Raw genomic sequence first — 56,948 nt, forward strand, 5'->3', positions numbered from 1 at the left:
TGATACCGGGATGCCGCTCGCAGAAGGCGGAGAGGAGCGGGGCGATGACCCAGGTGCCGAAGCCTTCGGTCACGCCAAGGCGAATCTGGCCGCTGAGCTGGCGGTTCTTGTCGGCCAGGCCCTCGCCCGCCTCGAAGGCGTGGCGGGCCATCTCCTCGGCGTGGGCGAGCAACTGCTGGCCGGCCTCGGTCAGATGGTAGCCATGGGTGCTACGCTCGAAGAGCTGGGTGTTGAGTTTTTGCTCGAAGCGGCGGGTGCGCCGCGACAGCGTGGAGTGGTCCAGCCCCAGGCGCCGAGCGGCGTCGGTGAGTCGCTGGCTGCGCGCTACTTCGAGAAAGATCTGGATATCCTGCCAGTCGAGCATTGGTCCACTCTGCCAGTGAGGCTGGTTGTGCATTTTTGCACAAATCTTGTGAATAAGTGCCCGTTGTCACGCTGATGAATGACTGTATAGACTCGAATTCACCACATTTCGTGTATTTCTACACACAAAGTCTAAGCTGGCCCAATCTACAACGATGATAAGGGAGGCGCTGGCCAACAGCCGTGCATCCCCAAGGAGAAGCGCCATGTCCGTTCGCGAAATTCCCATGTACATCGACGGCCAGGCCGTCCCCTCTCAGAGCCAGGAGTGGCGCGACGTGATCAACCCTGCCACCCAGGAGGTGGTAGCGCGAGTGCCGTTCTGCACCGCCGAGGAGGTCGACCGCGCCGTGGCCAGCGCCAAGGAGGCGTTCAAGACCTGGCGCAAGACACCTCTGTCCAAGCGCATGCGCATCATGCTCACGCTGCAGGCGTTGATTCGCGAACACACCGAGGAGCTTGCCGCGCTGATCACCGAAGAACATGGCAAGACCCTGCCCGATGCCGCCGGTGAAGTGGGGCGTGGCCTGGAGGTGGTGGAGCACGCCTGCTCGATCACCTCGCTGCAGTTGGGCGAGCTGGCCGAGAACGCCGCCAACGAGGTGGACGTCTATACCCTCAACCAACCGCTGGGCGTAGGCGCCGGCATCACCGCCTTCAACTTCCCGATCATGCTGCCATGCTTCATGTTCCCGCTGGCCATTGCCACCGGTAATACCTTCGTGCTCAAGCCCTCCGAGCAGGATCCCAGCTCCACCATGCGTCTGGTCGAGCTGGCCCATGAGGCGGGCGTACCGGCCGGTGTGCTCAACGTGGTGCACGGCGGCCCCGACGTGGCCAACCAGATCTGCGACCACCCGGACATCAAGGCGCTGTCGTTCATTGGCTCCACCAACGTCGGCACCCACATCTACCGCCGTGCTTCCGAAGCCGGCAAGCGGGTGCAGTCGATGATGGGCGCCAAGAACCACTGTGTCGTCATGCCCGACGCCAATCGCAGCCAGGCCATCAACAACCTGCTGGGCTCCGCCTTCGGCGCTGCAGGCCAGCGCTGCATGGCCAACTCGGTAGTGGTGCTGGTGGGCGAAGCCAATAAGTGGCTCGACGACATCGTCGAGGGTGCACGCAACATGAAGGTGGGCCCGGGCACCCAGCGTGACGCCGACCTCGGCCCGCTGGTTTCACCGGCCGCCAAGGAGCGCGTCGAGCGCCTGATCGATGCCGGCGAGAAAGAGGGCGCCAGGTTGCTGGTCGACGGCCGCGGCTACCAGGTGGAGGGCTACCCGGATGGCAACTTCGTCGGCGCCACCGTGTTTGCCGACGTCAAGCCGGAGATGACCATCTACCGCGAGGAGATCTTTGGCCCGGTGCTGTGCGTGGTCAGTGTCGATACGCTCGATGAAGCCATCGCCTTCATAAACGCCAACCCCAACGGCAACGGCACCTCGATCTTTACCAACTCCGGCTGGGTGGCACGCCGCTTCGAGAGCGATATCGACGTCGGCCAGGTGGGCATCAACGTGCCGATCCCGGTACCGGTGGCCTACTTCAGCTTCACCGGCTCGCGTGGCTCCAAGCTGGGCGACCTGGGCCCCAACGGCAAGCAGGCGATCCAGTTCTGGACCCAGACCAAGACCGTGACCGCCCGCTGGTTCGAGCCTGAGAACGTCTCCAGCGGCATCAACAGCACCATCTCGCTGAGCTGATTCGGTCCTGTACCAACATGGCCCCGCCTCAGCCGAGGTGGGGCCATTCTTTGGAATCGAGTTTGGGTAGCTAGCTCGTAGTGTTTATATCAAATGAGTTATCCATAAAATGATTTCGGGGAAAGCCGTGAATAACCCTACCGCGCCGAGCAGAATCAACCAGTAGGGCAAGGAGGCTTTTGCAGCAGCAGTCAAGTCGACATCGTTGTTCGAGATTGATGACAGCACGAAGAGGTTAAGTCCTACGGGAGGAGTGATCATGCCAATCTCGATCAGCAGTGTGACGATGATACCGAACCAGATGGGGTCGAAGCCCAAGCTGGTGATCATCGGGAAGGTGATGGGTAGGGTCATCAATAATAGTGAAATGCCATCGAAGAAGCATCCCAATACGATATAAACGATAACGATCATCAACAGGATGCCGTAAGGTCCCAGGCCGAACCCTCCGATTGCATCAACGGCCGCACGCGGGATGCCTAGCAAGCTGACGGCCTGCGAGAGAATGACCGTGCCTATCAAAATCATGCCGATGGCGGCAAACATCAGCGAAGCATGCTTGAAAGCTTGCCAAAGGCGTTGCAGGGTCAGGTCTCCCCATGTCATTCCCAAGACGATACTGGCAACTACACCCAAGGCCGCAGATTCAGTAGGGGTGGCAATACCCAGATAGATTGTACCAAGCACAAAGAAGATGAGAATGGGAAGAGGCCATATCTCCAGTACGCCATGACGAACATCTGCCCATATGACTTTGCCTTTTGAGGCAGGTGTGACCGCCTCGCCGATACTGGAGCGAATCATGATCCATACCGAGAAAGCGGCAGCAATCAACAGTCCTGGCAGCATGCCGGCAATGAACAGCTTTCCAATGGAAACGTTCTGGGTGGCGCCATAGATGATCAACGCCAGGCTGGGAGGGATGAGGAGGCCAAGAGTACCTCCAGCAGCCAGTGTTCCTACCACGACACTAGGTTTGTAACCACGTCTCGTGAGCTCGGGATAGCCTACCGAGCCAATCGCCGCAGCGGTAGAAGTACTGGAGCCACTCACGGCACCGAAGAGGGTACATACTGCGATATTCGTATGCAGTAGCTGTCCCGGGATACGTGAAAAAAGAGGTGTCAGACCGTTGTAGACTCGTTTGGAAACACCGCTGGCCAAGAGAATTTCACCGAGAAAGATGAATAGTGGAACAGCGCTCAGAGTGAAGTCGGTGAGCATGTTCCATGTGGCATTGATGGCGAGCGGCGTGGCGCCATTGGCCTGGAAGTAGAGCAGCAACATTCCAGTGAGACCAAGAGCGGCGCCTAGAATCGCACCGCTGGAGAGAAAGACAATCAGGCTTCCACTGAGCAGTAACCAACTCATCAGATTGCATCCTCTGCTGGGGATTTTTCCGCAAGGGGCTGGCGCATTCCGTGCCTTAGCTGCACCAGGATGCACAGCAGCATGGAGAACGGCATAATCGCCATCCATGGCCACAAGAGAATTCCGCTAATATCAGTTCGCGAGTTGATTGAGAACGAGAATTCCATGAAATCCCAAGCTTCATAGATAAAGATCGTGCAGAACAAGATCAGTATCAAGGTGCCGATGAGGTCCATGATTCTGGCCATCGGTTCAGGCATCAGGTTTACGAGTATTTCGATGCGAATATGCCGGCCTTTGTCGAGTACATAAGGGAGGCATAGGAAGGTCAGTGATAGGAAAAGCAAGCCAGCCAGCTCATCGGAAAACCGCAAGGGTCGACCGCCGAGATAGCGCATCAGCGTGCTGACGAAGATGAGTCCCGTCATGATCACGCCGCCGACCACGCCGAGAAGGAAAGATCCGTATGCCGTCCTCTCGATCAGCAGATTTATTTTTTGCATCATTGATTTGCCCACCCCAAAAAAAGAAGGAGCCGGCTATTACTGCCGACTCCTTTTGCATTGCTATTCGGAAAGCGCCTGGGTGACGGTGTTGTAATAGTGGACTCCTTCCTCCCCCGCACTCTCGGCCATGGTTTTCCAAGTGCTCCAGGCCGCTGTGACGAAGGTGTTGACATCCTCCTCGGAGAAGGCGGGGAGAATGGTAATGCCCAGTGATTCACGTTCCGCCCGTGCTAGCGCTTCGCGCTCAGGATCGACGGCGAGCTCGCGTGTCGTTACCCAGATCTCTTGACCAGCCTCTTCTAGAGCTTGGCGTTGAGTGTCATTGAGACGCCCCAGAGTCCTTTCACTGATACCGAAAATCCAAGGCGCGGCGGCCCAAGGATGCAAGTAGGATTCGTACTCCGTGACTTCCTGTAGAGAGACCGTTTTGGCTACTGTGGAAAGATAATAAGCGCAGTCCACGACTCCCGTCTGCAGTGCCATGTACATATCATTTTGGGGTATCACTTGGGCGGATATGCCCAGCGCATCGAATGTATCCACCAAATGCCGTGACCAGACACGTACCTTCTTGCCCTGCAGGTCACTGAGAGAGTGGATTGGGTCCTTGCAATGCAGGCCAACATCGAAGATTGGGGCGACTACACCGCCAACAGTGTGGATGCCCCACTTTTCAAAACCATCGTCATATATTCTTTTATAATTGGAAGTATGTCAAGGTGCTGCTCCGCTTCTGTAATGGCACCTTGGGCATAAACTGATGCGAGCGCGGGCGCATCACGTGTGTAGTACTCGCCATAAAGAAGAGCCATGTCCACCATGCCACGTTGAAGGGTTCGTAATATGTCGGCTTCCTTAAGACCAAGGGCGCCTGCATGATAGACTTCTATTTTAAGTTCTCCCCCTGATTTCTCTTCGACCAGTTCGGCAAATCTCTCTATATGTTCGGCTTCAGGGCGCGATTGCGCGAGTCCGCTATGGAATTTCAGTGAAATAGATGCTGCTTGTGCATTTCCTGCAGCTGCCAGTGACCCAAGCATGATCATGATGAATGATAGTTTTTTTCTATTGTAATTTTTCATCTGATGCCTCGTAGAACAGACGGTGGGATGTTTCATATTGCTTAGAGTTTTGCAGCCAGGAGGGGTGTTTGCGACATTGAAGTGCCTGTTGGCGACATAAGGGCTTCAGTAAAATTAGCATTCGAAGAGTGACGACATGGTGGATTCGGTAATTAATTGGAATATTCGTAACTAACGATGAGTTTGGCGCTTCGTTCGGAGTTTTCATACGTATGTTTAGATTCGGGTTCGGGGAATCCGCTTGCCTGAAATTTGAAACTGCAGCACTATGGAGAATGTGGAGAGTTCGAATTGACATATGGAGGTGATGCTTCAATTGGATTGATGATAGGCCTGGTAAGTCCACTTCGCCTTTGTGCAAGTAAAAGGGGGTAGTAATGGTGGCTCACTTCACAAGTTATCTAAAAAACAAGAATATGGCTTATATAGAGAATGAAGCTCCCTTTCTGCCAGCTTCACAGGTGAAGCGCGTCGCGTTTCTGTTGGTGGAACATTTCTCGATGATGGCTTTTACTGGGGCTGTCGATGCGCTTGTGACTGCTAATCTGATGCGGCCATCCACTGCTTATGAAGTGCTTGTTGTAGGCAATGGGAGCGATACGGTGCTTTCCGATCTTGGTATCGATATTGCTGTCGATTGCCAGTTGTCCCAGCTTGATGAGCATCAGTTGGATATTCTCATCCTGTGCGGCGGTTTGCGCGTGCAACCACGTGCCAGTCTTGCCATGCGCACAAAGCTGCGAGTCGCAAGCAAAGCAGGAGTGGTGCTTGGCAGTTTATGGAATGGTGCCTATTTCCTTGCCGAGGCCGGGTTGCTGGATGGCTACGAGTGCGCTTATCACCCTGATGGTCGGGCGATGATGATGGAAGAATTTCCGAACGTGACGATTTCCAACCGTAGCTATGTGCTCGATCGCGATCGTGTAAGCTGTGCAGGTGCCAGCAGTTCATTGAACATGATGCTCGAAGTTGTCAGGAACGACTGTGGTGAGGAGTTCGCCACTGCCATCGAGGAAGTGCTGAGTTGCGACAAGATGTCGGAAATCATCAATGTCTCCATTGACCGAGATCCCACTTTGCCGGAATCTCTGAAAACCGCACTCCAGTTGATGCGAAACAATATCGAGGAACCATTGTCCGTGGCTGAAATCGCCGAATGCGTGGGAATTTCAAGGCGTCAGCTTGAACGATTATTCTGTCATCACGTAGATGCCAGCCCTTCGCGGTTTTATCTGGAGCTACGCTTGACTCAAGCCCGGCAGCTTCTCCAGCAAACCAACAAGCCCATTGCGGAGATCGCCGTTGCCACAGGCTTTGTCAGCATTTCTCACTTCCGCCGCTGTTTTCATCAGTTGTTCGATATCTCAGCTGGACGGTTTCGCAAGACGTTTCAGGGGGCAGACAGGGCTTCAGTGTGATGCTGTGTTGGCTTACAGGACACCGCTGCACGGCTAACCGTGCAGCGGTGTCAGTTTTTCAGCCGGTAAGTACGGCGGGGAGCCATAAGGCAAGGTTGGGCCATATACTGATAAACGCGGCGGCCAGGCACATCAGCAGGAAGAAGGGGACCGAGGCCCAGGCGACCTTGCCAATGCTTTCACCGGTCATTCCTTGGAGCACGAACAGGTTGAAGCCAACGGGTGGGGTAATTTGCCCCAATTCCACCATGATCACCAGAAAGATACCGAACCACAGTGGGTCGAAGCCCGCCATAATGACAATTGGCAGGGTGATGGGAAGGCTCATCACGGTAATCGAGATTCCATCCAGAAAGAGCCCCAGCACGATGTAGAACACTGCCAATGCCATGAGCAAGGCCATCGGCGAGAATTGCTGTGCGGCAATCCAAGCTGCCAGTTCCCGAGGCAGGTGCAGGTAGCCCATTGCGGTTGAGAGCAGCATTGCAGTGACCAGCAGACTGCATACCATGGTAGCACTGATAAGGGTGCCTTTGAGGGCATCAAGCAGCAGCGGGAGTGTGAGCTGACGCTCCAGGATGAGCAGCCCCATAGTGGCGGCTACACCTACAGCAGCGGCTTCCGATGGAGTGGCGATGCCCGAATAGATCGAACCCATGACGATGGTGATCAAGGCCAGCACCGGGGTCAGCAATGTGATTGCCTGCCAGATTCCGATTTCGCTTTTCACCTGCCGCGGAGCGAGGTGCGGTTGCAGCATGCTGCGCACGATGATGAAGCCGCTATATAGCAGGGCGATCAGCAGGCCTGGTATCACGCCGGCCATGAACAACTTGCTGATCGAGACCTCTGCCTGTACGCCATAGACGATCATCACGATGGAGGGGGGGATCAACAACCCCAAACTGCCCGCGCCAGCCAAAGAACCGATCGACAGATTGCGGTCGTAGCCGCGGTTGGCGAGTTCGTGGGTAGTGATTTTACCGATGGTGGCTGTGGTGGCGGCACTCGAACCGCTCACGGCGGCGAACAGTGCGCAGCCGAATACGTTGGTATGCAGGATGCCGCCAGGGAGGGGGCGAGTGAGTGGTGTCAGACCCTTGAACAGCCGCTCGGAGACGTTGGAGCGAAAGATCAGTTCGCCCATCAGGATGAAGAGTGGAATCGCAGACAGCTCCCAACTGTTGCCGGCGCGGTAGAGGATCCGCGAGAAGATCAGGCCGATCCGCTCGAGGTCGAAATCCCCCAGCCACCACAGTGACCCCATGGCGGTGATCACCAAGGCAGCGAAGACCCAGGTTCCAATCGCCAGCACAATAAGCAGTAGTGCCGCCACGCCAATGGCGATCCATACCATGTCCATTGTCGATGATCCTCAGTCTTGTTGTATCGGATGGGTATGGCGCGAGCGCTCGGTGACGAGTAGCAGACTGCGGACCACCAGCGTGAAGCACAACAGCCATAGGCCGAGCAGTACAGCCCCTTCAGGAATCCATAACGGCGTTTCGGCCAAGGTGTCGCTCGTGATGCCGCGCTGGTAGCTGCGAACTACGTTCTTCCACCAGAACAGGGATAGCCAGCTAAAGGCCCCAAAGCTGATCGTGGCGATCAACAACTCCAATGGCCAGTGCCACTTCTTCGGTAGTTGGTCGAGAACCAGTGCGACTCGGATCAGCCCGTTCTTCTCCAGGACATAGGGCAGGCCGAGAAAGGTCATGGCGGCAACGGCATAGCCGATGTATTCATCGAGGATAAATGTCGAATATCCAAACAGACGAAGCACGATCTCGAGGATGATGTGCACGAACATGTACAGGATCAACAGGATTGCGACCCCTGCCGCGAGGCGGTTCAAGCCTCGCGACAGGGTGGCTAGCCAACGGATCACGGGGTTTCCCCGTTATGGAAGGCGTCGAGGATGGCTTTGCCACGCTCACCCATGGTCTCTTGCCAGCCACTGACGACCGGGCCTGCGGCATCCGCTAGAGCCTGCTGGAAGTCGGCGGAGATTGGGTCGTGGATGGTAACGCCGTGCTCGTCGAGCGTGGCGTAGTTGCTTTGTGTGCGTTCGCGTACTGCTTGCCAGTTGTGTTCGTCCGTACGGCGAGCAGCTTCGAGCAGTGCCTCTTGCTGATCACCCGGGAGCGACTCGAAGGCACTGCGGTTCATGTGCACCATATTCAGTGGAATGGCGTACTGGATACCGCTGAAGTGTTGTTGATGTTCCCAGAAGCTGGCGTTGGCGCCGGCCTCGGCTGAGGTGAGTACAGCGGTGATGCCCCCTGTAGCCAGTTGAGGAACCACATCGGCCCAGGAGAGGCTGACGGGGCTCGCTCCTGCATTTCGCAGGGTTTCGGTGCCGTTGCGGTCGAAGGTGCGAATCTTCAGGTTCCGAAGGCTTTCGCTGGAAGTGATGGCATCACGTGACCAGATGCCGCTGGCTGGCCAGGGAGAGGCATAGAGCAGAATTTGATCGTTTTCCTCGAACACTTCGGCGTAGTGGGGGCGTGCGATCTCGTACAGTCGCCGTGCTTCATCGACTCCCTCTACCAGAAACGGCAATGAGGAGAGCAGGAAGAGGGCGTCGATGCCGCTCATGGTGCCCGAGAGGGTATCGGCGATTTGCACGGCATTGTCGGCAACGGCGTAGAAGTGGTCGCCAGACTGAAAGCCCAATGCACCACCGGTATGCAAGGTTATGTCGATCTCGCCATTGGTGAGCTCTCGAACCTGCTCGATGAAATAAGCATCGCCCTGTGCGTGAATGGAGTTGGCGTTGTATTCGTTGGAAAAATCCATGCGTGTGGCCGCCTGGGCGGAGGCGGTGATGCCCAGGCACAGGGCAAGTCCAAGGCTGGATAATGCAAGCCGGGAATGGGTATGGCGGATTGCTGAGACGAGGGTTGATACGGACATCTGGGAGACTCCGGTTATTGTTAGTTATCTAACATCTCTTATTTTTCTTCTTCTGCGGCGACCCGTTTGCGACTTGTTGGGTGCTGTTTGCGACCGGTGGCTTGACCATCCTTGGTGCAACTGGATACCACCAACCAAGTGCGACCCCGCCGTTGTCGGTGGGGTCGCTTGCGTTTACAGGAGCTGACGGTTAATTACATAAAAGTGCTAAAGTAGCCTTGATATCGGAACCTGACTCCGGAGCCAACGTGACAAGGTATCTTGCTGTATGCCTTCCCTCCCTGTGACGGTGCTCGGGTTTACCCGCTGGTTGCTGGCGTTGTTGTGTATCACCTCGTTAAACGCCCAGGCCGCTGTCGAGGTTGGCACTCGTACAGGGGAGCTGAACCTTGGGCCGCATGTCCAACTGCTGGAAGATGTCGATCGTGAGTTCGATATCGAGCAGCTGCTGAGTGGGGATGACACCCTGGGGTGGCAGGCGTCGCGGCAGGAGACCCTGAATTTCAGCTTCTCCAACTCTGCCTGGTGGCTACGGCTGCGGGTCGAAAACGGCTCCAGTAGTGAGGTGCGCAGGCTGCTGGAGCTGGCCATGCCGCTGCACGACTACCTTGATGCCTATGTGGTTGACGAACAGGGCGAGGTCGTCAACCAATGGCAAACCGGCAATCGCCGGGACTTCGCTTCTCGCCCGATTGCCCACCGTACCTTCGTGCTACCGGTCTATATTCCGCCCGGCGGGTCGCGAGAGATCTTTCTGCGGCTGGACACTCATGACGGGCTGTATGACGCCACGCCTCTCTACCTCATGAGCGATGCCGCTTTCCTGGCCAAGGCCCAGCGCGAGCTGATGGCCTTCAGCATCTATTTCGGAGCATTGCTGGCGCTGCTGATCTACAACCTGCTGCTTTACCTCGCTACCCGCGAGCGCTCCCTGCTGCTCTACGTGTTTTACCTCGGGGCCTTCTTCATCCTGATGTTCACGGCGCGAGGCTTTGCGTTCCAGTACTGGTGGCCGACACTGCCGACATTCAACAATCAGATGGTGCCGATCAACATCGGCTTATTCGGTGTAATGCTCGCTGTTTTCAGCGCCAGCTTCCTGAATCTGCAACAGCACGCTCCGTGGTTCACCCGGGTGCTTCTTGCGGTGGCCGGGCTGTGTCTCCTGAGTTCGCTACCGGCGATACTGGGCCATTACGCCTTGGTGTTCCGCTTGATGATCCCTGCCGCCATCGTGCTCTCTTGCCTGCTGCTCGGCGTGGCGGTCTGGCGCAGCCTGTGGGGCGATACGCTGGCCAGGATCTATCTGGTGGCGTGGGGCGTGCTGCTGGTGGGCGTCGCGCTGTACTTCCTGCGGGTGGCAGGCGTCCTGTCCTACAACGTCGTTACCGAGTACGCCGTACAGGTCGGCTCGGGAATAGAGTTCCTGCTGCTCTCCTTGGGGCTGGCCTGGAAGATCAATCAATTCAAGAACGAGAAGCTCGCCGCCGAGCGTGCCACCCTGGAGCTGCAGCTTTCCCTCAACGAGCGTCTGGAAGAGCAGGTGCAGCAGCGCACTCGCGAGTTGGAAAGGGTCAACCGGCAGCTCACGATCCTGGCACGAACCGACCCGCTCACCGGTCTGTTGAACCGGCGGCAGTTCCAGGAACTGGTGGATCAAGAGCTGCAGCGTCGGCGCCGCAACGGACAGCCCCTGCTGTTCGCCGTGATGGATATCGATGACTTCAAGCTCTACAACGACAGGTATGGCCATCAGGCTGGCGACGATGTGCTGATGCGGGTGGCAACGCTACTTCAGGACCACTTCAGGCGTGCCGGCGACCGGCTGTTCCGTCTGGGCGGCGAGGAGTTCGGCTTGTTGCTGGAGGTCGACTCACTCCAGGCCGGCAAGCAGTTGCTGGAGCGATATCGGGAGGCATTGCAAGGATTGGGAATCCCGCATGAGACTTCCCGGCATGGCGTGATCACGGCTTCCTTCGGTCTGGTGGCCTGCCAGGGATGCGAGGCGGTGCGTGATGTCCAGTCTCTCTACCATCTGGCCGATAAGGCCATGTATGAAGCCAAGGCGACCGACCGTAACCGCGTGGTGACGTGCAGCCTGTTGCCGGAGCGGTGACACAGGTCGCATGGACAGTGGCTTGACGTTGACGTTAACTGTGATGTAACAGGAACGACAACGCTTAAGGAGACCGCCATGCCAGCCCCGCTCAGCCGCTTCCCCGTGCCCGAATCGATCGACGACCTGCCCGAGGATATTCGCGAGGCCATCCTGGCCGTGCAGGAGAAGGCTGGCTTCGTGCCCAACGTCTTTCTGATGCTGGCGCATCGCCCCGAGGAGTTCCGCGCCTTCTTCGCCTACCACGACGCCCTGATGGAGCGGGAGTCCGATACGCTGACAAAGGCGGAGAAGGAGATGATCGTGGTCGCCACCAGCGCCCGCAACCGCTGCCTCTACTGCGTGGTGGCCCACGGCGCGCTGGTACGCATCTACAGCAAGGACCCGCTGCTGGCCGATCAGGTGGCCATCAACCACCGCACCGCGCCGATCAGCGAGCGTCACCGGGTGATGCTCGACTTCGCCCTGCACTGCGGCCTGGACGTAGGCGAACTCACCGACGAGTGGCAAACCCGCCTCACCGAGGTTGGCTTCACCCACGACGACGTCTGGGACATCGGCGCCATCACCGCCTTCTTCGGCCTTTCCAACCGCCTGGTCACCCTTACCGGCACGCCGCCCAATCCGGAGTTCTACCTGATGGGGAGGGTGCCGCGGGAGAAGAAGTGACCGGGCAGGTGGTTTGGATTTCGCTCAGGAGCGGCAGGCTTCCAGCAGCATTCGCACCGGCTCCAACTGGCTGACATGCAGCACCAGCACGCTGTCGCCGGTGGCATCGTTAGTTGGACGGACCACGGCGAACTCGCCTTCCTCAAGGTGGAATTCGTGGATCTCACGACTGCCCTCTGCGGTTTCGCACTGGATCGAGCGGTAGCTTTCGTCCTCGCCGTAGGTAAGGCGGTGATAGACCTTGAAGAAGGTGTAGAGCGTGAGGCCGCGGTCGAAGGCGGGCCAGCGCGCGGGGATGGTGCATGTCTCCTCATCGAGTACCTGTCCCTTGGCCTCGGCGGCGGAGATGGCATCGGCCAGCGGCTGGGCCAGCAACGAAGCATTGTCGCGCGGCAGCGGGGCGGCACTGTCGATGGCTCTCTGATGGTCGGCGCTGACCCGGGCCAGGTCGTCGAGCGATGCGATACGGTAATCGCTATGCACCAGGTCGGCAGGCTCGAATCCGCCATTTTCCCAGCCATGGATGACCCGCAGTGTCAGCCGGCCATTCGCCAACGGCTTGCCAACCAGCGCTTGCAAGGCGACCCGCAGGTGCAACTGGCGCTCGGCTGACAGATTGTCGAAAGCGGAGTAGGGATCGGCAAAGATCTGGTGCAGATGCCCGGGGGCGTGTTCCTTGGCTTCGTTGAATGACATGCTGAGGTCCCTGCGGGGGAAAGAAGTCTTCGAGAACGCCGGCCATCGCGCGTGAGGCTGTGAGCATCCTCGTTCTGGCTTTTTCATTGTTATATCATTCCAGTGGCTCGAGGTCATATCGGCCGGAAGGCGGCCAGCTTGAGGTTGGCCACGACAATTCATTCCCTGTCGCCAGGGGAGTCTCGCTGCGACGAGGCTGAGAGGGCGCAATGACGCTGACCCTGGAACCTGATCCGGTTCATACCGGCGGAGGAAGTGCGACATGCCCTACCTGACGTCAGCCGTACTCGGCGCGGCGCTTTTGTGCTTTGCTTTCCTGGGTTTGCGCGCCCGCTGGGCCGATGGCCCACTCGACGACTATGTAACCGCACGCAACTCGCAATCGGCCTCGACCTTGGGGCTGTCCTTCCTGGCCTCGGGGATGGGTGCGTGGATTCTCTTTGCGCCGCCGGAGATCGGTGCCTTCGTCGGTCCCGTGGCTCTGGCAGGTTACGCCATCGGCTCGGCGCTGCCGTTCATTGTGCTGGGGCTCTACGGCCCGGCGATTCGCCGTCACCTGCCAGAGGGGCGCAGCATCGGTGAATTTGCCGAGACGTGCTACGGGGCCGGCGTGCGCCGCTGGGTATCGCTGGTATCGATCCTCTATATGGCCTGCTTCCTGGCCGCCGAGCTGACCGCCATCGGCGCGATCACCGCGCTGCTCTCCGACGTGCCGCCGGCGCTGGTAGTGATCGGTGTGGCGGTGACTACGCTGCTCTACACTGCCATCGGCGGCCTGCGGGCGAGCCTGGCCACCGACCGCTGGCAGGCGTGGCTGCTGATCGGCTTGCTGCTGGTGGTGGGTGGCGTGGCGCTTGCGCGACTGCCCGAAATGCCCGTCGAGGCGGCGCTGCCTGCGATTCCCGTCGGCAGTGCGCTGGGTGTGGCGCTGACGCTGATCATTGCGGTCACGGCCGCCAACCTTTTCCACCAGGGTTACTGGCAGAGGGTATGGGCGGCGCGAGACGACCGTGCCCTCAATCGAGGTGCCTGGCTGGGCGGAGCGACCACTGTGGCGGTGGTGACGCTGGTGGGTGGACTCGGCATGCTGGCGGCGATGAGCGGCGTGGCCCTTGGCGAGCCGCCGATCCCCTTCTTTGCGCTGCTGGCCGAGGCGCCGGGCTGGCTGGCACTGCCGGCGCTGGTGCTGGCGGTCACTCTGGTCGCTTCCAGTGTCGATACGCTGCAGAACGGCATTGCCTCGCTGGCAGTGGCGGGCTCGGGCAAGCGCGGGCTCTCCATTGGCGCGGCGCGGTTGGTTACCGTAGCACTGATGATACCGGTGGTGGTCGTGGCGCTGCAGGGGCTCTCGGTGCTGCGCCTGTTTCTGATCGCCGACCTGCTGTGTGCCGCCATCGTGGTGCCGGTGCTACTCGGCCTGTGGCGGCGCATGACGCCGCTGGCTGCGGTGGCGGGTGGCGTGGCGGGTCTGCTCGGCGCGATCCTGCCTGGCTGGGTCGCCCAAGGCAGCCTCGCGGCCGGGGTGCTGGCGGCAAGCTTTCCGGGCAGCATACCTACGCTGCCGCCGTTCCTCGGCGCGCTGGCCGCCTCGACGCTGGTGAGCCTGATGATCGCCTGGCTCAGGCCGCGTGCCACGCTGCGCGCGGCCTGAGTATTTGCCAGGAGACTGCGTAACGGCCAACCTCAGGGGGTGCGTAACCCAAACGGAGACCGTCCCTATGAGCGATACCCCGGACCCACGCCGCCGCCACTCCGGCTCGGTGGTAGATGGCGTCGGCAAGTCGGCCAGCCGCGCCATGCTGCGCGCGGTGGGCTTTTCCGATGAAGATTTCCGCAAGCCCCAGGTGGGTATCGCCTCGACCTGGAGCATGGTCACCCCCTGCAACAGCCATATCAATGAGCTTGCCGAGCGCGCCCGCGATGGTGCCGATGGAGCCGGCGGCAAGGGTGTCATCTTCAATACCATCACCATCTCCGACGGCATCGCCAACGGCACCGAGGGCATGAAGTACTCGCTGGTTTCGCGGGAGGTGATCGCCGACTCCATCGAGACCGTGGCCGGCTGCGAGGGCTTCGACGGCCTGGTGGCCATCGGTGGCTGCGACAAGAACATGCCGGGCTGCGTGATGGGCCTGGCGCGGCTGAATCGGCCCAGCGTGTTCGTCTATGGCGGCACCATTCAGCCCGGCGCCAACCATACCGATATCGTCTCGGTGTTCGAGGCTATGGGGGCACACAGCCGCGGCGATATGGATCTGATCGAGCTCAAGCAGATCGAGGAGACGGCGATTCCCGGCCCGGGCTCCTGCGGCGGCATGTATACCGCCAATACCATGGCGTCGGCCATCGAAGCTCTGGGCATGAGCCTGCCAGGCAGTTCGGCCCAGAACGCCATCTCCCAGGCCAAGCGTGAAGACTGCGAGGCAGCCGGGGCCGCGGTGCTCAAGCTGCTCGAGCGCGATATCAAGCCCTCCGACATCATGACCCGCGAGGCCTTCGAGAATGCCATCACCGTGGTGATCGCCTTGGGTGGCTCCACCAATGCGGTGCTACACTTGGTGGCCATGGCCAGCACCGTGGGTGTGCCGCTTTCGCTCGGCGACTTCACCGAGATCGGCCGGCGGGTGCCGGTGCTTGCCGACCTGCGCCCCAGTGGTCGCTACATGATGAGCGAACTGGTCGAGATCGGAGGGATTCAGCCGCTGATGAAGACACTGCTCGATGCCGGCATGCTTCACGGCGACTGCCTGACGGTAACGGGGCAGACCCTGGCCGAGAACCTGGTCGGGGTGGCACCGTACCCTAAGGGGCAGACCATCATTGCGCCGCTGGAGGCTCCGCTGAAGAAGGAGAGCCACCTGCGCATCCTCTACGGCAACCTGGCCCCCGAGGGGGCGGTAGCCAAGATTACCGGCAAGGAGGGCACACGCTTTTCCGGCAGTGCGCGGGTGTTCGGCTCCGAGGAGGAGGCTCAGGCGCGCATCAACGACGGTACGGTGGTCGCCGGTGACGTAGTGGTGATCCGCTATGAAGGCCCCAAAGGCGGCCCCGGCATGCGCGAAATGCTCACCCCTACCTCGGCGATCATGGGGCGCGGGTTAGGCGATTCGGTGGCGCTGATCACCGATGGCCGCTTCTCCGGCGGTAGCCATGGCTTCGTGGTGGGGCATGTCTCGCCGGAGGCCTTCGACGGTGGTCCGCTGGCACTGGTGCAGGATGGCGACCCCATTACCATCGACGCCGAGGCGGATACCATCGAACTGCACGTCGACGATGCACAGCTGGCTCGCCGACGCGATGCGTGGCGACAGCCTGAGCCGCGCTATACCCGCGGTGTACTGGCCAAGTACGCCCGCACGGTGAGCTCGGCTTCCAGCGGGGCGATGACCGATCTGCCGCGGGAATGAGCAACGGTTGCGGTCGGTTGCGTTTGGCTTTCTACGGCAGCGGGCCTGAACCCGATATAAAAAACGCCTCGCACAGTGGCGAGGCGTTTCGGATTTGGCCGTAGCGGCATGTCATCGCCGGCGTCGGCTAGTAGTTGAGCGCGCCATCCGGGTCGACCGTGTGGTAGACGAGCCGTAGTTCATCGAGCGAGAGGTGTTCGAGGCGGCCAGCCAGCAGATCGCTGATCTTCTGCGCCGGTAGCCCGGCTCTGCGTGCTATCTCGCGGCATCCGAGGTCGGATACGGCGATCAGCCTTGTGACGATGCGCATCAGACGTGTGCGCTTTTCCAGGTCCCTGACATCGAGGCCAGGGCAACTTCGCGGGGGGTCGAGGAGTTCCGCGCTGGTGGTGTGTCGTGCCGTACTCATGATACTCCAGTGGGCGATTGCGACATCCACATCATGGGGGCATTTCATCGATTTTGCCAGTACCGTTTGACGACTTTTTCGTGACCCCGTGACAGCCGCTGCCCGACGCTGCGTGCAGCGGCTCAGGGCGGTCAGAGTCGCCCGCGCAAAGTCGCCACCGCGCCGCGCCTGACGCACTGCTCACTGCGTGTCCCGACGGCCTGCCGGGCTGAACCGACCTTGGTGGAATTCCGAAAATTTACAATAACGTAGAAACTGGTGATTAGCCCCTCGATGCCAGGGCATGCTAGCTTCTTTGTGGTGGCCGGGAGCGTCCCGGTACGCTAGACCTACTTCATACAACACGAACAATCCGGTTTCAGGACGGAGGAGACACATGCGCGCTCTCAAATATGTCGCAGCCGCTTCGCTGATGGCCACGGCCCCGTTGGCTGTCGCCCAGCAGCTTTCCATCGCCACTGGTGGTACCGGCGGCGTGTATTACCCGATCGGTGGTGGCCTTGCCGAGATGATCAACAGGCACATCGAGGGAGCCAGCGCGACGGCGGAAGTCACCGGCGCTTCTGTGGAGAACATGGGCCTGATCATGCGCGGCGACGCCGACCTGGCACTGGTACTGGCCGATACCGCCTACCAGGCCTACAACGGCACCGGCGACTTCGAAGGCCGCCAGATCGAGGACACCCGCGCCTTGGCTTCCATTTATCCGAATGCGGTGCAGCTCGTCGTCCTGGCCGACTCGGATATCCAGTCGCTCGAAGACCTGCGTGGCAAGCGCGTTTCCGTCGGCGCCCCGGGCAGCGGCACCGAGCTCAACGCTCGTGCCCTGCTGGAGGCCAACGGCATCACTTATGATGACATTCGTCCTCAGCGCCTGAACTTCAACGAGACCGCCGATGCCATCCGCGATGGTGACATCGATGCCGGCTTCTGGAGCGTGGGCCCGCCCACCAGCTCGATTCTCAACCTGGCGGCCACCCGCGACATTCGCCTGATCGGCCTCAGTGACGAGGAAATCGCCAATGCCCAGGAGGAGGAGCCCGTCTTCGCTTCCTACGAGCTGCGTGCCGGTATGTACGACGGCATGGACGAGGCGGTGCAGACCATCAGTATTCCCAACGTGCTGGTCGTCAATGCCGAAATGGACGAAGAGCTGGCCTACCAATTGACCAAGCTGCTGTTCGAGAATACCGACGAGCTGATCGCAGTACATCCGGCGGCCAACGATACCACCATCGAGTTCAGCATCGATTCCACGCCGGTGCCGTTCCACGAGGGCGCGCTTCGTTACTATGAAGAAGTTGGCACCGAAGTGGCCGACCATCAGCGTCCGTAAGGTCCTCCGTATCAGGCATTCATGATGTTTGCCGTGGACCTGCGCAGAAGTCGCCGTGCCTTTGGGCCGGCGACTTTCTGCGTGCTGGCCCTGTGCTGTGCCAATGTCTGGGCCGATGCGTCGAGCCTGGAAGTTCTCGACGACGAAGGCCAACTGCTGGTCGCGCTGCCCATGCCGGAAGGCGAGCGCTGGTGCCTGGAGTGGAACCACTCCGTGACCGGCATTCGCGTGCAGGATTGCTATCGCCACATCCAAGGGAAGATGGTACTGGAGCGTAGCCACCAGCCCGATTTTGCTGCCGGGCTGGGCCATGTGCCGGGCCGTGGGCGCCAAGTCTCGGACGGGCAGGGCGGCTACTGGATCGAGGACATCGACGAACCGGTGCCCGGCAACCGCTATCGATTGCGGGTCGGCTCCGACAAGGTTGATCATAGACTGCTGCATGAGGGTCGTCGGACCAGCCTGAGTGAAAGGGCGGCCGGCGAGCGGGTGACGATCCACCTGCGCACCCCGGACTCCACCCCCTGAGAGGCGCGCATGAGCGAATCTGTCAATCCTCCTGTCATCGTACCCGGTGGCAATGCCATTCAGCCCCGACCGATCCTGTGGTTGATCACTCTGGTCGCCGTCGGCTTGTCACTGTTCCAGCTCTATTCGGCGGGCATACAGCCGCTGGGCCTGTTCTACCAGCGCAGCATCCACCTGATGCTGATCATGATGCTGGCGTTCCTTATCTTTCCGGTGTTCGGCCCCCACCGTAAGCGCGGTGTGCTGGGCTGGCTTATCGATGCGCTTTTCCTTGCCGGTGCCGTGATCACCGGTGGCTACCTGGTGCTCTATCTCGACGAGATCGTCACCCGCGCCGGTTTCTGGACCCAGACCGACATCTGGGTTGCGATCATTGCCACCGTCACTGTGCTGGAGGCGAGCCGGCGGGCGGTGGGCATAGGCATGACCATCATCGGCGTGCTGGCGATCGTCTACGCCTTCGCCGGGCCGCGTGGCGAGCTGCCCTGGCTGGGCGAATGGCTGCCCGGCATCCTCAATCACCGCGGCTATGGCCTGGACCGGGTGGCCGGCCAGCTCTATCTCGGTCAGGAGGGTATCTTCGGCCTGCCGCTGGGTGTGGCGGCAACCTACATCTTCGTCTTCGTGCTGTTCGGTGCCTTCCTCGAAAGCACCGGTGCCGGCAAGTTCTTCATCGACATGGCCTACGCCGCCACCGGCCGCCAGCGCGGCGGCCCGGCCAAGGCGGCAGTGATCGCTTCCGCTGGAATGGGCTCGATCTCGGGCAGCGCCATCGCCAACGTGGTGACTACCGGTGCCTTCACCATTCCGCTGATGAAGCGTCTGGGCTACAAGCCGCACCAGGCCGGGGGCATCGAGGCCGCCGCCTCCACCGGTGGCCAGATCATGCCGCCGCTGATGGGCGCCGGTGCCTTCCTGATCGCCGAATACACCAACACGCCCTACCTGGACGTGGTCAAGGTCAGCATACTGCCGGCGATCATGTACTTCTCCACCGTCTATCTGTTCGTGCACATCATTGCCCTCAAGCAGGGCATGCAGGGCCTGCCGCGCAGTGAGCTGCCACAGATGCGCGACGTAATGCGCGAGGGCTGGCACTTCCTGCTGCCGTTGGCGGTGCTGGTATGGCTGCTGGCAATGCACATGTCGCCGATGCGTGTGGGTTTCTATGCGGTGGTGACCATGGTGGCCGTGGCTGCGCTGCGCTATGCGATCTGGTTCCTGTTCGTGGCGCCGCGCCAGGGCCAATCGGTTACCCTGGCCAGTACGGGGCGCGTGGTATGGGCAGGCATCGTCAAGCTGATCGAAGGCCTGGAGCTCGGCGCGCGTAACGCGGTGGCAGTCTCCATGGCCTGTGCCGTGGCCGGTATCATCGTCGGCGTGGTCGGCCTGACCGGCCTGGGTCTCAAATTCTCGGCCATGATGATGGCCTTTTCCGGCGGCAACATCGTGTTGGCGCTGGTGATGGTGCTGCTGGCCAGCCTGATCCTGGGCATGGGCTTGCCCGTTACCGCCAGCTACATCGTACTGATCGTGCTGGTGGGCCCGGCCTTGACCGCCGAGTTCGGCATTCCGCTGCTGATCGCTCACCTGGTGGTGTTCTGGTACTCCCAGGATTCCAACGTCACTCCGCCGATAGCGTTAGCCGGTTTTGCCGGGGCGGCGATCGCTGGCTCCAAGCCGATGGCGACCGGGGTGCAGGCTTGGAAGTTCGCCAAAGGGCTCTATCTGATTCCGGTGTTCATGGTCTTCAACCCCGAGATCATCATGGGAGGACCGATACCGGTTCTGGTGTGGACGGGATTCATCGGGCTATTGGCCCTGGGAGCCTTCGCAGCAGCCCTGGAAGGCTACCTCTTCACCAGGATGTCCTGGCCGGTACGGCTGGTGCTGCTACCGGCGATTGCCGCTGCCTTCTATCCCAACCTGATGCTGGAGATAGCCGGCGTGGCTGTGATGATCCTGGCGCTTGGCGGCAACTGGCTGGTCAGCCGTCGCGAGGCCAAGGTTGCCGGTGTCGGATCGGCCTGAATGCAGCGGTCGCTTTGGTGAGGAAGCGACCGCCTGCCCAGCTGGTCAAGATGACGGCGCCTGTGGGCGCCGTTAGAATACCTGCCCTTCGAATTCTCAGCGCCATTTCCGGGAGCCGCACATGCAGTCCAACGAGCAGCCACGCGTAGGCGTGATCATGGGATCGAAGTCCGACTGGCCGGTCATGGAGCACGCCGTGGCGATGCTCGAACGCCTTGGCGTCGCCTACGAGACCCGCGTGGTCTCGGCACACCGCACGCCGGACCTGCTGTTCGACTATGCCAAGTCCGCTGCCGAGCGCGGCCTGCAGGTTATCGTCGCCGGTGCCGGTGGTGCCGCCCACCTGCCGGGCATGGTAGCGTCGCAAACGGCGTTGCCGGTGCTCGGCGTACCAGTGGAATCCAAAGCGCTGAAGGGGCTCGATTCGCTGCTTTCCATCGTGCAGATGCCGGGCGGCATCGCCGTGGGGACGCTGGCCATCGGCAAGGCAGGAGCCACCAATGCCGGCCTGCTGGCGGCGCAGATCGTCGGCCTGCAGGATGCCCAGGTACGGGCCGCTGTCGAGGCCTTCCGCGCCGAGCAGACCCAGACGGTGCTCGACAACCCCGATCCTCGTCCCGAGGCCGAGTGAGCCAGAGCAATGAGCCAGCGAGAGGAGAAATCGACATGAACATCGGCGTACTCGGGGCCGGCCAGCTCGGCCGCATGCTGGCCCTGGCCGGCTACCCGCTGGCCAACCGCTTCACCTTCCTCGACACCACCGGCCACCCCAGCGCCGGGATCGGTGATGTCATGGTCTACACAGATCAACACCATCTGCTCGACGACTTCCTGGCCAAGGTCGACCTGGTGACCTACGAGTTCGAGCACTTGCCCGTAGCGCTGGTGCAGGCCATCGAGGAGGTCAAGCCGGTCTATCCCTCGAGCGAGGCGATTCGCATCTGCCAGAACCGCGCCGAGGAGAAGGCGCTGTTCGATCGTCTGGGCATCCCGACCCCGGCCTACCGTCTGGTGGAGAGCGCCGAGGAACTCGAGGCGGCAGCCCGTGAACTGGGCACACCGGTGGTGGCCAAGTCGGTCACCGAGGGCTACGACGGCAAGGGCCAGGCAGTGCTGCGCAACCCGACCGAGGCCGCCGAGGCCTGGCGCAGCATCAATCACCCCCGGCTGATCGTCGAAGCGTTCGTTGACTTCGTGCGCGAAGTGTCGATCATCGCCGTGCGTGGACGTGAAGGCGAAGTGGCTTTCTACCCCATGGCCGAGAACCTGCACGTCGACGGTATCCTGCGCTACTCGCTGGCGCCGATGCCGGATCTCGCCGATGAGGTGCAGCAGACCGCCGACGACTATATCCGCGCCCTGCTCGACGAGCTCGACTACGTCGGCGTGCTGACCCTGGAGCTGTTCCAGACCCGTGACGGCAAGCTGCTGGCCAACGAGATGGCGCCGCGGGTGCACAACTCGGGGCACTGGACCATGGACGGTGCCGTGACCAGCCAGTTCGAGAACCACCTGCGTGCGATCCAGGGCCTGCCGCTGGGCGATACCTCGGCGCGGCAACCCACCTGCATGGTCAACGTAATCGGCCAGGAGGGCGACCCGGCGGCGATACTCTCCATCGGTGACGCCCACCTGCACCGCTACGACAAGAGCGAGCGGCCCGGTCGCAAGCTCGCCCACGTCAACCTGCTGGCGCCGAGCCATGGCGAGCTGCTGGAGAAGGTGCGCGTCTGCGCCGGGCTGCTGCCCGAGGCGCCGGAAGCGCGCTTCAGCTTCGAGGATCAGCTCCGTCAGGGCAACTGAATCGGTAGGCCGCAGGACAAATCAGCGGGCCCCTCCATTGGCGGGGCCCGCTGCTTTCCAAGTCACGCATCAGGCGCCGATGATGCCGCCGTCTTCTCTCGTGATGACGAGAGTGGCCGAGCGGGGAATGGCGCTGCCGCCTTGCGGCCAGTGGCTGGCCAGCTCGCCCGCGGCGAACGCCTCGGCCGTGGTGGTGGCGCCCGGGTGCTGCACGTTGACGAACATGGTGCGCTGGTCTGGCGTGGTGATCACGCCGGTGATCTCCTGGCCGATGGGGCCGGTCAGGAAGCGGCGGATCTCGCCGGTCTCAGGATTGGCCACCAACATCTGGTTGTTGCCGAATACCTCATGAATGCCGGTATTCATCACCGATTCGCTGATGTCGGTCTGAATCCATACCCGGCGGTCGGGGTCGATCCATAGGCCGTCTGGCGCAGCGAAGATGGCCTCCTGGCCCAGCGGCTCGCCGGCCAGGTCGCGGCTGCCCTCGCCGTCGCCCGCCAGGACGAAGATATCCCACTCGAACCGCTCGGCAGCATGGGTGCCGTCCTCCAGCCAGCGGATGATATGGCCGAAGTGGTTTTCGGCGCGGGGGTTGGCAGCGTCGCGCTGTTCCTCGCTGCGGCGGGTGTTGTTGGTCAGGGTGAAGTAGACCTGGCCGGTGGCCGGATCCACGGCGCCCCACTCCGGGCGGTCCATCTTGGTCGCCCCGACGTGATCGGCGGCGCTGCGGGTGTTGACCAGGATGTCGGCCAGGTCGGCGAAGCCGTTCTCCGGTGTCAGGCCGTTCGCGCCCGGCGCTAGTGCCAGCCATTCGCCGCTGCCATCCTCGTTGAACCTGGCTACGTAGAGCGTGCCCTCGTCGAGCAGCGAGCCATCGGCGCTGGCGGCCTGATAGGGCCGCGTCGAGACGAACTTGTAGATGTACTCGAAGCGGGCGTCGTCGCCGGAATAGCACACGACCGGCTGACCCTCCACAGCGGGAGCGAAGATCACGCCTTCATGGGCGAAGCGGCCCAGGTGGGTGCGCTTGATCGGGGTGCTCTCAGGGGCGAAGGGGTCGATCTCCACCATGTAGCCGAAGGCGTGGGGCTCGTTGCGGTAGTCCTCGCTGGGCGAGGTGCCGCGGGAGGTGGCGTCGAAGCGCACGAACTCGTCGGCACCGTCTGCCGCCTTGTGCCACTGATAACGGCCCTCGGCGCGGGGCTCGATGCCGTAGCGCGACTGACGACGATCAATTTCGGCATCCTCGTTGGCGAAATAGCCCGACCAGTTCTCCTCGGCAGCCAGGTAGGTGTTCCACGGCGTGACGCCGTGGGCGCAGTTGTTCAGCGTGCCGCGGGTCATGCTGCCGTCAGGGCTGTACTTCGTTACCACGTGCTCGGTGCCGGCCACCGGTCCGGCCAGCTGCATCGGCGTGAGCCCGGTGATACGGCGGTTGAGGCGATCCTCCACCACCTGCCACTGACCGTCGTCGCCCTGGCGTACCCGCACTACCGAAACGCCGTGGGCGTTGAGCTCCTTGCGTACCTGGTCGTCGTCCCGACTGCCGTCCTCGCGTTGCGGGAAGCCCTCGGAGTCGAGCGCCAGGCCCTGGGCTGCCGCGTGCATGAAGCGCGGCTCTACATATTCGTGGTTGAGCACCAGCAGGCCGTCGCGGGAGCTACCCTCGATGGGAAAGAAGTGCATGCCGTCGTGGTGGCTGCCCACCTGGTGGGCTTGATCCTCGCCACTGGCTTGAAGCGACGAGGCCGGCATGCCGCCGCTGATCGGCGTGCCCCAGGGAATGAAAGTCTGCACCCGGTAGCCTTCCGGTACCACTACGCTGTCGGCGATGCCGACCGGAATCGCCTTGAAGCCGATGCTCGGCGCCGAAGCGCTGGTGCCAGCGGCCAAAGCGCGGCCGAAGGGCAGACTGGTGGCCATGGCTCCGGCGACTGCTGCGGCAAGGCTGCCGCGCAGCAGCGTGCGGCGGCTCATGCGCGCCGCGAGGATATCGCCGAAATAGGCATTGCGGGAGGCGTTGCTCGCCGGCTCATCGCCCGCGGCAAGGATCGGGTCGACGTGTCCGGGTTTGTGCAGCTGGTTCATGATCTGCCTCGTGCTGAAAAAAATGGCGAGGCCTGATCTTGCTGGCGGTATGTTTCATCGGTATGAACCAATAAAGACAGTGGCATGACACCATCAGTCGTCTCTGCCACCGGACGGTCGCTTGTGACGATGCCCCAGTACGGCGCAGGCCAGGCCGATCATCGCCATCACTGCCACTACCCAGCCGGGACTGTAGAAAGTGGTATAGACCTCCCAGCCGGTCAGGCGCAGCAATTCGGAGAAGCGTGTCGTCGCGCCGGCCAGATGGCCCCCCAGGGTACCGGTGGTAGCGAACAGCAGCCCACCACTCAGCGCCAGGATCACCAGCACCCAGCGCCGGCTCCCGTCGAAGGCGGCTGCGCCGGCTCGCCATACCAGCACGGTGAGCATGGTATAGAGGCCCAGCGACCACAACGCCATCAGGAGATGGTTGCGGGCCATTGGGCTTGCCAGGTTGGCCGCCAGCGGCCAGACCAGCAGGCCGCTGACGATGGCGGCCAGGGCGCCGAGCAGGCTGAGCACCAGCACCGGCAGCAGGGCGATGCGGCTGAGCTCGGCCAGGCGACCGGGCATCCAGGCCCCGACCAGGATCATCAGAGTGGCCAGCGCCCAGAACGCCTCCGGGAAATGAACGAGCATATGGTGCATACCGGTCATGAGTGGTCTCCTCGGCGGTGCGGGCGAAAGGTGGGCAGTAGAGCGAGGGTCACGCCGAGCATGGCCAGCAGTCCGGCGAAGAGGGTCAGGCCCCACTGGCGGGTAATGGTGTCGTTGAACTCCATCTCCACGCCATAGAGCGCCAGTTGCCTCTCGCTGTGACGGGGCCGGACCGGCTTGCCGGCGGCGATGTCCGGGGCACCGGCATGGGCGCGGCTGATCAGTAGAGGCCAGTCCACCTGGCCCGGGTAGAACAGGGTCATCTCGAACCAGACATCGCCCCAGTCCGGGGCGTCGCCGTCGATGCGCTGGGCCTGGATGTCGGCATGGCGGCCGAGCCCCAGCGAGTGTGGGTGCGAGACGTAGTGCCAGCGACTGCCGGTGGCGTTGCGGTGTACGGCGATGCCGATGTCGTAGATGCCCTGCTCGCGGAAGGCCTTGTCGTCCAGTGGGCTGCCTGTATCCAGGTCACGCACCAGGGTCACGTCCCAGTGACCGTCTGCCCAGCGGGCATCGCCGTGCACGCTGATATCGCTGCGCGAGCCCTCCCCTTCGTCGAGCAGGCGCCGGGGAATGACATCGCCATCTTGCCAGCTATGGTTGGGATCGAATTCGACCGCCATGGCCCGGGAGAGATAATAGAGGCCGTCGAAGTCGATCTGCTCGGCCTGAACGTCCTCCCAGCGCAGCGCATGGGTGCCGGTGGTCTCGGGATCGAACATCCACCGCGGTTGGCTGGTCGCGCCGTCCCAGTTGGTGGTGAAGGGGCCCTGGCCGGCATCTCCGAATCGGTCCTCGCCGACCCACTGGTCGTCGGAGGCACCGATGGGATTGGAGCGCCCGGCCCGCCAGTGCCAGAGGTCGAGGAAGTAGCCGGCCTCACGCTGGGCGGCGAGCGTCTCGGCATCCACCACGCTGCGCCAGTCGGCGGCGTCATGGCGCGTCTCCGGAAGGTGTTTCTGGACCTCCGTCAGACCGAGCGTCTCGCCGAGATGGGGATGGGCGGTAACCTCGGCCGGTGAGGCCGAGTCGGTGAAGAAGCGCATCCGGTCGCCGACGGTGATATAGCCACCATAGCGGCCGAAGTCCGGTACGCCACCATCGTCCACCAGCATGGTGACCCGATCCTCATAGGTGCCGTCCGGGTCTGGCCCGGCCCGTGACGCGCCGTGTCGTACCCAGTTGCCCCCCTCGTAGCGCAGCATGTCGTGATAGACATGGGCGTGCTCGGCGGGCCAGCGGTAGCGGAAGAAGATCCGCTCGTCGTTGTAGGCCGCCTGTACCCGCAGCGGCATGGTCAGCTCATCGGGAATCCAGATGTTGCGCTCGAGGTCATTGCCGATCACCCCGGTGCCCTGGGTGATCCAGGCCAGTCCGAGGGCGATCGGCAGGCCGAGGACCAACCATGAGCCGGTGGCCTTGTCATGACTCGCCATGTGAACTCCTGCATCATGGGGTAAACAGGTGTTTCCTAGTGTCAGTGTGGACGCTGAAAGGTTGATCGACATGATCCAGGTCAAGAGAGGTGTGACAATCGGCCACATAGATTGTATGTGCCGACCGATTCGCAACAATGAGTAGCAGGCGGGGAGCGAGGAGGGGCGATGCGACGTGGGCTGAAATGGGGCGATAGCGTCCTCCTCGTGGTCTTGTTGCTACCACTGGCAGTGGCGCTGCCGCGCTTGGGTGGGCTCGCTGGAGCCCCCGAGCAGTGGCTCACCTGGGTTGGCCGGGGGACCGGTATCCTGGGGCTTTCCATGATGCTTCTGGCCGGCGTGGTGAGTTGCCGTGTGCCGGGCTTCGACAGACCCTTCGGCGGGCTGGCAAGGCTCTGGCGCCTGCACCACTGGCTTGGCTTCGCCGCTTTCATCCTGGTCATGGTGCACGTTCTGGCGCTGGGGCTGGCGGCAGTGCCGTCGTCCCTTGCCGCCGCGGTGGCGACTCTTTTCCCACCGTTTTCCCATGGGGGAGTATGGCTCGGCTGGCTGGCCTGGGTGGCGCTGGTCGTGTTTCTGGCCCCCACCTTCGAGTTCTTTGGCAAGCCCCATTACCAGCGGTGGAAGCGTCTGCACCTGGTTTCGGTGGCGGCGCTGCTGCTGGGGCTTTGGCACGCACTGCTGCTGGCCGGGGAGGCCTGGCCATGGTGGCTGCTCGGCATCGCCGGGCTGGGTGCCATTGGCTGGCGCAAGGGCATGGCACCGCAACGGCGTCACCCCTACCGGATCGAGGAGGTGGTGCCGCTGGCCCGCGACGTGGTGGAACTGGTGCTGCGCCCCGAGGGGGATGGCATTCGCCACGAGGTAGGTCAGTTCGTCTATCTCACTCCGCTGGATGAACAGCTCGCCGCAGGACGCGGCGAGGAGCACCCCTACACCATTGCCTCGGCGCCTTCGGACACTCGGCTGCGTATCGGCATCAAGGACCTCGGCGATGCCAGCCACGCCCTGCAGGCGGTAGTGCCGGAAACACGGGTATTGATCGAAGGCCCCTATGGGGAGTTCTTCGGGCGCCATTTCCCGCAGCGGAACATGCTCTGGCTGGGCGGCGGCATCGGCATCACTCCCTTCGCTGGAGGTGCCCGCGGTTTTACCGGTGAGGCTGGCTTAGAAGGGCATGTCCATTTGTTCTATCTGGCCAACAGCCCGGATCGCGCCTACTACCATGACGACTTCTGCAAGATCGCCGAGCGGAGCGAGGAGTTCACCTATACGCAGCATTACTACCGCGACCGTGGGCCATTCACCGAGGCCTTTCTGCGCGAGCACTGTCCCGATTTCACCGAGCGGGAAATCTATCTCTGCGGCCCACCGGGCATGATCGCCCACCTGCAGCGGCTGCTGGCCGGGCAGGGCATCCCCGCCTCACGTATCCACAGCGAGGTCTTCGACTTCCTATGAACAAGATCGCCTATTCCGTCTTCATTGCCTTCGTGGCCAGTCTCGCCACCTTGGTTTCGATAACCGCGCTCTCGAGTAGCGAGCGTGACACGGCCGGGAATGAGAACCTCGAACCGATAACGTTGGAGCAATTGGCCGAGCACGACAGTGCCGATAGCTGTTGGAAGGCTATCCACGGTCGTGTCTATGACCTCACCGACTACTTCCCCGCTCATCCCACCGATGAGGCCATATTTCTCGAATGGTGCGGCCGGGAGGCCACCGAAGGTTGGGACAACAAGCGCCCAGGGGTGCCACACAGCCCCAGAGCCGAAGCGATGTTGGAGCGCTATCTGATCGGCCGTCTGGTCGATGAGGAAGGCGAGTCGGTCGAGCCAAGCACGGAGGCGCCTGCTGTGACCGATTCCTACAGCAATATCGGCACTGCGCAGGCGAATCTTTCGCCAGCCGAGGACGAACGCCTCGCCCGCGCCTTGCTGGGCCTGCCGCTGGATGGCCACTATCGTGGAGTTTTCACCGATCGTGGCAGCATTCAGGTCAACATCACCTTCGATCTGCGTGATGGACGCATTGAATCGTTGGAATATCGACATCTGACCTATCGAGGCGTGGATTACCTGGCCCTCGAGGAGAGTGACGAGCTGTATCCGGTCATGTCGCAGCACCGCCAGATTGCCGAACGCCTCGAAGGTGAACCGATCACACGAATCTTCGCACTCTATGAGCCGGAACGCATGGTCGATGACGTCGATGGCTATAGCGGAGCCACCTTGAGGGGGGCCAAGGTGATCTCGGCGATTCGCGATGCCTTGAATCGAGGCGTATACGCCTGGCCCTAGATCCATGCTGGTCGAGCCTTGTTGCTGGCGTGTCGAGGCAGCCGAATTGCGTTGAGAGGTTGCCTCGCCAAACTGTGCGGTATCAAGTAAAGATAGAGCTGCGAAAAGACAACATACTCGGACCCCTGCATGTCCTTCCCTCTTCAGGATGAGCAAAGCGACCACGGCGCGGTACCGCTGTCGGACGTTTCCCACCGCCGTCAGCTAGCCCATGAACAGGTGCGCCTGCTCTACGAGCGGCTGTGGCAGCCGGTATTGGCCAGTGTTCTGGCGGCTTGCCTGCTGGTGGGTGCCATGTGGTCGGTCATGCCGCAGAGCTACCTGGTCGGCTGGCTCGGTGCGCTGGTAGCCGTATCGGGCGGGCGCTTGTGGCTGGCCTGGCATTATCATCGCCAACCTGCAAAGCGACGGCGCCAGCGGCGCTGGCTGTACCGCTTTACCTGGGGTGCAGGTCTCGCCGGATGTGTGTGGGGGGTGGCTGGGCTGTTCATGTTTACCATGGAGCACCATGGTCAGCTGGCGGCGCTGGCGATCGTGTTGACGGGCATCGCTGCCGGTGGGGTCACCACGCTCTCTCCGGTGGCGTGGATGGCACCGCTGTTCGTCCTACCCACCATGTTGCCGCTACTGGTTCAGCTGTTGCTGCAGAACACATCCCTCGCTCTGCTGCTGGCTGCCATGATCGTGCTGTTCCTGGGGCTCGTGCTCGTCATCAACCGGCGCCTGCATCGCACCATCTCCGACAACATCGCTCTGCGCCTGATCGTCTCTTCGCGCGAGCGACAACTGCGCGTCAGCGAGGCGCGCTATCGCGCCATCTTCCGCCATACGCCGCTGGGCGTGATGCACTTCGATCGTGAGGGGAGGGTGGTCGACTGCAACGAGATGTGCCTCGACATCCTGGGGACCAGCCGTCAGCGCCTGCTGGGCATGAACCTGTTGACTCAGTTGAACGACGAACGCGTGGTCGGGGCGGTGCGCGACGCATTGGAGAGCGGCACTGGCTACTTCGAGGGCACTTACCGTACCGTGGTCAGCGGCAAGCAGACACCGCTACGCGCTTTCTACAGCGCCCTGCGCAACGAGTCCGGCGAGGTGGTGGGGGGGGTGGCGATCATCGAGGATTTCACCGAGCGCAAGCTGGCGGAAGAAACCATTCATCGTCAGGCCTATTACGATCCGCTGACCGAGCTGCCCAACCGTCGCCTGCTGATCGAGACGCTGGCCTCTACCATTCGCGACCGCCGCGATGACGGCCGCGTCGGATTGGTGATGTTCCTCGACCTGGATCGCTTCAAGATCATCAACGACACCTTGGGCCACGCGGTGGGTGACGAGCTGCTGCGCCAGGTCAGCAAGCGGCTGCTGCTGGGTATCGACAAGGATGCAATGGCGGCAAGGCTCAGCGGCGATGAGTTCGTGGTGATGATGCCGGCCCTGAGCAGCGACCGCGAAGCCGAAGTCACGCGCGCCGAGCACCGCGCCGAGCGCTTGCTCGCGACCCTGCGCAGAGCCTACGACCTGGGCGGGCAGCGTATCAGCGTGACACCGAGCATTGGCTATACCCTCTTTCCCCTGGGCGATGAGGACGTGGGGGATGTGCTGCGTCACGCCGATACCGCCATGTACCAGGCCAAGCTGAAGGGGCGGGCGCAGATCTGCGGTTACGAACCGTCCATGCAGACCCAGATGAGCTGGCGTCTGGAGATGGAACAGGCGCTGCGCCATGCCCTGGCGGAAGACCAACTGAGCATCGCCTTCCAGCCCCAGCTCGACGAACATGAGCGGGTCATCGGTGGGGAGGCGCTGATGCGTTGGCAGCATCCGCGACATGGCTGGGTCTCGCCCGAGGTGTTCATCGCCATCGCCGAGGAGAGCGACCTGATCGTCGAACTGGAAACCTGGATGCTCGACCGCTGCTGCGGGCTGCTGGCACGCCTGCCGGCCGATGTCCTGCCGCGGCTGTCGGTCAATATCAGCGTACGCCACTTCACCCAGCCCGGCTTCGTCGAGGGGCTCATCTGGGTGACCGGCACCCATGGCATCGACCCGTCACGGCTGATCGTGGAGCTGACCGAAAGCATCATGATCGACGGGCTGGAGGATGCCGCCGAGCGCATGCAGGCGCTCAAGCGGCTTGGCGTTCAACTGGCCCTCGATGACTTCGGTACCGGCTTCTCTTCACTGGCCTATCTCAAGTCCCTGCCGCTGGATGAGCTCAAGATCGACCGCAGCTTCGTTAGCAATCTCGATGCCGACGGCAGCGATGCCGCCATCGTCGAGACGGTACTGGCCATGGCCCAGCATCTCGGCATTGACGTGGTGGCGGAAGGGGTGGAGAACGAGGCCCAGTATGAATTTCTGAGGGCGCGCGGCTGCCGGCTGTTCCAGGGCTATCATTTCTACCGGCCCATGCCTGGCGAAGCGTTCGAAGCGCTACTGGCCGGCAGGGAGGTGGAGGAGGCCGGCCAGGGCCATAGCTGATTCAGCCCAGCGCACCGCTGGCCCACAGCCACAGGGCGATCAAGGCGAAGTGGCCGGGATACCATGCCAGCCACAGCCGGCGAGGCATGGCGGCGGGAACGACAGGTGTCAGGCGGTGGGCGCCGGCGGCCAGCCACAGCACCACGAGGCAGGTAGCGACGGTGAATGACTTGGCCATGTCGGAGCTGTTCATCAGACCCGCCACGACCAGCAGTGGCACGGTCATGGCGACGGCAGCGAGGCGCTCGGCAAGCGACTCTCCGGCGTCGTGCAGATGATGCATGGCGAGCATGAACAGCGGGATCAGCAGCAGCCCGCGGTGGCCGTACTCGACCCAGTCGCCGAGCAGGTACCAGACGGCCAGCGTGACGGCAAGCGCCGCACCCAGCCAGGCGCTGCCCAGGCTGCCGCTGCGATGGCGCGCGAGCAGCTCGCGCAGCCAGGCGCCCCAGGCCAGCCCCAGCGCAAGGGTGAAGCAGACGTTGAGTATGAAGGCGTCGGAGGCCCGCGGCATCAGCATGTAGGGCAGCTGGGCGGCGAGCCCGATGACCAGGATACGCCGGGCGTAGCGCAGCGGGTTGCGCGTATTGAACAGGCCGTGCCAGGCGACCATGGCGGCGAACAGCGGAAAGGCGATGCGGCCCAGCGACGATCCCGCCCAGCCGAGTTCCCAACCGGTGGGCAGCACGTAGCGGGTCAGGTGATCGATGGTCATGGTGGCGAGCGCCAGCCACTGGCCCCAGCCGGTCCAGGTGGAAACGGGGCGCCCGGGTACCGCCCGTGCGGCGGCTTCTACTGTCATGGAACCTCCCTGTCGTGCTGATGACAGCCTTCTGACCGGTGCGTTGGGAGGGGAGTTCCAACACCCGGGTGGCGTAAGCGAGGACATACGGATGCGCAGCGGCTTCGGTTTCGATCTTCGCAGCATGGAGATCTTCGTCGAGACCCTGGAGCAGGGCAGCCAGAGTGCGGCAGCCAGGCGGCTGGGTCTCAAGCAGTCCTCGGTATCGCAGAGCCTGGCGAACCTGGAGGAGAGCATGGGCGTGACGCTGTTCAAGCGTCATTCCCGGCCGTTGGAGCCGACCAGCGCGGGACGTTTCTTCTACGACCGTGCCCGCCGCCTGCTCGACGACGCCCGCAATACCCGGCGCGAGCTGGTCAGCGGCGGCTTCGGCCAGCTCCACCAGGTACGCCTGGCGCTGGTCGACTCGCTGGCAACGGCAGTGGGGCAGCCGCTGATCGAACTGATCCGGCGTCATACCCGCGACTATACCCTGACCACCGGGTTGTCGCACATGCACGGCCACTCCCTGTTGACACGCCATGTGGATATCATCATTTCCGATGACCGCCTGGAGAACTACGACGGACTGGAGCGCCACGCCCTGCTGCGCGAGCCCTTCGTGCTGGTGGTACCGCTATCCTGGAACGGCCCGCTGGACAATTTGCGCTGGCTGGCGCGCCACCTGGACTTCGTGCGCTACACGCCGCAGTCGCTGATCGGCCAGGCGATAGAGCGACACCTGCGCCTGAACCAGCTCGAGCTGCCGGCCCGGCTGCATCTCGACAACACCTTCGCCGTGCTGCGCCTGGTCAGCGCCGGCGCGGGCTGGACCGTCACCACGCCGCTGTGCCTCTACCAGGCCGGTCTCGACAGCCTGCAGGTCAAGGTGGCACCACTGCCGCTGGCCCCGTTGAACCGGGAGCTGACCCTGGTTGCCCGCCGCGAAGAGCTGGGCGAGCTGCCCGCCTTGCTGGCCCGTGACAGCCGTCGTCTGCTGGAGCAGCACTTCCGTACCCAGTTGGAGCGGGCGCTGCCCTGGCTCTCCGCCGAGGTCGTCACCTCGACCTGAAACCCTTCCTGCCGATGCTCCCCCAACCATGCACCGCGCGGGTGCGCTGGGCGGCTCGGGCGTGCCGTACCCGGGCAGTATCGATTTCATCGATACTTGAGACGTCGCCGATACCGATGCTTGTTGCGCATTCCTGGATCACGTCCAAAGACTGGAGCGAAACCCAAGCGATCGGTGCTGGATGATGCCAAGAATAATAACGCTCTATGTGCGTTGGGTGGATGCGTTCAACCGGGTGGTGGGGCGCGTCGTCATGTTCCTGATCTTCGTGATGATCGGCGTGCTGCTCTACGCCTCGGTATCGCGTACCGCCTTCAACAGTCCCCTGATCTGGAGCATCGAGGTCTCGCAGTTCATGATGGCCGCCTATTACCTGCTGGGCGGCGCCTACGCCATGCAGATGGGCTCGCACGTGCGCATGGACCTGTTCTACTCGCGCTGGTCCGACCGCACGCGGGCGATCGTCGATGCCATGACCGTCATGCTGCTGATCGTCTTCCTCGGTGCGCTGCTGTACGGCGGCATTTCCAGCACCGAGTACGCCCTGCGCTACGGCGAGAAGAGCTATACCTCCTGGGCGCCGCGACTGGCGCCGATCAAGATCATCATGACCTTCGGCGTGCTGCTGATGCTGTTGCAGAGCGTCTCGACTCTGTTCAAGGACATCGCCCGGGCGCGTGGTGTCTCCCTGGAAGGGGAGAATCTCGAATGAGCTACGAGATGATCGCCCTGCTGATGTTCTCGACCATGATGCTGCTGCTGCTCACCGGGCAGCGGGTGTTCGGCGTGATCGGCTTCGTTGGTGCCACCTCGGCGTTGCTGCTGTGGGGACAGGGTGGCGTGGAGATGCCGTTCAGTGCCGCCATCCAACTGATGAACTGGTATCCGCTGCTGACCCTGCCGCTGTTCATCTACATGGGCTACATGCTCTCCGAGTCGGGCATCGCCAGCGAGCTCTACGAGATGTTCCACGTCTGGATGGGCTCGCTCAGGGGCGGCCTGGCGGTGGGTACCATTGGCCTGATGGTGGTGGTTTCGGCGATGAACGGGCTGAGCGTGGCTGGCATGGCGATAGGCGCCACCATCGCGCTGCCCGAACTGCTGCGCCGCGGCTACGACAAGATCATGGTCACCGGGGTGATTCAGGCCGGAAGCTCCCTGGGCATCCTGGTGCCGCCCAGCGTGGTGCTGGTGCTGTACGGCATGATTGCCCGCCAGCCGGTCAGCCAGCTGTGGCTGGCCGGGGCCATACCCGGGCTGATCCTGGCCGGGTTGTTCGTGCTCTATATCGTCATCCGCTGCCGCCTGCAGCCGCACCTGGGCCCGGCGCTGCCCGCCGAGGAGCGCCAGATGAGCCTGGGCGAGAAGCTCAAGCTGCTGCGTGCCGGCATCCTGCCGCTGCTGATCTTCTTCTTCATGACCGGACTGTTCCTGATGGGCGTGACCAGCCTGGTGGAGAGTTCGGCGGTGGGGGCGGTGTCCGCCACCCTGGCGGCGCTGCTCAAGCGGCGCCTGACCTGGAAGGTGATCGAGAGTACCGTACGCAAGACGCTCGGCATCAGCTGCATGTTCATGTGGATCATCCTCGCCGCGCTGTGCTTCGGCGCAGTATTCGACGGCCTCGGTGCGGTGCGCGCCATCGAGAACGTGTTCCTCGACCGGATCGGCATGAGCCCGTGGCAGATCCTGGTGATGATGCAGCTCTCCTACATCCTGCTCGGTATGTTCCTCGACGACACCGCCATGCTGGTGATCGTCGCACCGCTCTACGTGCCGCTGGTGATCAGCCTCGGCTTCGACCCGATCTGGTACGGCGTGCTCTACACCATCACCGTGCAGATCGCCTACATGACCCCACCGTTCGGCTACAACCTGTTCCTGATGCGCGCCATGGCGCCGCCGGAGATCTCGCTGGGCGACATCTACCGCAGCGTCTGGCCCTTCGTCGGCATCATGCTGATCGGGCTGGCGCTGATCACCATCTTCCCGCAGCTGGCGCTGTGGCTGCCGCAGCTCTATCGCGGCTACTGACCCTGGAGGTGAACCACGCCACGACGACCCAACAGCGATTTTTCTGACAACGCTTTTCCCGAACAACAAGCACAAGGCAGGAGAAGACCCATGACCAATCGTCGCGATTTCCTCAAGAAGGCGGGCCTGGCCACCGCCGCCACCGTGGGGGCCACGACCCTCTCGGCGCCCTACGTGCATGCCCAGTCGCGCAGCCCGATCCGCTGGCGCCTGCAGACCTACGCCGGGCCGGCACTGGCCGCGCATGTCATCAAGCCTTCCATCGACGCCTTCAACAAGGCCGCCAACGGCGAGATGGAAATCGAGCTCTACTACGCCGACCAGTTGGTGCCCACCGGCGAGCTGTTCCGCGCCATGCAGCGTGGCACCATCGATGCCGTGCAGAGCGACGACGATTCGATCAACGCTCCGGTCGACGTCTCGGTGTTCGGCGGCTACTTCCCGTTCGCCTCGCGCTATAGCCTCGACGTGCCGGCGCTGTTTCATCACTACGGGCTCAAGGAGATCTGGGAGGAGGCCTACGGCGAGATCGATGGCGTCACCTGGCTGGGCTCGGGCGCCTGGGACCCGTGCAACTTCGTCACCCGCGACCCGATTCGCAGTCTCGACGACCTGCAGGGCAAGCGCGTCTTCACCTTCCCCACCGCGGGCCGCTTCCTCAGCCGCTTCGGCGTGGTGCCGGTGACCCTGCCGTGGGAGGACATCGAGGTCGCCATGCAGACCCGCGAGCTCGACGGCATCGCCTGGGCCGGAATCACCGAGGCCTACACCGTCGGCTGGGCCGACGTCAGCAACTACTACCTGACCAACAACATCTCCGGCGCCTGGGCGGGATCGTACTTCGCCAACAGCGACCGCTGGAACGAGGTGCCCGAGCACCTGCAGATGTTGTTCAAGCTGTGCATGGACAGCTCCCACTACTACCGCCAGCACTGGTACTGGTGGGGCGAGGCACACTACCGCACCACCGGCGGCAAGCTCGAGCTGACCTCGATTCCCGAGGACGAGTGGCAGCGGCTCGAGGACGAGGCGCTGGCGTTCTGGGACGAGATCGCCCAGGAAAGCGATCGCAGTGCCCGTGTGGTCCAGATCCTCAAGGACTATCGCCAGACCATGCAGCAGGCAGGACCTCCCTACCGCTATGGTTGAAGGAGGTGGGCGGGTGCCTCGGCCGCACCCGCCCTGTCGGCTTGCGCCGGGGCAGCGAACGACAACGACAAGAGGTGCGAGGAAACAGAAATGAGCCGACTCCAGGCAAGAGACATCAAGAACGCCGACGACGCCCGGCGTATCGTCGAGCAGCGCGGGCTCAGTCACGTCAAGGTGGGCATGTTCGACATGGATGGCGTGATGGTCGGCAAGTACATGCGCCGCGACAAGTTCTTCCACGCCTTGAGCGAAGGCTTCGCGTTCTGCGACGTGGTGCTGGGCTGGGACAGCAAGGACGAGCTCTACGACAACGTCAAGTACACCGGCTGGCATACCGGCTACCCGGATGCCGCGCTGCGGGTGATTCCCGAGAGCTGCCGCGAGCTGCCCTGCGAGGGTGACATGCTGCTGTTCCTGGCCGAGTTCACCGGCCCGGCCGAGACGATCTGCCCGCGTGGGCTGCTGCGTCGCGTGCTGGCAAAGGCCGAGGAGATGGGCTTTCAAACCTGCGGGGCGCTGGAGTACGAATTCTTCATGTTCCAGGAAACGCCCGAGTCAGTACGCGAGAAGGGTTTTCGCAACCTCAAGCCGCTGACCCCCGACATGATGGGCTACTCGATGCTCAGGAGCTCGGTGCACGGTGAGCTCTACCACGAACTGCTGAGCATGGCCGAGACGATGGATTTCCCCATCGAGGGACTGCATACCGAGACCGGCCCCGGCGTGCTCGAGGCGGCGATTCGCGTCGACGAGGCGCTGGCCGCCGGCGACAAGGGCGCATTGTTCAAGACCTTCACCAAGGTGTGGGCGCAGCGCCGTGGCTTGATGGCCACCTTCATGGCCAAGTGGTCGCCGGACTACCCCGGCCAGAGCGGCCACATTCATCTCTCGCTCAATCGGCTCGATAGCGGCGAATCGGCCTTCTTCGATGCCGACAAGCCCCACGGCATGAGCGATATCCAGCGCCATTTCGTCGCCGGCCAGCAGAAGCTGATGCCGGAGTTCCTGGCCATGTTTGCCCCCACGGTGAACAGCTACACCCGCCTGATCCCCGGCTTCTGGGCGCCCACCGATGCCACCTGGGGCGTGGAGAACCGCACCACCGCGCTGCGGGTGATTCCCGGGAGTGCCAAGTCGCAGCGGGTCGAGTATCGCCTGGGCAGTGCCGACGCCAACCCCTACCTGGCACTGGCCGCGGCGATCGGCTCGGGTCTGCACGGCATCGAGCACCAGCTCGAGCCGGACGAGGCGGTGACCGGCAACTCCTACGAGCTGGCTCACCCCGAGCATCAGGCGCTCGCCCGTACGCTATGGGATGCCGCCCAGCGGCTCAAGGGCTCCGAGGCGGCGCGCAGCCTGTTCGGCGATGCCTTCGTCGAGCACTTCGCGGCTACGCGTGAATGGGAAGAACGCCAGTTCCGACGCCACATTACGGATTGGGAACTCGACCGCTACTTCGAAATTATTTGAGGCTGGGCCGGCTGCACGACGCCAGCACTGCGTTGGAGCGCCTCGTTCTGACGCCGTTCGCTCGGCCCCGAAAGGTTGGTGAAAGAAACGGATTTGATAGCAGGAGAACGCCAAGTGGCCATACAGAAGACGATTTCTCCGGTCGACGGTTCGGTCTACGTCGAGCGGGAGCTGGCCGACCCGGCGCGGGTCGAGGCAGCGCTGGAGCGGGCGGTGGCGGCGCAGCGCGCCTGGCGCGAGACGAGTCTCGCCGAGCGCGCGCGGCTGTGCTCGAAGATGGTCGATGCCTTCGTCGCCCGGCGCGACGAGCTGGCGCTGGAGCTGACCTGGCAGATGGGGCGGCCGATTGCCGTGGCCGGCGGCGAGATCGGTGGCTTCGAGGACCGGGCGCGGACCATGATCGCAATGGCCGAGGAGGCGCTGGCGCCGATCCGGCTGGCCGACAAGCCGGGCTTCACCCGCTACATCTCCCGCGAGCCGCTGGGCGTGTCGTTCATTGTCGCGCCGTGGAACTTCCCCTTCATGACCGCGGTGAACGCCGTGGTACCGGCGATCATGGCGGGCAACGCGGTGATCCTCAAGCACTCTGCCCAGACCCCGCTGTGCGCCGAGCGCTTCCAGCAGGCCTTCGACGAGGCCGGGCTGCCCGAGGGCGTGTTCCAGCACCTGCACCTCTCCCATGACGCCGCCGAGGCGGTGATCGGCGACAGCCGTATCGCCCATGTCTCCTTTACCGGCTCGGTAGCGGGCGGGGCGATGGTCGAGCGCAACGCCGCCGGGCGCTTCATCGCCACCGGGCTGGAACTCGGCGGCAAGGACCCGGCCTATATTCGTGCCGACGTGAACCTCGGTGAGGCGGTGCCCGGCGTGATGGACGGCGCCTTCTTCAATTCGGGCCAGAGTTGCTGCGGCATCGAGCGCATCTATGTGCACGAGTCGATCTTCGACGATTTCGTCGAGCGTGCCGTGGCCTGGGTGCGTCAGCTGCGGCTCGGCAACCCCACCGACCCCGAGATCACCCTGGGGCCGCTGGTGCGGCCCGCGGCGGCGGACTTCGTGCGCGGTCAGGTCGAGGAGGCGGTGGCCGCCGGCGCCAAGGCGTGGATCGACCCCGGCGACTACCCGCTCTCGCGGCCGGGCAGCGCCTATCTGGCGCCGCAGGTGCTGACCGACGTCGACCACTCGATGAGGGTCATGAGCGAGGAGAGCTTCGGCCCGGTGGTCGGTATCATGCCGGTGGCGAGCGACGACGAAGCCGTAAGGCTGATGAACGACAGCAACTTCGGCCTCACCGCTGCCGTCTTCACCCGTGACCTGGCCGCGGGCGAGGCGTTGGCCGCGCGGCTGGAAGCCGGCACCGTGTTCACCAACCGCTGCGACTACCTCGACCCGGAGCTGGCCTGGACCGGGGTCAAGCAGTCGGGGCGGGGCTGCTCATTGTCCCGCATTGGCTACGAGACGCTGACCCGACCCAAGTCCTTCCACCTCAAACACGCCTGAGCCGGCCCAGGAGAACGTCATGATCCACGACATCAATCACTACACCATGGGCTGGAACTACCCTTCGAACGTCCTCACCGGAGCAGGGCGCATTCGCGACCTGCCCGGTGCATGCCAGGCGCTGGGCATGGGCGCACCGCTGCTGATCACCGATCCCGGGCTGGCGGCGCTGCCGATGGTGCAGGCGTGCGTGCAGGCCTGCGAAGATGCCGGCCTGCGCATTGCCGTGTTCAGCCAGATCAAGGGCAACCCCACCGGGCGCAACGTGCTCGACGGCATGGACGCCTTTCGCAACGGCAGCCACGATGGTGTGATTGCCTTCGGCGGTGGCTCCGGGCTCGACGCCGCCAAGGCGGTGGCGCTGATGGCCAACCAGCGCGACGGGCTCTCGCTGTGGTCGCTGGAGGATATCGGCGACAACTGGAAGAATGCCGATGCCAAGGCCATTGCCCCCATCGTCGCCGTGCCCACCACTGCCGGTACCGGCTCCGAGGTGGGACGCGCCTCGGTGATCACCGACGAGGCGGAGCACGTCAAACGCATCATCTTCCACCCTGGCATGGTACCGGCCACGGTGATCCTCGACCCCGAACTCACCGTGGGGCTGCCGCCGGCGATCACCGCCGCCACCGGCATGGATGCGCTGTCGCACTGCATGGAGGCGTGGTGCTCGCCGCTCTACCATCCCATGGCCGAGGGCATCGCCGTGGAGGGCATGCGTCGCATCGACCTCTACCTGCAGCGCGCCTACAGCGACGGCCACGACCTCGAGGCGCGCATGAACATGCTGGCGGCATCCAGCATGGGCGCCACCGCTTTCCAGCGTGGCCTGGGCGCCATGCATGCCCTGGCACATCCGCTCGGGGCGCTGTTCGATGCCCACCATGGAACCTTGAACGCGGTGCTGATGCCCTACGTGCTGCGTGCCAACGAGCGCGCCATCGGCGAGCCCATGGTGCGCCTGGGGCGCTATCTCAACCTGGACCAGCCGGGTACGACGGCAGTCATCGACTGGGTGCTGGGCCTGCGTGAGCGGCTCGGTATTCCGCATACCCTGGCGGAGGTTGGCATCGATGCGCGACAGGCCGACAAGGTTGGACGCATGGCGGTGGCGGATCCATCGTCTGGCACCAACCCGGTCGCCTTCGATGCCGACGAGTATCGCGGTATCTTCGTTGCCGCCGTGGAGGGGCGACTCTAGGCGTCGTCAGGCATATTTCGGGCGACGCCCTAGAGCTTTATCACGGCGATACCGTGGCGGGCAGGCAGCGAGACCAGGGATGGTTCAACGAAAGGAGATTCACCGATGCGCATCGGGCTACTGCAGTGCGATGACGTGGCGCCGGAACTGCGCGAGGCCCACGGCAACTATCCGGAAATGTTCGCCGCCCTGTTCCAGCGGGTAGACCCCACGCTGGAGTTCCAGGTCTGGCGCTGCCTGGACGGCGAAATACCTGACGACATCGACGCCGTCGATGCCTGGATGACCACCGGTTCGAAGTACGGCGTCAACGACGGGCTGCCCTGGGTCGAGACGCTGTGCGAGTTCGTGCGCGAGCTGTGGCAGGCCGGCAAGCCGCTGGTGGGCATCTGCTTCGGCCATCAGTTGATGGCCAAGGCGCTAGGCGGCGAGGTGGTCAAGAGTGAGAGAGGCTGGGGCGTGGGCATGTCATTCAATCGCGTCGAGACCCGGGCCGAATGGATGGAACCCTGGCAACCGGGGCTCGACCTGCTGGTCAGCCACCAGGACCAGGTCGAGTCACTGCCGCCCGAGGCCAAGGTGATAGGCGGCAGCGACTTCTGTCCCCACTACCTGATGCAGGTCGGCGAGCACTTCCTCGGTGTGCAGGGCCATCCCGAATTCACCAAGGAATACTCGCGCGACCTGATGGCGCTGCGCCGGGAATTGGTCGGCAGCGAGCGCGTACGTGAAGGCGAGACATCGCTCATTGCTGCGGTCGACGACACGCTGATGGCGCGCTGGATACTGAATTTCCTGCGGCATGCGATGGAGGCGCGTCACTGAGCGTCTGACTCAACGCAAACGGCCGGCAGCGCAGGCGGCAAGCCAACGCCTGCCGCCCACCTCGTCGACCGGCCCTACCAGGGAAGAACGGCGGAATCGGTACGTGGCTCGGTGCCGCCACACAGCACGCCGGAGGCGTTGTCGCGCAGAATGATCTGGCCGCGCCCGAAGCTGATCGAATCGGCCGTTTTCACGATCTGGTGGCCGCGTCGTGCCAGGGCCTGGGCGAGGTGGTCCGGGAAGTTCGGCTCCACCTCGACCGTCCTGCCCTCGGTCCATTTCCAGCGTGGCAGATCGAGAGCCGCTTGGGGATTCAGCCGATCCTCGAGCATGGCGGTGATCACCTGGACATGTCCTTGTGGCTGCATGTAGCCGCCCATGACCCCGAAGGGCCCCACGGCTTCGCCATTGCGGGTGATGAATCCGGGGATGATGGTGTGGTAGGTGCGCTTGCCCGGCGCCAGGACGTTGGCATGCTCGGGATCGAGCGAGAAGGAGCAGCCACGGTTTTGCAGGCTGATGCCGGTGCCTGGTATCACGATGCCCGAACCGAAGCCCATGTAGTTGCTCTGGATGAACGATACCATGTTGCCGTCGCCATCGGCGGTGGCGAGATACACCGTGCCGCCCTTGATCGGGTTGCCGTGCTTGGGATCGAGTGCCCGCTCGCCAATCAGCCCGGCACGGGCCCGCAGGTAGTCGTCGGCGAGCAGCTGTTCCACGCTCGGCTGCATGGCGCCACGTTCGGTGATGTAGTGCCTGCCGTCCATGTAGCCAAGTTTGGTGGCCTCGATGCGACGGTGAAGCGTCTCCACCGGGTCACGGCCCTCCTCACCCAGGCGCTCGAGGATCCCTAGCGCCTGCAAGGCGATCAGTCCGCTGCCGTTGGGCGGTATTTCCCAGATGTCGTGGCCGCGATAGCGGGTACTGATCGGTTCGACCCACTCGGGCCGGAAGGCGGCGAGGTCTTCGTGGCACAGCAGGCCGCCATGCTCCTGCATGAAGGCATCGATACGCTCGGCCAGCTCGCCCTGGTAGAACGCCTGGCCACGGGTCGCGGCAATGGCGCGCAGCGTGCTGGCGTGGTCGGGTGCCGTCCAGCGTTCGCCGGGTCGGGGGGCGCGGCCATTGGGTGCGAAGGTGTCGAACCAGGGCTTGAATACGTCATCGCCGTACGGACGGTAGTCGGCATGAGCTTCCTCCCACATCTGGCTGACGACAGGCGAGATGGGGAAGCCGCACTCCGCAAGGGCGATGGCCGGGGCCAACAGGTCGGCGAAGGGCAGCTTGCCGAAGCGTTCGGAAAGGGCGGCCCAGGCGGCCGGTGCGCCGGGCACCGTGACCGGCAGCACGCCATGCTCGGGTACCTTGTCGTGCCCCCTCGCCCTGATGGCCTCTACGCTCGCTGCCCGAGGGGCCGGTCCGCTGGCGTTCAAACCATGCAGCTCGCCGTTGACCCAGACGATAGCGAAGGCGTCGCTGCCCAAACCATTGGAGGTGGGTTCCACTACGGTAAGGGCAGCGGCGACGGCAATGGCGGCATCCACGGCATTGCCGCCCTGCTGCAGGACTTGAATACCAGCCTGTGCCCCGAGCGCTTGCGAGGTGGCGACCATGCCACGGCTACCGAACGTGACCATGCGTTGCGAAGCGCTTGGGTAGTAGAGGGCATCATGCTTCATGGGAAGGCTCCTTGACATGCTGGGCCGGGTTCTGCGCCTGCAGCTGAAGTCGTTGTATTTTCCGGTTCTGGTAGAGGGAGAGGATAATCGAGATTACCGCAAGCAGCAGGAACAGTGCCGAGAGCGGGCGGGTCAGGAACGTCAGCCAGTTGCTGTCCAGTTCTAGCGCGCGGAAAAGCTGGCGCTCCAGGTTGTCGCCCAGCACCACGCCGAGAATCAGCGGCGTGAGCGGCACTTCGGCCTTCCACAGCAGGTAGCCGAGAATGCCGAAGGCGAACAGAACCCAGATATCGAACAGGTTGTTGTTGAGGGCATAGGAACCGATCGCACAGAGCATCAGAACGACCGGCACCAGGATCTGCTGGGGGATGAGCGAGATCCTGGCGAACCACCGCACCAGCAACAGCTGGCAGATCACCATGACGATGGCGCCGATCAGCAGGCTGACGTAGATGGCTCCCACCAGCACCGGGTTCTGCTCGAACATCAGCGGCCCAGGCGTGATGCCATGCAGGATCAGGACTCCCATCATGATGGCCATGGGCAGGTCGCCGGGGATGCCTAGCGCCAAGGTCGGCACGAAGGAGCCGCCGGCCACGGCGCTGTTGGATGCCTCCGACGCGACGATCCCGTCCGGGATGCCTGTGCCGAACTTCTCCGGGTGGCGCGACAGCTTCTTGGCCTGGTCATAGCTGATGAAATTGGCGACGGGGCCGCCGGTGCCGGGCAGGGCACCGACCAGGCTGCCAATGAGAGAGGAGCGGAGCGTGTTCAGCTTCTGCCCTGCCATGTCACGCAGTATGCGGCGGTAGGGGATGGAAACGTTGCTGTCGATCTTCTGTTCGCCATGCTCATCATCGCGCAGCTTTTCGATGTTCTCCATCAGCTGCGCAAAGGCGAAGACGCCAATCATGACCGGCAGGATTTCGAAGCCGGACTCGAGGACGGGGAAGCCGAAATCGAAGCGTAAGTTGCTGTTTCGATCGTAGCCTACCGTGGTGATCAGGAGCCCAAGGGCCGCCGCGAGCAGACCCTTGAGCATGGCGCCGTTGGAGAGACCGGCCACCAGCGTCAGGGCGAAAATGACGAGCGAGGTGATTTCCCAAGGCCGAAAGTTCATGCTGAAGCTGGCGATCAATGGCCCGAAGAAGATCAGCACCACCACGCTGATCAGCGTGCCCAGGAAGGAGGCCATCACGCCGATGCCAAGCGCACGACCGGGTTGGCCGCTCTTCGCCATGGGGTAGCCGTCGTAGACGGTGGTAATCGAGGAGGGCGTCCCGGGGATACCGAGCATCACGCCTGACACCAGCCCGCCGGAATAGCCACCGACGAAGACGCCCACCATCAGCGATACACCGCTGACCGGATCCATGGCGAAGGTGAAGGGGAAGACCACGAGAATTGCCATGGTCACCGTGAAGCCGGGAATGCTCCCGCCGATAATGCCAAACAGCACGCCAATCGTGATCAGCAGCAGCACTTGAGGGCTACCGACCTGGACGAGCGCCTGCAGAAAAAAATCAGCCATCGGTAACTCCTGAGCCATCAGGGCAGCCAGACCTTGAGGCCGAACCGGAAAATGACGTAAATCAGAGGGACCAGGGTGAAGCTAACGGCCAGGTTGAGTGCCCACTTTCGCCAGGTATCGACACCTAGAAGAAGTGCCAGGGAAGCGACCATGAAGCAAAGCGTGGCGACTATATAACCGACAAACGGTAGCAGCAGTGCGTACAGGCCGAACATGGCGAACAGAGCCAAGACGGCCTTGTTGTACGCCAACCACTGGAGAAACGTACGGCGAGGGCTGGTGCGCTGAGGCACGCCATCGATCATTGACTTGATGAAAATCAGTGCGGCGAGAAGCGCAATCACACCTAGCAGGATACGCGGGAAGAGCGCCGAGCCGTAAGGCTGCCAACTGGTAGGTGGCCTGATGTTGCTCGTCTCGGCCAGCATGATACCGACCAGCACCAGCATGGCGAGCGCCAGGGCACGATCCTTGGTTAGCCTCAACATGAGTCTCCCCCATGGCTGCCGGCCGGGTAAGGGCCGGCAGCGCTATTGGCTCAGTTCTGGAAGTCGATATTCTCAGCCGCCGCGGCCAAGGCAGCCTCGGTCTCGTTCAAGAATGCCTGGTAGTCGTCACCGGAGAGGAAGTGAACCACGGAGCCGAACTCGTTCTCGATCCGTCTGCGGACGTCTTCATTTTCCACGGCCTTGGCGTAGGCCTCTACGACGCTGTCAATGACTTCCTGAGGGGTGCCCTTGGGCGCAAAGATGCCACGGTTGGTGGAGCTGACGAAATCTATGCCTAGCTCCCTCAAGGTCGGAGTGTCGGGAAGCTCATCAAGGCGTTCCGCATGGGCTACTCCGAGAGGGCGTAACAGGCCGCTCTCGAAGAACGACTTGCTCGATGGCATGTCGGCGTTGACGAAATCGATGTCCTTGGCCATCAGCGCGGATATTTGTTCGGCAGTGTCCTGATAGCCGATGAAGCGTACTTCGTCCGTGCTCACGTCGAGAACGTTGAAGAGTTGCGCCCAGAAGAAATGATCGACCGATGAGGGGATCATGCCAAACCGCACCTGACCGGGGTTGTCATGGATATAGTCGAGCATCTCGGACGCATCGTTCACCGGGTGCTCGGCGTGAGTCATCGGCACCACGATGGTCTGGGTCAGCAGGGCCACCGGCTCGAAGGCGTCATAGGAGTAATCGACCGTGCCAGCCAGTTTGGACAAGGCGATGGTGTCGTGGCTGCCTAGCAGCGTATACCCATCGGGCCGAGCGTCCTTGACGTGGCGAGACCCAAGAGTGGCGCCGGCGCCAGCCATGTTGACCGGGACGATCGATACCCCAAGATGTTTTTCGGCTTCTTGGGAGACCAGGCGAAAGATGACATCGGTAGCGCCACCGGGGCCATACGGAATGACGAGTCGGATGTCCTGTTCGGGATAGTCGGCAAGCGTTGTCCCTGCGAATGCAATGCCTGAAGCGAGGCCGAGGGCGGCCAGGGCATGGGGGGAGTCTCGGGAGTTTCATGACGAACACCGTTTTGTGAGTTGTAGTATGTCCCAAGCCAGCCTAAGCAGTGGCGAGTACGAAGCGGTATATCCCAATTGGGGTAGGCGGGCATACCGTTCCCTCCCACCCGGGTTTGCTCGTCAAGACCGGGATGGCACTGGCCTCTCGTTCCGGCGCAGCAGGCGCAGGCCGTTGGCCACCACGATCAGGCTGGCGCCCATGTCGGCGAACACCGCCATCCACAGGGTGGCGTGACCAGTGAAGGCGAGCGCCATGAACACCGCCTTGAGGCCCAGGGCGATGGCGATGTTCTGCATCAGCACACGGCGCGTACCCCGCGAGAGGCGCAGGAAGTCGGCCAGGCGGCGCGGGTCGTCGTCCATCAGCGCCACGTCAGCGGTTTCGATGGCGGCATCGCTGCCCAGCGCGCCCATGGCGAAGCCGATGTCGGCGCGCGCCAGCGCCGGGGCGTCGTTGATGCCGTCGCCCACCATGCCCACCGGCCCCTGCTGAGCACGCGCCTCGATCATCGCCAGCTTGTCCTCCGGCAGCAGCGCACCGTGGGCCTCGTCAATGCCGGCCTGGGCCGCCACCGCGGCCACGCTGGCCGGGGTATCGCCGCTGAGCATCAGCGTGGTCACGCCCAGCCGGTGCAGCGCCTCGATGGCTTCGTGGCTCTCCTGGCGCAGCGGGTCGCCGACGGTGAACAGCGCCAGCGGCCGGTTCTCCTGCCCCAGGATCACCAGCGTCTCGCCGCGAGCTTCGTGCCCGGCCAGATGGGCTTCCAGTGTGTCGTCCGAGGCCGCGAACTGCTGCATCAGTCGGCGGTTGCCAAGCCAAACGCTGCGCTCGTCCTGCTTGGCGACCACGCCGCGGCCGGGCAGCTCCTGCACCTCGCTTACTTCCAGTGGAACGATGCCATCTGCCGCGGCCGCTCGGGCCAGGGCCGCCGACACCGGGTGCGACGAACGCCCGGCAAGCCCCGCCGCCAGCGCTCTCAGGCGTTCCCGATCGAGCATGTCCGCGCCGTCGAGCGGATGCCAGATGCGCTGGGAGGGGCGGCCCTGGGTCAGGGTACCGGTCTTGTCGAAGGCGAGGGTGGTCAGTCGGTAGCCCTGCTCGAGTACGTTGCCGCCCTTGATCAGGATGCCCGAGCGGGCAGCAGCGGCCAGGCCGCTGACAATGGTCACCGGAGTGGAGATCACCAATGCACAGGGACAGGCGATCACCAGTAGTACCAGCGCGCGGTAGATGCCTTCGAGCCAGTCGATGCCGAACAGCCACGGCCAGGTGAGCGCCACCAGCAGGGCGATGCCGAACACCGCCGGGGTGTAGACGGTGGCGAAGCGGTCGATGAAGCGCTGGGTGGGAGCACGGTTGGCCTGGGCCTGCTCGACGGTATGGATGATACGGGCGAGGGTGGTGTCGCTTGCCGCACGAGTGGTGCGATAGAGGAACTCGCTGCCCTGGTTGACGCTACCGGCGAACACGGCTTCGCCCGGTGCCTTGTCCACCGGCAGGCTCTCGCCGGTGATGGGCGATTCGTCCAGTGCCGGGTGGCCCTCGGCCACGCTGCCATCCAGTGCCAGGCGTTCGCCGGGGTGCACGCGCACCAGGCTGCCGACGGCGACGTCGCTGGCTGGAAGGCTGCGAAAGGTGCCGTCGGGCTGGCGCACGCTGGCGCTTTCCGGCGCCAGTTCGAGCAGCTCTCGGATGGCGTTTCGCGCCCGGCCCAGTGAGCGCGCCTCGATGCGCTCGGCGAGGGTGAACAGTACCAGTACCATGGCCGCCTCGGCCCACTGGCCGATCAGTAGCGCACCGGTTACTGCCACGCTCATCAGGGCGTTGATATTGAGCATGCGGTGGCGCAGGGCGATGAAGCCCTTCTTCCAGGTGGGCAGGCCGACCAAGGCGATGGCCGTTAGCGCCAGCGCGGCGGCAAGCCAGGGCTCTGCCAGTTTCAACCAGTGGCTGGCCTCGGCGACCAGGGCGAGAGCGGCGGCTGCGCCGATCTTCCACCATGGCTCTTCGCTGCTGGCTGTCGGCGCGGTGCGCTGGGTGGGGTCATCGCGTTCGGCGGTCATGCCGGTGGCGGCGATGCGACGCCGGATGGCCTCCTCGCCGACATCCCGGTGGTGCACGGTGAGCCGACGGCCGATCAGATCGAAGTCGAGCCGCTCGATGCCCGGCATGTCCTCCAGAGCCCGGCGCAGCAAGCTCTCCTCGGTAGGGCAATCCATCGCCTCGATGTGCAGGCGCAGCGACTGCGTGCCGGCAGGGCGCTGGCCTCGCCTCGGCGGGGCAGGGCGGCTCTCGGTGGTGCAGGCGCCGCCGGAGCAGCAGGATCGTTCGGTCATGGTAGAACTCCGTGTCATCGCTTATGCTGATGACACACCCTATAGCCACTACAGGGTCAAGAGAAATCAAGGAGGCGGACCATGAAGATCGGTGAACTGGCCACCCGCACGGGCTGCCCGGTGGAGACCATCCGCTACTACGAGCGCGAGGGGCTCTTGCCCGAGCCTGCCCGCTCCAGCGGCAACTATCGCCTTTATGCGGAGCCCCATGCCGAGCGGCTGCGCTTCATTCGCCACTGCCGCACGCTGGACATGACGCTGGACGAGATCCGTACCCTGCTCGATTATCATGACCATCCGCGCCAGCCGTGCAATGCCGTCAATGGTCTGATCGACGACCACCTGGCCCACGTTGAGGCCCGCATCGAGCAGTTGCAGGCACTGCGCCAGGCGCTGGCCACCCTGCGCTCACGCTGTAACGGCGAGACCGACTCCAGCCACTGCGGCATCCTCCAGGAGTTGGCCCAGCCAACGCCGCGTGAACTGCCCGCCACGAACGCCGAGCCCAGCCATGTACCAGGACCGCATGGCAGCCATTGATGCCATTCATGAGGAAGTTCATGCCGAACAGGGACGTCCCCGCCTACTATTCGCAGTGGGTCTCGAGCGAGCGTATACCCGATTTTCTCTCCGGACGCATGGCAGCCGTCGACGATCCGCGCTGGGCCGAATCCGGTGCTGCCAGCGCCGATGTGTATGCCCGCTGGGCCTCCCACATTTGCGGCATGGCCTGCACCAAGATGCTGCTCGAAGAAATCAACGGGGAGCGCTTCACCCTGTTCGACCTTCTTGAAAGGAGCCGGGAAGTTGGCGGCTACGTGGACAGCGAAGCAGACATCAAGGGACTCTACTATCGCCCGCTGGTGCAGCTGCTGAGAGAGCATCATGGGCTGGATGCCGAGGTGGTGGAGCACGTCGAGGCCGAACGTCTTGCTGCATGGCTGGTCGAGGGGCACCGCGTCATCGCCTCGGTGCACCCCACGATACGCACTCCCGATCAGGATCCGCCGCACCGTGGGGGGCATCTGGTCTACCTGTTCGACCTGGATGAGCGGGGGCGCCTGCGCTTCCACAACCCTTCCGGCCTACCCGGCATGAGCCAGGCGGACGCCCGCCTCGCTCCTGCGGTCTTCGAGCGTTTCTTCGCCGGGCGCGGAATACTGGTAAGGCTTCCTCAGGCGCTCAGATAAATCCGCCGACCCTGCGCCCAGACTTCGTCGATGGACCATTCGCCTTCGGCCAGCACCAGCAGGTCGGCGTCACGGCCGGGCTCGAGCCGCCCCTTGGCGTCAAGCCCGAGTGCCTCTGCGGCGTGGGTGCTGGCGACGCCGAGCGCCTGTTCCAGCGGCACGCCGTGCTCGTTGACACATTCACCCACCGCTTCGAACAGGCTGGCAAGCCGGCCGGGCTCGAGCCCGACGAAGCGGCGCTGGGCATCGAAGCGGGGCAGCGAGGCGTTGGCGTCCGACGACAGGGTGATCCGCGAGGGCTCGACACGGGCGTGCAGGGCACGGGCGACGGCCTCGGCGGCGTGCACTTCGCCGCCGGTCAGCAGTTCGGCGGTGGTGCTGGTGGTGAAGTCGATGCGCCCGCCTTCGCGAGCGAAGCGTAGGCCGTCCTCGAACAGTTCCGGGGTGCGATTGATATGCGTGGGCAGGAACTGCGCGATGGGAATGGCGCTGTCGCGGGCTACCTCACGCAGCGGCTCCAGATGGGAGGGGGCGTCGCCGGTGTGGATGAAGACGATGCCCGACTTGCCGGCCAGCATGCCCGCGGTGCGTGCCTCCGAGGCCAGGCGTGCAAGCTCGAAGGAGGAGGGCTGCGAGCCGCGATGGTCGCTGATCGCCACCTCGCCCACGCCGATGAACTCGGGGACGAACAGGATATCGCTGGCTACCGAGCCAGTGAGAGTGACCGGTGGCAACTGGTAGGAGCCGGTATAGCAGTAGGTAGTGAGCCCCCCCGCGGCGAGTTCACGGGCCTTGCCCAGCAGGTTGGAGGGGGTACGGGTCAGGGCATCGGTACCCAGTGCGCCGACCAGGGTAGTGACGCCAGATGCCACGGCGTCCGCCAGGGAAAGCTCGGCGGTGCGCGTGCCGAACCCTCCTTCGCCGCCGCCGCCGATGAAGTGGACCAACGGGTCGACCAGACCGGGTATGACCCGTCGACCACCCAGGTCGATCTCGGTGACGGCCTGCCCCGCGGCAGGCAGGGCCTGTTCCGCCGGCACTATGGCGGCAATGCGACGGTCGGCAATCAACAGGTGACACAGCCCCATGGCTCTGGGGGCATGCAGCTGGGCATTCTTCAGCAGGGTCAGCATTCGGGTTCCTTGTTGACAGCGAACGCCGGCCTGGGCCGGCGTCCGCGGGGATGGCTCAGCTTGCTTAGAGCTTCACGTCGTAGTTGAAGTAGCGCTCCATGAGCTCATCGTAGGTGCCGTTCTCCTTGAGTGCCGCCAGCGCCTCGTTGAAGCGCTCGGCCAAGGCTTCGTCGCGGGGGCGGAAAGCGACGCCCACGCCCTTGCCGAAGATGTGCTCCGGCTCCTTGATGAAACCGCTGATGCGCTTGAAGTCGCTGCCCGCGGTATCGATGGCTATGGTCGATTCGGCAACCGGATAGTCCATGAAGGTGAGGTCGAGCCGGCCGGCGCGCAGGTCGGTCACGACGTCGTCGGCGCTGGTGTAGCGGCGGATCTCGACTATATCGCCATAGAGTTCGGTCACGTAGTTGTCCTGCAGGGTGGCCCGCTGCACGCCCACGGCCAGCCCTTTGAGGCTATCGCGATCCTCGATGTCGATCTCGCGATCATTGGGCGTGATCCAGGCGCTCGGCGTGGTGTAGTAGGGCTCCGAGAACAGCACACGTTCGGCGCGCTCATCGGTGATCGACATCGACGACATGATGGCGTCGTAGTTACGTGCCAGCAGGCCGGGGATGATGCCATCCCAGTCCTGCTCTACCCAGGTACACGATACCTCCAGATAGTCGCATACGGCATTGCCCAGTTCGATCTCGAAGCCGGTCAACTCACCGTCGGGCTGGCGGTACATGAAGGGTTCGTAAGGGATGTCGACACCCAGGCGTATCTCGGAGTAATCGCGGGCGTGGGCAATACCAATGGACAGGCCGGCTGCCAGGCTGGCAGCCAGGAACAGGTTGATGGAACGCATGAGACTTCCTCCCGGGAAGATATTGTTTTGCTCAAGGTTAGGGTTTGCCGTATTCGGCAAAGTCGTCGCGTTCAGCCGCGACGAGGCACACGGTCACCGCCGTTCAGGCAGGACGTGTCGGATGGCACGGGCGTGCCGATGCGACCGGGAAGGCCGCGGGAAGGGGTTTATTCGTCGAACCACTCACTGAGGTAGAAGCTGTCGAAATAACAGCGGTAGACCTCAGACATGGGCTTGTTGAAGTGATCGATCATGGACGTCGTCCTGATGCGCTTGGTACGCAATTGACTTTCCTGCAAGTCGCAGCGCTTGTCAATTACCCTCCCCGGCTAGGTGCCGGGGAGGGATGATGCAATCATTCCTCGGCGAAGTAACGCTGGTAGATCTCGTCGTAGGTGCCGTCTTCCTTGAGGGTGGCGAGGGCTTCGTTGAAGCGCTGGGCCAGAGCCTCGTCACGCGGGCGGAAGGCGATGCCGAAACCTTCACCGAAGTACTCCTCGGGCTCGGTTACCATTTCGCCGACCACGTGGAAATCGCCGTCCGGATTGTCGAGCAGGGTGGCCTGTCCGACCACGTACTCGAGGAAGACGATGTCCAGGCGCTGGGCCTGCAGGTCGAGCACCATGTCATCGGCGGTGGAGTAGCGGCTGATGTTGGCTATGCGACCGTAATTGTCGGTGGCGTAGCTGTCGTAAGTGGTGCCGCGCTGTACACCGATATTCTTGCCGGACAAGGTTTCCTCGTTGATCTCCGAGAGTTCGCTGCCCTCCGGGGCGAACCAGGCGCCGGGGATAGTGATGTAGGAGTCGGAGAAAAGTACGGTCTGGCGGCGCTCGTCGTTGATCGACATGGAGGACATGATGGCGTCGTAGTTGCGTGCCAGCAGGCCGGGGATGATGCCGTCCCACTCTTGCTCGATCCACTCGCAGGTCACGCCGATCTCTTCGCAAAGAGCATTGCCCAGGTCGATGTCGAATCCTGTCAGCTCGCCTTCGGGAGTGCGGTACTCCATCGGCTCGTAGGGTACGTCGACCCCGAAGCGCACGTGCTCGTAGTCACGGGCCTGGGCGGTACCGGCAGCGATGGCTAAACCCAGCAGGGTGACTGTCAGCAGTTTTTTCATCGTTCGTTTCCCTTTTGTAGTCGTTCGTACACCTTTTGGGTGACGTCGCGCTTGAATTTAGCGCAGCCGTGCCTGGGTCGAAAGTCCCAATGCGCGGATTTTCCAACGCCTGTTTGACGTTGCTCAATTTCCACTCTGCGGCTTGAGGTGCGCCAGCATCCGTTTCTCCAGGTAACGGAAGAGATAAAGAATGGCAAAGGTCAGGCACAGATAGATCGCTGCGGCGAACAGGAACGCCTCGAACGGGGCATAGAAGCGTGCGTAGACGAAGCGTGCCGCCCCGGTGAGATCCATCAGTGTGACCACACTGGCGATGGCGCTGGCATGCAGCATGAAGATCACCTCGTTGCCGTAGGCCGGCAGGGCGCGGCGGAAGGCGCTGGGCAGGATAATGCGGCGCATCATCAGTCCCTGCGACATGCCGTAGGCCCGGGCTGCCTCTATCTCGCCGCGCGCTGTCGCCTTGATGGCGCCGCGGAAGATCTCGGTGGTGTAGGCCGCCGTGTTGAGCGTGAAGGCGATAAGGGCCGGGTAGAAGGCTTCACGCAGAATCGGCCACAGGAACGTCTGCTGAATCCCGTCGAAGAACACCACGCCGTAGTAGATGATGTAGAGCTGGATCAGCAGCGGGGTGCCACGGAACACGTAGGTGTAGGCGTAGATCGGCAGGCTGATCCAGCGACGGTTCGAGCTGCGGCCGATGGCCAGCGGTACCGCCAGCACCAGGCCGATCACCAGCGACAGGAACACCAGTTGGGTGGTGGTGACCAGCCCTTCCCAATAGTAGGCCAGGGTCTGGGGAGTGAAGATACGGTTGCCGGCCAGCAGTTCGTTGAGCCAGGGAAGATCGATCATCTCAATGGCCTCCGAAGCCGACGTTGTAGCGTTTCTGCAGTCGGGAGAACACCCACTCCGAGACGCTGGCGATCAGCAGATAGACGATGGCCACCGGAATAAGGAAGGTGAACGGCTCGTGGGTGGCGCGAGAAGCTTCAGCGGCGATGCGCACCATGTCGGAGAGTCCTATCACCGAAACCAGCGCCGTGGTCTTGAGCAGCACCATCCAGTTGTTGGAGATTCCCGGCAGTGCATGGCGCATCATCTGCGGGAAGCGGATGCGCCGGAATACCAGCCAGGGGCTCATGCCATACGCCTTGCCGGCCTCGATCTGACCATGCTCCACGGCCATGAAGGCGCCGCGGAAGGTCTCGCCCATGTAGGCGCCGAAGATGAAGCCGATGGTGAGCACGCCTGCGGCGAAGGCGTTGAGATTGACGTACCAGTCCAGACCGGTGCGGTCGTAGATGGCGTCGGTGAGCACGTTCAGCGCCATCTGGCCGCCGAAGAACAGCAGCAGCATCAGCACCAGGTCGGGTACGCCGCGAATGACCGTGGTATAGAGCGTGGCCACCTTGTGCAGCAGCCAGTTGCGCGACATCTTGGCGCTGGCTGTGAGCAGCCCCAGGATCAGGGCGAGTATCAATGACAGCACGGCAAGCTGGAGGGTGACTCCAGCGCCTTCCAACAGCCGCGGGCCATAACCGTGTAGATCGAGCATATCGGTCTCCCCTCAGTACTTCGGCGCTAGGAACTGCTTGAGCCGCGGCGAGGTGGGGTTGACCAGCACCTCCTGGGGCGGACCGGCCTCTTCGACCAGGCCCTGGTGGAGATAGATCACTTGGCTGGAGACGTCCCGGGCGAAGCCCATCTCGTGGGTTACCACCACCATGGTGCGTCCCTCGTCGGCCAGGTCGCGCATGACCTTGAGCACGTCGCCGACCAGCTCTGGGTCAAGCGCCGAGGTGGGTTCGTCGAACAGCATCACTTCGGGATCCATGGCCAGCGCCCGGGCAATCGCACCGCGCTGCTGCTGGCCGCCGGACATCTGCGCCGGATAGGCATCGGCCCGGGCCGTCAGGCCCACCCGCTCGAGCAGTGCACGGGCATGCTCGACGGCTTCCTTCTTCGGTTTGCCGAGTACGTGCACCGGTGCCTCGATGATGTTCTCGAGCAGGGTCATGTGAGCCCACAGGTTGAAGCTCTGGAACACCATCGACAGCTTGGCGCGCATGCGCACCACCTGCTTCCAGTCGGCGGGCTCGCGGCCGTGCTTGGTCTGCTTGAAGCGAATTTCCTCGCCGTGGACGATCAGATCGCCCTCGTCGGGCTGTTCGAGCAGGTTCATGCAGCGCAGGAAGGTGCTCTTGCCGGAGCCGGAGGCTCCGATCAGGGTAATGACGTCCCCTTTTCTGGCCTCGAGCGAGAGACCTTTGAGGACTTCGGTATCACCGAAGCGCTTCTTGATGTTGCGCACTTCGAGTGGCATCGGGGTATCGGCCATGGGACGGGCTCCAGGTCGGGACAGGTCGCTGATGGCGACGGGCCGGTTCAAGCGGGCAGGCGCGAAAAAGGGGCGATTCTAACAGGCCTGGGCGCTTTGGGCAGAGAGGCATGAGCCCACGCCATGAGACGATGGTCGATAAAGCAAGGAGAGGAAAGCATGGTGAAGGCTCCTGGTTATTGTTGTGTGCCCATGAAATATTGCTGGAAGTTGCGGCTATTTCAGGCGTTTTTGTTTTCTGTGGTCAGTCGGGCGGCTGTGCAGGCCGGGCCAGCAGTGCGGCGCGTGCGCCAAGCTCCACCGCGGCGTTGGGGAACACCACGCTGAGCGGTTCATCTTCGACGATGAAGGGGCCGGTCTCGGCATCCTCGGCGAGCCGTGCGCCGGGCAGGAATTCGGTGAAGTTAGGCGTGTCGTTATCGAAGCACAGGCGGAAGTCGGTGGAATGGCGCATCAGCTCGTGGGCCACGCGGAAGAACACCATGCGTGTCGGGTCGTCGCCAAGTGGCTCGCGTCCCTCTATCAGTGCTTCGAGCAGGCGCGCCATGGGGGCCAGCGGGGCGAGATCGTTCTGCCCGAAGGGCAGGGCGCGGCCCAGCTCTAGGGTAAAAGCCTGCGCCTGATGGTAATGCTTGGAGTAGTGCGAGAATGTCCAGCTGTGCTGATGCTGGTGCAGCACCGCCTGAATGTCTGCCGCGGCCAGCCAGCGCCACTGCTCGGATCGGGTGTTGGTGTCGGCGAAGGGCTCGACCACAAAGCGCGGGAAGCGGCTCTGGCGAATCGCCGTATGCAGGTCGTAATGGAGGCGTTCACGTCCCGGATGGCGGGCGAAGAAGGCGTCCACGGTGCGCATCAGTTGGCGGGCGCGGTCCGGCTCCATGCCGGCTTCGTCCAGGTCGCGGCGGAACAGGCGGTTGAGGTTGGTGGTCACGTAGCGCTCGGCGCGGCGGATGGCTTCGAGATTGCCCAGGATGACCAGCACCGGTGCTCCCAGCGTCAGCAGCCCCGCTTCGAGGCGGGCGAGACACTCCCCCAGCAGCTCGATGGGGGCGGTCTCGTTGCCATGGATGCCCACCGAGAGCACGCAGGCTTGCGCTGCTTCGCCACACGCAAAGGGAGACAGCTCGAGGATGCCCGCCGCGTGCAGGGTATAGGTGCCGCCGGAAAGCGTGCCGCTACGTGACTTTGGTGCGGCGTCTTCCAGGCTGAGTTCGATCCATTCCGACAGCATGGTGTGTCCGGGTCGGTTGTGAGTGCGTTTGTTAGACCATGGATACCATCCTGCGCACGTGGTCATATCGCAAGGTCGTGCGTCGGGCTAGTGAAAGCCCGGGTGCGATATTGAAACTGGTGAGCCGACCTTCGGCCAATGGGGGTAGCGCCGCGCGAAGGCTATGCTGGGCCTTCTTATCCGAATGGCCAGGAGCCCCGATATGGCAACCGCTCGCGGCGAGATGACGTCCAAGCATGTCGGCTTGCTCTACGCCCACTACGATGCCGCCACCGCTGACGCAGGCCGGACCCTGCTGGCCCGCCTGCGCGAGGCATTCCAGGCGGCCGGGCGCGACCCGCAGCGCTTGAACCTGGATGACGTCGCCGGCATCGACCAGCTTCACCTCGGCGGGCGTAGTGCCAGCCGCGCCCTGGCGGCACTGGGCGAGCTCGGCGCTGGCGCGAGAGTGCTCGACGTTGGCTGCGGCACCGGCGGTGCCAGCAGGCTGTTGGCGGCCGAGTACGGCTGCGACGTAACCGGGGTCGATATCACCGCGGCCTTCGTCGAGGTGGCGAGCTGGCTCAGCACGGCCACCGGTTTGGCCGAGCGTACCTGTTTCCTGTGTGCCGATGCTGCCAGCGTGCCATTGGCTGCGGGCAGCGTCGATGTGGTGTGGTG

51 protein-coding genes and 1 riboswitch (2 of these 52 running past the window's edge) are annotated in these 56,948 nt (G+C 63.2%); of the genes, 25 read left to right on the top strand and 26 right to left on the bottom strand.

The window, feature by feature from the left end:
* A protein-coding gene (locus SPH52_RS15390) for a LysR family transcriptional regulator (RefSeq protein ID WP_411795920.1) crosses the window boundary here: on the bottom strand, positions 1 to 364 show its 5' portion. 581 nt of this gene lie to the left of the window's left edge; 364 of the gene's 945 nt are visible here — the first part of the coding sequence; it begins with the start codon at positions 362 to 364; the stop codon falls past the left edge of the window.
* 205 nt (positions 365 to 569) lie between these two features.
* On the opposite strand from SPH52_RS15390, the gene SPH52_RS15395 reads away from it, so the two are divergent.
* Positions 570 to 2,069: a CoA-acylating methylmalonate-semialdehyde dehydrogenase gene (locus tag SPH52_RS15395; protein WP_411795921.1), complete on the top strand. Its 1,500-nt coding sequence runs from the start codon at positions 570 to 572 to the stop codon at positions 2,067 to 2,069.
* Between the two features lie 84 nt (positions 2,070 to 2,153).
* Here SPH52_RS15395 and SPH52_RS15400 read toward each other — a convergent pair whose 3' ends face one another.
* From SPH52_RS15400 to SPH52_RS15415, 4 genes are read right to left on the bottom strand one after another with little or no spacing between them, the layout of a single operon-like run.
* Entirely contained in the window at positions 2,154 to 3,440 is a 1,287-nt protein-coding gene (locus tag SPH52_RS15400) for a TRAP transporter large permease (protein WP_411795922.1), read from the bottom strand.
* Positions 3,440 to 3,946 carry a TRAP transporter small permease gene (locus SPH52_RS15405; RefSeq protein ID WP_411795923.1) on the bottom strand — a complete coding sequence of 169 codons (507 nt, stop codon included), beginning with the start codon at positions 3,944 to 3,946 and terminating at the stop codon, positions 3,440 to 3,442. Before SPH52_RS15405 ends, SPH52_RS15400 begins: the two co-directional genes overlap by 1 nt.
* 60 nt (positions 3,947 to 4,006) lie before the next feature.
* Positions 4,007 to 4,639: a TRAP transporter substrate-binding protein DctP gene (gene dctP, locus SPH52_RS15410; protein ID WP_411796061.1), complete on the bottom strand. Its 633-nt coding sequence runs from the start codon at positions 4,637 to 4,639 to the stop codon at positions 4,007 to 4,009.
* A complete protein-coding gene (locus SPH52_RS15415; RefSeq protein ID WP_411795924.1) occupies positions 4,588 to 5,028 on the bottom strand; it encodes a hypothetical protein in 441 nt (146 codons plus the stop codon). Before SPH52_RS15415 ends, dctP begins: the two co-directional genes overlap by 52 nt.
* Positions 5,029 to 5,405: 377 nt before the next feature.
* Between SPH52_RS15415 and SPH52_RS15420 the strand changes: the two genes are divergently transcribed.
* Positions 5,406 to 6,446, top strand: coding sequence for a GlxA family transcriptional regulator (locus SPH52_RS15420; protein WP_411795925.1), 1,041 nt, complete (start codon positions 5,406 to 5,408; stop codon positions 6,444 to 6,446).
* Between the two features lie 58 nt (positions 6,447 to 6,504).
* Here SPH52_RS15420 and SPH52_RS15425 read toward each other — a convergent pair whose 3' ends face one another.
* From SPH52_RS15425 to SPH52_RS15435, 3 genes are read right to left on the bottom strand one after another with little or no spacing between them, the layout of a single operon-like run.
* Positions 6,505 to 7,809, bottom strand: coding sequence for a TRAP transporter large permease (locus SPH52_RS15425; protein ID WP_411795927.1), 1,305 nt, complete (start codon positions 7,807 to 7,809; stop codon positions 6,505 to 6,507).
* Positions 7,810 to 7,821: 12 nt separating this feature from the next.
* Positions 7,822 to 8,334: a TRAP transporter small permease gene (locus SPH52_RS15430; protein WP_411795928.1), complete on the bottom strand. Its 513-nt coding sequence runs from the start codon at positions 8,332 to 8,334 to the stop codon at positions 7,822 to 7,824.
* Positions 8,331 to 9,362 carry a TRAP transporter substrate-binding protein gene (locus SPH52_RS15435; RefSeq protein WP_411795929.1) on the bottom strand — a complete coding sequence of 344 codons (1,032 nt, stop codon included), beginning with the start codon at positions 9,360 to 9,362 and terminating at the stop codon, positions 8,331 to 8,333. Before SPH52_RS15435 ends, SPH52_RS15430 begins: the two co-directional genes overlap by 4 nt.
* A gap of 268 nt (positions 9,363 to 9,630) precedes the next feature.
* Between SPH52_RS15435 and SPH52_RS15440 the strand changes: the two genes are divergently transcribed.
* Together SPH52_RS15440 and SPH52_RS15445 are read left to right on the top strand one after the other, a co-directional pair.
* Positions 9,631 to 11,478, top strand: coding sequence for a diguanylate cyclase domain-containing protein (locus tag SPH52_RS15440; RefSeq protein WP_411795930.1), 1,848 nt, complete (start codon positions 9,631 to 9,633; stop codon positions 11,476 to 11,478).
* A gap of 78 nt (positions 11,479 to 11,556) precedes the next feature.
* The gene (locus SPH52_RS15445) at positions 11,557 to 12,147 is read left to right on the top strand and encodes a peroxidase-related enzyme (protein ID WP_411795931.1); all 591 of its coding nucleotides are present in this window, start codon (positions 11,557 to 11,559) and stop codon (positions 12,145 to 12,147) included.
* Positions 12,148 to 12,171: 24 nt separating this feature from the next.
* On the opposite strand, the gene SPH52_RS15450 is transcribed toward SPH52_RS15445, so the two are convergent.
* Positions 12,172 to 12,843, bottom strand: a complete 672-nt coding sequence (locus SPH52_RS15450; RefSeq protein ID WP_411795932.1) for a hypothetical protein — start codon at positions 12,841 to 12,843, stop codon at positions 12,172 to 12,174.
* 163 nt (positions 12,844 to 13,006) lie between these two features.
* Positions 13,007 to 13,116, top strand: a riboswitch (TPP riboswitch).
* Between SPH52_RS15450 and SPH52_RS15455 the strand changes: the two genes are divergently transcribed.
* Together SPH52_RS15455 and ilvD are read left to right on the top strand one after the other, a co-directional pair.
* Complete coding sequence (locus tag SPH52_RS15455) at positions 13,106 to 14,494, top strand: sodium:solute symporter family transporter (protein WP_411795933.1); 1,389 nt, start codon at positions 13,106 to 13,108, stop codon at positions 14,492 to 14,494. (Overlaps the previous riboswitch by 11 nt.)
* Positions 14,495 to 14,561: 67 nt before the next feature.
* The gene (gene ilvD, locus SPH52_RS15460) at positions 14,562 to 16,250 is read left to right on the top strand and encodes a dihydroxy-acid dehydratase (protein WP_411795934.1); all 1,689 of its coding nucleotides are present in this window, start codon (positions 14,562 to 14,564) and stop codon (positions 16,248 to 16,250) included.
* Positions 16,251 to 16,377: 127 nt separating this feature from the next.
* On the opposite strand, the gene SPH52_RS15465 is transcribed toward ilvD, so the two are convergent.
* Positions 16,378 to 16,659, bottom strand: a complete 282-nt coding sequence (locus SPH52_RS15465) for an XRE family transcriptional regulator (protein WP_411795935.1) — start codon at positions 16,657 to 16,659, stop codon at positions 16,378 to 16,380.
* A gap of 376 nt (positions 16,660 to 17,035) precedes the next feature.
* Between SPH52_RS15465 and SPH52_RS15470 the strand changes: the two genes are divergently transcribed.
* From SPH52_RS15470 to SPH52_RS15490, 5 genes are all read left to right on the top strand, one after another.
* Complete coding sequence (locus SPH52_RS15470; RefSeq protein WP_411795936.1) at positions 17,036 to 17,995, top strand: TAXI family TRAP transporter solute-binding subunit; 960 nt, start codon at positions 17,036 to 17,038, stop codon at positions 17,993 to 17,995.
* A 33-nt stretch (positions 17,996 to 18,028) separates the two neighbouring features.
* Positions 18,029 to 18,523, top strand: a complete 495-nt coding sequence (locus tag SPH52_RS15475; RefSeq protein WP_411795937.1) for a DUF1850 domain-containing protein — start codon at positions 18,029 to 18,031, stop codon at positions 18,521 to 18,523.
* A 9-nt stretch (positions 18,524 to 18,532) separates the two neighbouring features.
* On the top strand, positions 18,533 to 20,554 hold the full coding sequence (locus SPH52_RS15480) for a TRAP transporter permease (RefSeq protein WP_411795938.1): 2,022 nt from the start codon (positions 18,533 to 18,535) through the stop codon (positions 20,552 to 20,554).
* Positions 20,555 to 20,675: 121 nt separating this feature from the next.
* On the top strand, positions 20,676 to 21,185 hold the full coding sequence (gene purE / locus SPH52_RS15485; protein ID WP_411795939.1) for a 5-(carboxyamino)imidazole ribonucleotide mutase: 510 nt from the start codon (positions 20,676 to 20,678) through the stop codon (positions 21,183 to 21,185).
* Between the two features lie 35 nt (positions 21,186 to 21,220).
* Entirely contained in the window at positions 21,221 to 22,357 is a 1,137-nt protein-coding gene (locus SPH52_RS15490; RefSeq protein ID WP_411795940.1) for a 5-(carboxyamino)imidazole ribonucleotide synthase, read from the top strand.
* A gap of 69 nt (positions 22,358 to 22,426) precedes the next feature.
* Here the strand turns inward: SPH52_RS15490 and SPH52_RS15495 are convergent, their stop codons facing one another.
* The 3 genes from SPH52_RS15495 to SPH52_RS15505 form a co-directional block, all read right to left on the bottom strand.
* Positions 22,427 to 24,448, bottom strand: coding sequence for a PhoX family protein (locus tag SPH52_RS15495; RefSeq protein ID WP_411795941.1), 2,022 nt, complete (start codon positions 24,446 to 24,448; stop codon positions 22,427 to 22,429).
* Positions 24,449 to 24,541: 93 nt separating this feature from the next.
* On the bottom strand, positions 24,542 to 25,105 hold the full coding sequence (locus tag SPH52_RS15500) for a hypothetical protein (protein ID WP_411795942.1): 564 nt from the start codon (positions 25,103 to 25,105) through the stop codon (positions 24,542 to 24,544).
* Complete coding sequence (locus tag SPH52_RS15505; RefSeq protein WP_411795943.1) at positions 25,102 to 26,541, bottom strand: ethylbenzene dehydrogenase-related protein; 1,440 nt, start codon at positions 26,539 to 26,541, stop codon at positions 25,102 to 25,104. The genes SPH52_RS15500 and SPH52_RS15505 overlap by 4 nt, the downstream gene beginning before the upstream one ends.
* A gap of 168 nt (positions 26,542 to 26,709) precedes the next feature.
* On the opposite strand from SPH52_RS15505, the gene SPH52_RS15510 reads away from it, so the two are divergent.
* The 3 genes from SPH52_RS15510 to SPH52_RS15520 all read left to right on the top strand — a co-directional run bounded on the left by SPH52_RS15510 (position 26,710) and on the right by SPH52_RS15520 (position 31,325).
* Positions 26,710 to 28,002, top strand: coding sequence for a ferric reductase-like transmembrane domain-containing protein (locus SPH52_RS15510; RefSeq protein WP_411795944.1), 1,293 nt, complete (start codon positions 26,710 to 26,712; stop codon positions 28,000 to 28,002).
* Positions 27,999 to 28,841, top strand: coding sequence for a cytochrome b5 domain-containing protein (locus tag SPH52_RS15515; RefSeq protein WP_411795945.1), 843 nt, complete (start codon positions 27,999 to 28,001; stop codon positions 28,839 to 28,841). Before SPH52_RS15510 ends, SPH52_RS15515 begins: the two co-directional genes overlap by 4 nt.
* Before the next feature lie 129 nt (positions 28,842 to 28,970).
* A complete protein-coding gene (locus SPH52_RS15520) occupies positions 28,971 to 31,325 on the top strand; it encodes a putative bifunctional diguanylate cyclase/phosphodiesterase (protein ID WP_411795946.1) in 2,355 nt (784 codons plus the stop codon).
* Between the two features lies 1 nt (position 31,326).
* Here SPH52_RS15520 and SPH52_RS15525 read toward each other — a convergent pair whose 3' ends face one another.
* Positions 31,327 to 32,127, bottom strand: coding sequence for a TraX family protein (locus SPH52_RS15525; RefSeq protein WP_411795947.1), 801 nt, complete (start codon positions 32,125 to 32,127; stop codon positions 31,327 to 31,329).
* A 91-nt stretch (positions 32,128 to 32,218) separates the two neighbouring features.
* Here SPH52_RS15525 and SPH52_RS15530 point away from each other — a divergent pair, with 91 nt between their 5' ends.
* The 8 genes from SPH52_RS15530 (at position 32,219) to SPH52_RS15565 (ending at position 41,354) form a co-directional block, all read left to right on the top strand.
* A complete protein-coding gene (locus SPH52_RS15530) occupies positions 32,219 to 33,178 on the top strand; it encodes a LysR family transcriptional regulator (RefSeq protein WP_411795948.1) in 960 nt (319 codons plus the stop codon).
* 184 nt (positions 33,179 to 33,362) lie between these two features.
* Complete coding sequence (locus tag SPH52_RS15535) at positions 33,363 to 33,890, top strand: TRAP transporter small permease subunit (protein WP_411795949.1); 528 nt, start codon at positions 33,363 to 33,365, stop codon at positions 33,888 to 33,890.
* Positions 33,887 to 35,209, top strand: coding sequence for a TRAP transporter large permease (locus SPH52_RS15540; protein WP_411795950.1), 1,323 nt, complete (start codon positions 33,887 to 33,889; stop codon positions 35,207 to 35,209). Before SPH52_RS15535 ends, SPH52_RS15540 begins: the two co-directional genes overlap by 4 nt.
* A gap of 90 nt (positions 35,210 to 35,299) precedes the next feature.
* Entirely contained in the window at positions 35,300 to 36,358 is a 1,059-nt protein-coding gene (locus tag SPH52_RS15545; protein WP_411795951.1) for a TRAP transporter substrate-binding protein, read from the top strand.
* A 90-nt stretch (positions 36,359 to 36,448) separates the two neighbouring features.
* Positions 36,449 to 37,828, top strand: a complete 1,380-nt coding sequence (locus SPH52_RS15550) for a glutamine synthetase family protein (protein ID WP_411795952.1) — start codon at positions 36,449 to 36,451, stop codon at positions 37,826 to 37,828.
* Positions 37,829 to 37,942: 114 nt separating this feature from the next.
* Positions 37,943 to 39,328 carry an aldehyde dehydrogenase family protein gene (locus tag SPH52_RS15555; RefSeq protein WP_411795953.1) on the top strand — a complete coding sequence of 462 codons (1,386 nt, stop codon included), beginning with the start codon at positions 37,943 to 37,945 and terminating at the stop codon, positions 39,326 to 39,328.
* Positions 39,329 to 39,347: 19 nt separating this feature from the next.
* On the top strand, positions 39,348 to 40,529 hold the full coding sequence (locus SPH52_RS15560; protein WP_411795954.1) for an iron-containing alcohol dehydrogenase: 1,182 nt from the start codon (positions 39,348 to 39,350) through the stop codon (positions 40,527 to 40,529).
* Positions 40,530 to 40,634: 105 nt separating this feature from the next.
* Complete coding sequence (locus SPH52_RS15565; protein WP_411795955.1) at positions 40,635 to 41,354, top strand: glutamine amidotransferase-related protein; 720 nt, start codon at positions 40,635 to 40,637, stop codon at positions 41,352 to 41,354.
* A gap of 74 nt (positions 41,355 to 41,428) precedes the next feature.
* On the opposite strand, the gene SPH52_RS15570 is transcribed toward SPH52_RS15565, so the two are convergent.
* The 5 genes from SPH52_RS15570 to SPH52_RS15590 all read right to left on the bottom strand — a co-directional run bounded on the left by SPH52_RS15570 (position 41,429) and on the right by SPH52_RS15590 (position 48,420).
* Positions 41,429 to 43,036: a gamma-glutamyltransferase family protein gene (locus SPH52_RS15570; protein ID WP_411795956.1), complete on the bottom strand. Its 1,608-nt coding sequence runs from the start codon at positions 43,034 to 43,036 to the stop codon at positions 41,429 to 41,431.
* On the bottom strand, positions 43,026 to 44,567 hold the full coding sequence (locus tag SPH52_RS15575) for a tripartite tricarboxylate transporter permease (RefSeq protein ID WP_411795957.1): 1,542 nt from the start codon (positions 44,565 to 44,567) through the stop codon (positions 43,026 to 43,028). The genes SPH52_RS15570 and SPH52_RS15575 overlap by 11 nt, the downstream gene beginning before the upstream one ends.
* A 17-nt stretch (positions 44,568 to 44,584) precedes the next feature.
* A complete protein-coding gene (locus tag SPH52_RS15580; protein ID WP_411795958.1) occupies positions 44,585 to 45,055 on the bottom strand; it encodes a tripartite tricarboxylate transporter TctB family protein in 471 nt (156 codons plus the stop codon).
* Positions 45,056 to 45,105: 50 nt separating this feature from the next.
* Positions 45,106 to 46,053, bottom strand: a complete 948-nt coding sequence (locus tag SPH52_RS15585; RefSeq protein WP_411796062.1) for a Bug family tripartite tricarboxylate transporter substrate binding protein — start codon at positions 46,051 to 46,053, stop codon at positions 45,106 to 45,108.
* A gap of 150 nt (positions 46,054 to 46,203) precedes the next feature.
* Positions 46,204 to 48,420: a heavy metal translocating P-type ATPase gene (locus tag SPH52_RS15590; protein WP_411795959.1), complete on the bottom strand. Its 2,217-nt coding sequence runs from the start codon at positions 48,418 to 48,420 to the stop codon at positions 46,204 to 46,206.
* Positions 48,421 to 48,501: 81 nt separating this feature from the next.
* Here SPH52_RS15590 and cadR point away from each other — a divergent pair, with 81 nt between their 5' ends.
* Both cadR and SPH52_RS15600 read left to right on the top strand, forming a co-directional pair.
* Positions 48,502 to 48,960, top strand: coding sequence for a Cd(II)/Pb(II)-responsive transcriptional regulator (gene cadR, locus SPH52_RS15595; protein ID WP_411795960.1), 459 nt, complete (start codon positions 48,502 to 48,504; stop codon positions 48,958 to 48,960).
* A gap of 20 nt (positions 48,961 to 48,980) precedes the next feature.
* On the top strand, positions 48,981 to 49,610 hold the full coding sequence (locus SPH52_RS15600) for a hypothetical protein (protein ID WP_411795961.1): 630 nt from the start codon (positions 48,981 to 48,983) through the stop codon (positions 49,608 to 49,610).
* Here the strand turns inward: SPH52_RS15600 and iadA are convergent.
* The 7 genes from iadA to SPH52_RS15635 form a co-directional block, all read right to left on the bottom strand.
* Entirely contained in the window at positions 49,595 to 50,743 is a 1,149-nt protein-coding gene (gene iadA, locus SPH52_RS15605) for a beta-aspartyl-peptidase (RefSeq protein WP_411795962.1), read from the bottom strand. The two genes, SPH52_RS15600 and iadA, sit on opposite strands and share 16 nt — an antisense overlap.
* 64 nt (positions 50,744 to 50,807) lie before the next feature.
* Entirely contained in the window at positions 50,808 to 51,593 is a 786-nt protein-coding gene (locus SPH52_RS15610; RefSeq protein WP_411795963.1) for a transporter substrate-binding domain-containing protein, read from the bottom strand.
* A gap of 355 nt (positions 51,594 to 51,948) precedes the next feature.
* Positions 51,949 to 52,716, bottom strand: a complete 768-nt coding sequence (locus tag SPH52_RS15615; RefSeq protein ID WP_411795964.1) for a transporter substrate-binding domain-containing protein — start codon at positions 52,714 to 52,716, stop codon at positions 51,949 to 51,951.
* A gap of 123 nt (positions 52,717 to 52,839) precedes the next feature.
* Positions 52,840 to 53,571, bottom strand: a complete 732-nt coding sequence (locus tag SPH52_RS15620) for an ABC transporter permease (protein WP_411795965.1) — start codon at positions 53,569 to 53,571, stop codon at positions 52,840 to 52,842.
* A gap of 1 nt (position 53,572) precedes the next feature.
* Positions 53,573 to 54,274, bottom strand: a complete 702-nt coding sequence (locus tag SPH52_RS15625) for an ABC transporter permease (RefSeq protein WP_411795966.1) — start codon at positions 54,272 to 54,274, stop codon at positions 53,573 to 53,575.
* Between the two features lie 12 nt (positions 54,275 to 54,286).
* On the bottom strand, positions 54,287 to 55,057 hold the full coding sequence (locus SPH52_RS15630) for an ABC transporter ATP-binding protein (RefSeq protein ID WP_411795967.1): 771 nt from the start codon (positions 55,055 to 55,057) through the stop codon (positions 54,287 to 54,289).
* 244 nt (positions 55,058 to 55,301) lie between these two features.
* A complete protein-coding gene (locus SPH52_RS15635; RefSeq protein WP_411795968.1) occupies positions 55,302 to 56,288 on the bottom strand; it encodes a succinylglutamate desuccinylase in 987 nt (328 codons plus the stop codon).
* Positions 56,289 to 56,490: 202 nt separating this feature from the next.
* On the opposite strand from SPH52_RS15635, the gene SPH52_RS15640 reads away from it, so the two are divergent.
* Positions 56,491 to 56,948, top strand: the 5' portion of a protein-coding gene (locus tag SPH52_RS15640) for a class I SAM-dependent methyltransferase (protein ID WP_411795969.1). 442 nt of this gene lie beyond the right edge of the window; the window shows 458 of its 900 coding nt (coding positions 1–458); its start codon is at positions 56,491 to 56,493; its stop codon lies off the right edge, out of view.

Source organism: Halomonas sp. A29, assembly GCF_046723295.1.
Lineage (GTDB): Bacteria > Pseudomonadota > Gammaproteobacteria > Pseudomonadales > Halomonadaceae > Halomonas.

Bases quoted from the DNA above. Each gene is read 5' to 3' on its own strand.
- SPH52_RS15575 (WP_411795957.1), bottom strand. From the start codon at position 44,567: ATGGCTGATTTTTTTCTGCAGGCGCTCGTCCAGGTCGGTAGCCCTCAA.
- SPH52_RS15550 (WP_411795952.1), top strand. From the start codon at position 36,449: ATGAGCCGACTCCAGGCAAGAGACATCAAGAACGCCGACGACGCCCGG.
- SPH52_RS15530 (WP_411795948.1), top strand. From the start codon at position 32,219: ATGCGCAGCGGCTTCGGTTTCGATCTTCGCAGCATGGAGATCTTCGTC.
- SPH52_RS15615 (WP_411795964.1), bottom strand. From the start codon at position 52,716: ATGAAAAAACTGCTGACAGTCACCCTGCTGGGTTTAGCCATCGCTGCC.
- SPH52_RS15620 (WP_411795965.1), bottom strand. From the start codon at position 53,571: ATGATCGATCTTCCCTGGCTCAACGAACTGCTGGCCGGCAACCGTATC.
- SPH52_RS15505 (WP_411795943.1), bottom strand. From the start codon at position 26,541: ATGGCGAGTCATGACAAGGCCACCGGCTCATGGTTGGTCCTCGGCCTG.
- SPH52_RS15445 (WP_411795931.1), top strand. From the start codon at position 11,557: ATGCCAGCCCCGCTCAGCCGCTTCCCCGTGCCCGAATCGATCGACGAC.
- SPH52_RS15420 (WP_411795925.1), top strand. From the start codon at position 5,406: ATGGTGGCTCACTTCACAAGTTATCTAAAAAACAAGAATATGGCTTAT.
- SPH52_RS15635 (WP_411795968.1), bottom strand. From the start codon at position 56,288: ATGCTGTCGGAATGGATCGAACTCAGCCTGGAAGACGCCGCACCAAAG.
- SPH52_RS15630 (WP_411795967.1), bottom strand. From the start codon at position 55,057: ATGGCCGATACCCCGATGCCACTCGAAGTGCGCAACATCAAGAAGCGC.
- SPH52_RS15565 (WP_411795955.1), top strand. From the start codon at position 40,635: ATGCGCATCGGGCTACTGCAGTGCGATGACGTGGCGCCGGAACTGCGC.
- SPH52_RS15450 (WP_411795932.1), bottom strand. From the start codon at position 12,843: ATGTCATTCAACGAAGCCAAGGAACACGCCCCCGGGCATCTGCACCAG.
- SPH52_RS15400 (WP_411795922.1), bottom strand. From the start codon at position 3,440: ATGAGTTGGTTACTGCTCAGTGGAAGCCTGATTGTCTTTCTCTCCAGC.
- SPH52_RS15395 (WP_411795921.1), top strand. From the start codon at position 570: ATGTCCGTTCGCGAAATTCCCATGTACATCGACGGCCAGGCCGTCCCC.
- SPH52_RS15435 (WP_411795929.1), bottom strand. From the start codon at position 9,362: ATGTCCGTATCAACCCTCGTCTCAGCAATCCGCCATACCCATTCCCGG.
- SPH52_RS15580 (WP_411795958.1), bottom strand. From the start codon at position 45,055: ATGTTGAGGCTAACCAAGGATCGTGCCCTGGCGCTCGCCATGCTGGTG.
- SPH52_RS15490 (WP_411795940.1), top strand. From the start codon at position 21,221: ATGAACATCGGCGTACTCGGGGCCGGCCAGCTCGGCCGCATGCTGGCC.
- SPH52_RS15510 (WP_411795944.1), top strand. From the start codon at position 26,710: ATGCGACGTGGGCTGAAATGGGGCGATAGCGTCCTCCTCGTGGTCTTG.
- SPH52_RS15535 (WP_411795949.1), top strand. From the start codon at position 33,363: ATGCCAAGAATAATAACGCTCTATGTGCGTTGGGTGGATGCGTTCAAC.
- SPH52_RS15465 (WP_411795935.1), bottom strand. From the start codon at position 16,659: ATGAGTACGGCACGACACACCACCAGCGCGGAACTCCTCGACCCCCCG.
- SPH52_RS15405 (WP_411795923.1), bottom strand. From the start codon at position 3,946: ATGATGCAAAAAATAAATCTGCTGATCGAGAGGACGGCATACGGATCT.
- SPH52_RS15520 (WP_411795946.1), top strand. From the start codon at position 28,971: ATGTCCTTCCCTCTTCAGGATGAGCAAAGCGACCACGGCGCGGTACCG.
- iadA (WP_411795962.1), bottom strand. From the start codon at position 50,743: ATGCTGACCCTGCTGAAGAATGCCCAGCTGCATGCCCCCAGAGCCATG.
- SPH52_RS15495 (WP_411795941.1), bottom strand. From the start codon at position 24,448: ATGAACCAGCTGCACAAACCCGGACACGTCGACCCGATCCTTGCCGCG.
- cadR (WP_411795960.1), top strand. From the start codon at position 48,502: ATGAAGATCGGTGAACTGGCCACCCGCACGGGCTGCCCGGTGGAGACC.
- SPH52_RS15610 (WP_411795963.1), bottom strand. From the start codon at position 51,593: ATGCGTTCCATCAACCTGTTCCTGGCTGCCAGCCTGGCAGCCGGCCTG.
- SPH52_RS15525 (WP_411795947.1), bottom strand. From the start codon at position 32,127: ATGACAGTAGAAGCCGCCGCACGGGCGGTACCCGGGCGCCCCGTTTCC.
- SPH52_RS15415 (WP_411795924.1), bottom strand. From the start codon at position 5,028: ATGAAAAATTACAATAGAAAAAAACTATCATTCATCATGATCATGCTT.
- SPH52_RS15545 (WP_411795951.1), top strand. From the start codon at position 35,300: ATGACCAATCGTCGCGATTTCCTCAAGAAGGCGGGCCTGGCCACCGCC.
- SPH52_RS15500 (WP_411795942.1), bottom strand. From the start codon at position 25,105: ATGACCGGTATGCACCATATGCTCGTTCATTTCCCGGAGGCGTTCTGG.
- SPH52_RS15515 (WP_411795945.1), top strand. From the start codon at position 27,999: ATGAACAAGATCGCCTATTCCGTCTTCATTGCCTTCGTGGCCAGTCTC.
- SPH52_RS15540 (WP_411795950.1), top strand. From the start codon at position 33,887: ATGAGCTACGAGATGATCGCCCTGCTGATGTTCTCGACCATGATGCTG.
- SPH52_RS15470 (WP_411795936.1), top strand. From the start codon at position 17,036: ATGCGCGCTCTCAAATATGTCGCAGCCGCTTCGCTGATGGCCACGGCC.
- SPH52_RS15480 (WP_411795938.1), top strand. From the start codon at position 18,533: ATGAGCGAATCTGTCAATCCTCCTGTCATCGTACCCGGTGGCAATGCC.
- SPH52_RS15570 (WP_411795956.1), bottom strand. From the start codon at position 43,036: ATGAAGCATGATGCCCTCTACTACCCAAGCGCTTCGCAACGCATGGTC.
- SPH52_RS15590 (WP_411795959.1), bottom strand. From the start codon at position 48,420: ATGACCGAACGATCCTGCTGCTCCGGCGGCGCCTGCACCACCGAGAGC.
- SPH52_RS15425 (WP_411795927.1), bottom strand. From the start codon at position 7,809: ATGGACATGGTATGGATCGCCATTGGCGTGGCGGCACTACTGCTTATT.
- purE (WP_411795939.1), top strand. From the start codon at position 20,676: ATGCAGTCCAACGAGCAGCCACGCGTAGGCGTGATCATGGGATCGAAG.
- ilvD (WP_411795934.1), top strand. From the start codon at position 14,562: ATGAGCGATACCCCGGACCCACGCCGCCGCCACTCCGGCTCGGTGGTA.
- SPH52_RS15560 (WP_411795954.1), top strand. From the start codon at position 39,348: ATGATCCACGACATCAATCACTACACCATGGGCTGGAACTACCCTTCG.
- SPH52_RS15455 (WP_411795933.1), top strand. From the start codon at position 13,106: ATGCCCTACCTGACGTCAGCCGTACTCGGCGCGGCGCTTTTGTGCTTT.
- SPH52_RS15600 (WP_411795961.1), top strand. From the start codon at position 48,981: ATGCCGAACAGGGACGTCCCCGCCTACTATTCGCAGTGGGTCTCGAGC.
- SPH52_RS15440 (WP_411795930.1), top strand. From the start codon at position 9,631: ATGCCTTCCCTCCCTGTGACGGTGCTCGGGTTTACCCGCTGGTTGCTG.
- SPH52_RS15625 (WP_411795966.1), bottom strand. From the start codon at position 54,274: ATGCTCGATCTACACGGTTATGGCCCGCGGCTGTTGGAAGGCGCTGGA.